Source organism: Streptomyces sp. NPDC088794, assembly GCF_044750545.1.
Classification (GTDB): domain Bacteria; phylum Actinomycetota; class Actinomycetes; order Streptomycetales; family Streptomycetaceae; genus Streptomyces.
In genome coordinates, this window is the sequence record NZ_JBIVKB010000010.1 from 57672 (window position 1) to 114197 (window position 56526).

General features: G+C 70.8%; 50 protein-coding genes (2 of these 50 running past the window's edge). 37 read left to right on the plus strand and 13 right to left on the minus strand.

The genetic code is table 11. From position 1 onward, the window contains the following. From ACIP6U_RS26465 to ACIP6U_RS26485, 5 genes are all read left to right on the plus strand, one after another. Positions 1-306, plus strand: partial view of an ABC transporter permease gene (locus tag ACIP6U_RS26465; protein WP_401722501.1) — the 3' portion only. It extends 693 nt beyond the left edge of the window; the window shows 306 of its 999 coding nt (coding positions 694-999); its start codon lies beyond the left edge, outside the window; its stop codon occupies positions 304-306. After that, positions 303-1400, plus strand: a complete 1098-nt coding sequence (locus ACIP6U_RS26470) for an ABC transporter ATP-binding protein (RefSeq protein WP_401722502.1) — start codon at positions 303-305, stop codon at positions 1398-1400. The genes ACIP6U_RS26465 and ACIP6U_RS26470 overlap by 4 nt, the downstream gene beginning before the upstream one ends. 14 nt (positions 1401-1414) lie before the next feature. Further along, positions 1415-2686, plus strand: a complete 1272-nt coding sequence (locus ACIP6U_RS26475; protein ID WP_401722504.1) for an ABC transporter ATP-binding protein — start codon at positions 1415-1417, stop codon at positions 2684-2686. Positions 2687-2783: 97 nt separating this feature from the next. Continuing rightward, the gene (locus ACIP6U_RS26480; protein WP_401722507.1) at positions 2784-4175 is read left to right on the plus strand and encodes a M1 family metallopeptidase; all 1392 of its coding nucleotides are present in this window, start codon (positions 2784-2786) and stop codon (positions 4173-4175) included. 46 nt (positions 4176-4221) lie between these two features. Beyond that, positions 4222-4878, plus strand: a complete 657-nt coding sequence (locus ACIP6U_RS26485; protein ID WP_401722508.1) for a trimeric intracellular cation channel family protein — start codon at positions 4222-4224, stop codon at positions 4876-4878. Here ACIP6U_RS26485 and ACIP6U_RS26490 read toward each other — a convergent pair. After that, entirely contained in the window at positions 4787-6007 is a 1221-nt protein-coding gene (locus ACIP6U_RS26490; protein ID WP_401722511.1) for an alpha/beta hydrolase, read from the minus strand. The genes ACIP6U_RS26485 and ACIP6U_RS26490 overlap by 92 nt on opposite strands. 146 nt (positions 6008-6153) lie before the next feature. Here ACIP6U_RS26490 and ACIP6U_RS26495 point away from each other — a divergent pair, with 146 nt between their 5' ends. Beyond that, positions 6154-7014, plus strand: a complete 861-nt coding sequence (locus ACIP6U_RS26495) for a thioesterase family protein (protein ID WP_401722514.1) — start codon at positions 6154-6156, stop codon at positions 7012-7014. A gap of 203 nt (positions 7015-7217) precedes the next feature. Next, positions 7218-7613: a hypothetical protein gene (locus ACIP6U_RS26500; RefSeq protein ID WP_401722516.1), complete on the plus strand. Its 396-nt coding sequence runs from the start codon at positions 7218-7220 to the stop codon at positions 7611-7613. Positions 7614-7681: 68 nt separating this feature from the next. Here ACIP6U_RS26500 and ACIP6U_RS26505 read toward each other — a convergent pair whose 3' ends face one another. Next, positions 7682-8314, minus strand: coding sequence for a TetR family transcriptional regulator (locus tag ACIP6U_RS26505; protein ID WP_401722519.1), 633 nt, complete (start codon positions 8312-8314; stop codon positions 7682-7684). Between the two features lie 143 nt (positions 8315-8457). On the opposite strand from ACIP6U_RS26505, the gene ACIP6U_RS26510 reads away from it, so the two are divergent. The 3 genes from ACIP6U_RS26510 to ACIP6U_RS26520 all read left to right on the plus strand — a co-directional run bounded on the left by ACIP6U_RS26510 (position 8458) and on the right by ACIP6U_RS26520 (position 10208). Continuing rightward, a complete protein-coding gene (locus ACIP6U_RS26510) occupies positions 8458-8622 on the plus strand; it encodes a hypothetical protein (RefSeq protein ID WP_401722521.1) in 165 nt (54 codons plus the stop codon). A gap of 32 nt (positions 8623-8654) precedes the next feature. After that, positions 8655-8936 carry a DUF4190 domain-containing protein gene (locus ACIP6U_RS26515; protein ID WP_401722524.1) on the plus strand — a complete coding sequence of 94 codons (282 nt, stop codon included), beginning with the start codon at positions 8655-8657 and terminating at the stop codon, positions 8934-8936. A gap of 108 nt (positions 8937-9044) precedes the next feature. Beyond that, the gene (locus tag ACIP6U_RS26520) at positions 9045-10208 is read left to right on the plus strand and encodes a cysteine desulfurase family protein (RefSeq protein ID WP_401722526.1); all 1164 of its coding nucleotides are present in this window, start codon (positions 9045-9047) and stop codon (positions 10206-10208) included. 14 nt (positions 10209-10222) lie between these two features. Here ACIP6U_RS26520 and ACIP6U_RS26525 read toward each other — a convergent pair whose 3' ends face one another. Both ACIP6U_RS26525 and ACIP6U_RS26530 read right to left on the minus strand, forming a co-directional pair. Next, positions 10223-11800, minus strand: a complete 1578-nt coding sequence (locus ACIP6U_RS26525) for a multicopper oxidase family protein (protein WP_401722528.1) — start codon at positions 11798-11800, stop codon at positions 10223-10225. 223 nt (positions 11801-12023) lie between these two features. Further along, positions 12024-12677: an N-acetylmuramoyl-L-alanine amidase gene (locus tag ACIP6U_RS26530; protein WP_401722531.1), complete on the minus strand. Its 654-nt coding sequence runs from the start codon at positions 12675-12677 to the stop codon at positions 12024-12026. A 60-nt stretch (positions 12678-12737) separates the two neighbouring features. Between ACIP6U_RS26530 and mnmA the strand changes: the two genes are divergently transcribed. After that, the gene (gene mnmA, locus ACIP6U_RS26535; RefSeq protein ID WP_401722534.1) at positions 12738-13871 is read left to right on the plus strand and encodes a tRNA 2-thiouridine(34) synthase MnmA; all 1134 of its coding nucleotides are present in this window, start codon (positions 12738-12740) and stop codon (positions 13869-13871) included. On the opposite strand, the gene ACIP6U_RS26540 is transcribed toward mnmA, so the two are convergent. Next, positions 13861-14187 (minus strand): DUF427 domain-containing protein, encoded by a 327-nt coding sequence (locus ACIP6U_RS26540; RefSeq protein WP_401722536.1) that lies wholly within the window; start codon positions 14185-14187, stop codon positions 13861-13863. The two genes, mnmA and ACIP6U_RS26540, sit on opposite strands and share 11 nt — an antisense overlap. A 50-nt stretch (positions 14188-14237) precedes the next feature. Here ACIP6U_RS26540 and ACIP6U_RS26545 point away from each other — a divergent pair, with 50 nt between their 5' ends. From ACIP6U_RS26545 to gatB, 9 genes are all read left to right on the plus strand, one after another. Next, entirely contained in the window at positions 14238-14777 is a 540-nt protein-coding gene (locus tag ACIP6U_RS26545) for a TIGR00730 family Rossman fold protein (RefSeq protein ID WP_401722538.1), read from the plus strand. 7 nt (positions 14778-14784) lie between these two features. Further along, positions 14785-15483: an SDR family oxidoreductase gene (locus ACIP6U_RS26550; protein WP_401722541.1), complete on the plus strand. Its 699-nt coding sequence runs from the start codon at positions 14785-14787 to the stop codon at positions 15481-15483. A 50-nt stretch (positions 15484-15533) separates the two neighbouring features. Next, the gene (locus ACIP6U_RS26555; protein WP_401722544.1) at positions 15534-16541 is read left to right on the plus strand and encodes a methionine synthase; all 1008 of its coding nucleotides are present in this window, start codon (positions 15534-15536) and stop codon (positions 16539-16541) included. Between the two features lie 15 nt (positions 16542-16556). Beyond that, a complete protein-coding gene (ligA, locus tag ACIP6U_RS26560; RefSeq protein WP_401722546.1) occupies positions 16557-18749 on the plus strand; it encodes an NAD-dependent DNA ligase LigA in 2193 nt (730 codons plus the stop codon). 259 nt (positions 18750-19008) lie between these two features. Beyond that, positions 19009-21243 (plus strand): putative bifunctional diguanylate cyclase/phosphodiesterase, encoded by a 2235-nt coding sequence (locus tag ACIP6U_RS26565; protein ID WP_401722549.1) that lies wholly within the window; start codon positions 19009-19011, stop codon positions 21241-21243. Positions 21244-21430: 187 nt separating this feature from the next. Continuing rightward, complete coding sequence (gene gatC, locus ACIP6U_RS26570) at positions 21431-21727, plus strand: Asp-tRNA(Asn)/Glu-tRNA(Gln) amidotransferase subunit GatC (protein WP_018531282.1); 297 nt, start codon at positions 21431-21433, stop codon at positions 21725-21727. A gap of 5 nt (positions 21728-21732) precedes the next feature. Then, entirely contained in the window at positions 21733-23235 is a 1503-nt protein-coding gene (gene gatA, locus ACIP6U_RS26575; protein ID WP_401722551.1) for an Asp-tRNA(Asn)/Glu-tRNA(Gln) amidotransferase subunit GatA, read from the plus strand. 5 nt (positions 23236-23240) lie between these two features. Continuing rightward, positions 23241-23474 (plus strand): hypothetical protein, encoded by a 234-nt coding sequence (locus ACIP6U_RS26580; RefSeq protein WP_401723097.1) that lies wholly within the window; start codon positions 23241-23243, stop codon positions 23472-23474. Positions 23475-23489: 15 nt separating this feature from the next. After that, a complete protein-coding gene (gatB, locus tag ACIP6U_RS26585; protein ID WP_401722554.1) occupies positions 23490-25007 on the plus strand; it encodes an Asp-tRNA(Asn)/Glu-tRNA(Gln) amidotransferase subunit GatB in 1518 nt (505 codons plus the stop codon). A gap of 54 nt (positions 25008-25061) precedes the next feature. On the opposite strand, the gene ACIP6U_RS26590 is transcribed toward gatB, so the two are convergent. Next, complete coding sequence (locus ACIP6U_RS26590; protein ID WP_401722557.1) at positions 25062-25865, minus strand: methyltransferase domain-containing protein; 804 nt, start codon at positions 25863-25865, stop codon at positions 25062-25064. 186 nt (positions 25866-26051) lie between these two features. On the opposite strand from ACIP6U_RS26590, the gene ACIP6U_RS26595 reads away from it, so the two are divergent. From ACIP6U_RS26595 to ACIP6U_RS26625, 7 genes are all read left to right on the plus strand, one after another. Next, a complete protein-coding gene (locus ACIP6U_RS26595; RefSeq protein WP_401722560.1) occupies positions 26052-26354 on the plus strand; it encodes a hypothetical protein in 303 nt (100 codons plus the stop codon). 192 nt (positions 26355-26546) lie between these two features. Continuing rightward, the gene (locus ACIP6U_RS26600) at positions 26547-28883 is read left to right on the plus strand and encodes an MMPL family transporter (protein WP_401722563.1); all 2337 of its coding nucleotides are present in this window, start codon (positions 26547-26549) and stop codon (positions 28881-28883) included. After that, positions 28861-29430, plus strand: a complete 570-nt coding sequence (locus ACIP6U_RS26605; RefSeq protein WP_401722566.1) for a GNAT family N-acetyltransferase — start codon at positions 28861-28863, stop codon at positions 29428-29430. Before ACIP6U_RS26600 ends, ACIP6U_RS26605 begins: the two co-directional genes overlap by 23 nt. A 74-nt stretch (positions 29431-29504) precedes the next feature. Next, entirely contained in the window at positions 29505-30131 is a 627-nt protein-coding gene (locus tag ACIP6U_RS26610; RefSeq protein ID WP_401722569.1) for a hypothetical protein, read from the plus strand. 197 nt (positions 30132-30328) lie between these two features. Next, positions 30329-30502 carry a hypothetical protein gene (locus ACIP6U_RS26615; protein ID WP_401722570.1) on the plus strand — a complete coding sequence of 58 codons (174 nt, stop codon included), beginning with the start codon at positions 30329-30331 and terminating at the stop codon, positions 30500-30502. 185 nt (positions 30503-30687) lie between these two features. Next, positions 30688-33804 (plus strand): BREX system ATP-binding domain-containing protein, encoded by a 3117-nt coding sequence (locus ACIP6U_RS26620; RefSeq protein ID WP_401723100.1) that lies wholly within the window; start codon positions 30688-30690, stop codon positions 33802-33804. A 30-nt stretch (positions 33805-33834) separates the two neighbouring features. Then, on the plus strand, positions 33835-34113 hold the full coding sequence (locus ACIP6U_RS26625) for a DUF6191 domain-containing protein (protein ID WP_401723102.1): 279 nt from the start codon (positions 33835-33837) through the stop codon (positions 34111-34113). Positions 34114-34134: 21 nt separating this feature from the next. Here the strand turns inward: ACIP6U_RS26625 and ACIP6U_RS26630 are convergent, their stop codons facing one another. Both ACIP6U_RS26630 and ACIP6U_RS26635 read right to left on the minus strand, forming a co-directional pair. Beyond that, on the minus strand, positions 34135-35304 hold the full coding sequence (locus tag ACIP6U_RS26630) for a PQQ-dependent sugar dehydrogenase (protein WP_401722572.1): 1170 nt from the start codon (positions 35302-35304) through the stop codon (positions 34135-34137). A 123-nt stretch (positions 35305-35427) separates the two neighbouring features. Continuing rightward, positions 35428-36426, minus strand: a complete 999-nt coding sequence (locus ACIP6U_RS26635; RefSeq protein WP_401722574.1) for an aldo/keto reductase — start codon at positions 36424-36426, stop codon at positions 35428-35430. Positions 36427-36501: 75 nt separating this feature from the next. Between ACIP6U_RS26635 and ACIP6U_RS26640 the strand changes: the two genes are divergently transcribed. The 6 genes from ACIP6U_RS26640 to serA all read left to right on the plus strand — a co-directional run bounded on the left by ACIP6U_RS26640 (position 36502) and on the right by serA (position 46533). Beyond that, a complete protein-coding gene (locus tag ACIP6U_RS26640; RefSeq protein ID WP_401722577.1) occupies positions 36502-37452 on the plus strand; it encodes a 2-hydroxyacid dehydrogenase in 951 nt (316 codons plus the stop codon). A gap of 453 nt (positions 37453-37905) precedes the next feature. Then, positions 37906-40959, plus strand: a complete 3054-nt coding sequence (locus ACIP6U_RS26645) for a putative bifunctional diguanylate cyclase/phosphodiesterase (protein WP_401722580.1) — start codon at positions 37906-37908, stop codon at positions 40957-40959. Between the two features lie 238 nt (positions 40960-41197). After that, positions 41198-43054 (plus strand): acetolactate synthase large subunit, encoded by a 1857-nt coding sequence (locus tag ACIP6U_RS26650; RefSeq protein ID WP_401722583.1) that lies wholly within the window; start codon positions 41198-41200, stop codon positions 43052-43054. Between the two features lie 20 nt (positions 43055-43074). Next, entirely contained in the window at positions 43075-43602 is a 528-nt protein-coding gene (ilvN, locus tag ACIP6U_RS26655; RefSeq protein ID WP_123997556.1) for an acetolactate synthase small subunit, read from the plus strand. Between the two features lie 109 nt (positions 43603-43711). Next, entirely contained in the window at positions 43712-44710 is a 999-nt protein-coding gene (gene ilvC, locus ACIP6U_RS26660) for a ketol-acid reductoisomerase (RefSeq protein ID WP_401722585.1), read from the plus strand. A 233-nt stretch (positions 44711-44943) separates the two neighbouring features. After that, positions 44944-46533 carry a phosphoglycerate dehydrogenase gene (gene serA / locus ACIP6U_RS26665; RefSeq protein ID WP_401722588.1) on the plus strand — a complete coding sequence of 530 codons (1590 nt, stop codon included), beginning with the start codon at positions 44944-44946 and terminating at the stop codon, positions 46531-46533. A gap of 111 nt (positions 46534-46644) precedes the next feature. Here serA and ACIP6U_RS26670 read toward each other — a convergent pair whose 3' ends face one another. Continuing rightward, the gene (locus ACIP6U_RS26670; RefSeq protein WP_401722590.1) at positions 46645-48150 is read right to left on the minus strand and encodes an MFS transporter; all 1506 of its coding nucleotides are present in this window, start codon (positions 48148-48150) and stop codon (positions 46645-46647) included. A gap of 97 nt (positions 48151-48247) precedes the next feature. Between ACIP6U_RS26670 and ACIP6U_RS26675 the strand changes: the two genes are divergently transcribed. Then, positions 48248-48829, plus strand: coding sequence for a TetR/AcrR family transcriptional regulator (locus tag ACIP6U_RS26675; protein WP_401722592.1), 582 nt, complete (start codon positions 48248-48250; stop codon positions 48827-48829). Here ACIP6U_RS26675 and ACIP6U_RS26680 read toward each other — a convergent pair. Beyond that, entirely contained in the window at positions 48786-50045 is a 1260-nt protein-coding gene (locus tag ACIP6U_RS26680; protein ID WP_401722594.1) for an MFS transporter, read from the minus strand. The genes ACIP6U_RS26675 and ACIP6U_RS26680 overlap by 44 nt on opposite strands. A 47-nt stretch (positions 50046-50092) precedes the next feature. Between ACIP6U_RS26680 and ACIP6U_RS26685 the strand changes: the two genes are divergently transcribed. Continuing rightward, the gene (locus ACIP6U_RS26685; RefSeq protein WP_401722597.1) at positions 50093-51508 is read left to right on the plus strand and encodes a PLP-dependent aminotransferase family protein; all 1416 of its coding nucleotides are present in this window, start codon (positions 50093-50095) and stop codon (positions 51506-51508) included. Here ACIP6U_RS26685 and ACIP6U_RS26690 read toward each other — a convergent pair. Beyond that, on the minus strand, positions 51490-51981 hold the full coding sequence (locus ACIP6U_RS26690; protein ID WP_401722600.1) for a hypothetical protein: 492 nt from the start codon (positions 51979-51981) through the stop codon (positions 51490-51492). The two genes, ACIP6U_RS26685 and ACIP6U_RS26690, sit on opposite strands and share 19 nt — an antisense overlap. A 2-nt stretch (positions 51982-51983) precedes the next feature. Next, entirely contained in the window at positions 51984-53168 is a 1185-nt protein-coding gene (locus ACIP6U_RS26695) for a PucR family transcriptional regulator (protein ID WP_401722603.1), read from the minus strand. 140 nt (positions 53169-53308) lie between these two features. Between ACIP6U_RS26695 and ACIP6U_RS26700 the strand changes: the two genes are divergently transcribed. After that, positions 53309-54235, plus strand: coding sequence for a proline dehydrogenase family protein (locus tag ACIP6U_RS26700; protein WP_401722606.1), 927 nt, complete (start codon positions 53309-53311; stop codon positions 54233-54235). Between the two features lie 37 nt (positions 54236-54272). After that, a complete protein-coding gene (pruA, locus tag ACIP6U_RS26705; protein WP_401722608.1) occupies positions 54273-55904 on the plus strand; it encodes an L-glutamate gamma-semialdehyde dehydrogenase in 1632 nt (543 codons plus the stop codon). Positions 55905-55934: 30 nt separating this feature from the next. On the opposite strand, the gene ACIP6U_RS26710 is transcribed toward pruA, so the two are convergent. Continuing rightward, positions 55935-56526: the 3' portion of an NADP-dependent oxidoreductase gene (locus ACIP6U_RS26710; RefSeq protein ID WP_401722611.1), read on the minus strand. It continues 398 nt past the right edge of the window; 592 of the gene's 990 nt are visible here — the last part of the coding sequence; its start codon lies beyond the right edge, outside the window — the gene reads right to left on this strand; its stop codon occupies positions 55935-55937.

The window sequence follows — 56526 nt, forward strand, 5'->3', positions numbered from 1 at the left end:
CGCACCGCACGGGCGAAGGGCCTCAAGGAACAGGTCGTCATCGGCAAGCACGCCATGCGCTCCACGATGACCCCGATCCTGACCATGCTCGGCATGGACCTCGGCGCCCTCATCGGCGGCGCCATCCTGACGGAGTCGACGTTCAACCTGCCCGGCCTCGGCCGCGCGGTGCTCGACGCCATCAAGAACCAGGACCTGCCCATCATCCTGGGCGTCACCCTGATCACTTCTCTCGCCGTGCTGCTCGCCAACCTCGTGGTGGACATCCTGTACGCCGTGATCGACCCCCGAGTGAGGCTGACATGACCGAACTGAGCAAGAGCGGAGCAGCCCTGGGTGAGCCCACCGCCGCCTCCGCCGCGCCGACCTCCTTCCTGGAGGTGCGCGACCTCAAGGTGCACTTCCCGACCGACGACGGCCTGGTCAAGTCCGTCGACGGACTGAGCTTCACGCTGGAGAAGGGCAAGACCCTCGGCATCGTGGGCGAGTCCGGCTCCGGCAAGTCGGTGACCTCGCTCGGCATCATGGGCCTGCACACCGCCGGCCAGTACGGCAAGCGCAAGGCGCAGATCTCCGGCGAGATCTGGCTGGACGGTACCGAGCTGCTCTCCGCCGACCCCGACCACGTACGCAAGCTGCGCGGTCGCGAGATGGCGATGATCTTCCAGGACCCGCTGTCCGCGCTGCACCCGTACTACACGATCGGCCAGCAGATCGTGGAGGCGTACCGGATCCACCACGACGTCTCCAAGAAGGTCGCGAAGAAGCGCGCCGTCGAGATGCTCGACCGGGTCGGCATCCCGCAGCCTGACAAGCGGATCGACAGCTACCCGCACGAGTTCTCCGGCGGTATGCGTCAGCGCGCGATGATCGCGATGTCGCTGGTCAACAACCCCGAGCTGCTCATCGCGGACGAGCCGACGACCGCCCTGGACGTGACCGTCCAGGCGCAGATCCTCGACCTGATCCGGGACCTGCAGACGGAGTTCGGCTCCGCGGTCATCATCATCACCCACGACCTGGGCGTCGTCGCCGAGCTGGCCGACGACATCCTGGTGATGTACGGCGGCCGGTGCATCGAGCGCGGACCGGCCGAGAAGGTGTTCTACGAGCCCCGCCACCCCTACACCTGGGGCCTGCTGGGCTCGATGCCGCGGCTGGACCGTGAGCAGCAGGAGCGCCTGATCCCGGTCAAGGGTTCCCCGCCCTCGCTGATCAACATCCCGTCCGGCTGCGCCTTCAACCCGCGCTGCCCGTACGCGGACGTCCCCAAGGACAACGTCACCCGCACGGTCCGCCCCGAGCTGACCGAGGTCGGCAGCCAGCACTGGGCCGCCTGCCACATGACGCAGGAGCAGCGGGAGCGGATCTGGACCGAAGAGATTGCGCCGAAGCTGTGAGCGAGGACAAAGCGGTGACCATTCCTGCGCCGAGCGAAGGTGCCACCCTCACCAAGGACGCCGCCCCCGGCGAGACCCTGCTGAAGGTGACCGGGCTCCAGAAACACTTCCCGATCAAAAAAGGCCTGCTCCAGCGGCAGGTCGGCGCCGTGCACGCGGTCGACGGCCTCGACTTCGAGGTCAAGTCGGGTGAGACGCTGGGCGTCGTGGGCGAGTCGGGCTGCGGCAAGTCGACGATGGGCCGGCTGATCACCCGGCTGCTGGAGCCGACCGGCGGCAAGGTCGAGTTCGAGGGCAAGGACATCACGCACCTCGGGGTGGGCGGCATGCGTCCGCTGCGCCGCGATGTGCAGATGATCTTCCAGGACCCGTACTCCTCGCTGAACCCGCGCCACACCATCGGCACGATCATCAGCGCCCCCTTCAAGCTCCAGGGCGTCACGCCTCCGGGCGGGGTCAAGGCGGAGGTCCAGCGGCTGCTGTCGGTCGTGGGCCTCAACCCCGAGCACTACAACCGCTATCCGCACGAGTTCTCCGGCGGTCAGCGCCAGCGCATCGGCATCGCCCGCGCGCTCGCCCTGAAGCCGAAGCTGGTCGTGGCGGACGAGCCGGTCTCCGCGCTGGACGTGTCGATCCAGGCCCAGGTCGTCAACCTGCTGGACGACCTCCAGCAGGAGCTCGGCCTGACGTACGTGATCATCGCGCACGACCTCTCGGTGGTCCGGCATGTCTCGGACCGGATCGCGGTGATGTACCTCGGCAAGATCGTGGAGCTGGCCGACCGCGAGTCGCTGTACCGGGCGCCGATGCACCCGTACACCAAGGCGCTCATGTCCGCGGTGCCGATCCCGGACCCGCGGCGCAAGAACACCAAGAGCGACCGCATCCTGCTCAAGGGCGACGTGCCCTCGCCGATCTCCCCGCCCAGTGGCTGCCGGTTCCACACCCGGTGCTGGAAGGCGACGGAGATCTGCAAGACGACCGAGCCGGTGCTCGTCGAGCTGAAGCCCGGCCAGCAGGTCGCCTGCCACCACCCGGAGAACTTCGAGGACCAGGCCCCGCAGGACACGGTGCTGCTGACCGTGGCCAAGGAGGCGGCCGAGCTGGTCGCCGACGAGGTGCTGGCGGAGTCGGCGGAGACGTCGGCCGCGGTGGCGGCCGAGGTCGAGGAGATCGCGGAGGCCGCGGCGGAGTCCTCCGAGCCGGTCGGGACCGTCGAGTCTGCTGGGTCCACCGAGGCTCCGGCGGCGTCTTCGGGCGAGAGCCAGGAGTCAACCGACAAGTAGCGCATGACGAGTTGGCAAAGTCATGCACATGCCCGAACGGGAGAGTTCAGAGTCGTCCGTGTCCGACTTATCGGCACACGCTCGCAAGGGACGACAGATGAATCTCTCCCGTTCGGCACGTTTAGGGGCCCTCGCTACCGCGGCGGCCTCTTTCCTTGTCATAGCCGCCGCCCCCGCCCCAAGCCCCGGCGCGGCCGGCATAGGTGACCCCTACTTCCCGGACCTGGGCAACGGCGGCTTCGACGCCCGCCACTACGACCTCGGCGTGGCGTACAACCCGGACACCGACCGCCTCGACGGTCGTACGACCCTCACCGCCCGTGCCACCGAGAACCTCTCCTCCTTCGACCTGGACCTGCAGAAGCTGGAGGTCACGAGAGTCGAAGTGAACGGCAGACGCGCCCAGTTCACGCGCGACGGCGACGAACTGCGCGTCACCCCGCGCCAGTCCCTGCGCAAGGGCCGCGACTTCAAGGTCACCGTCACCTACGGCGGGGTTCCCGAACCCCTCAGCGGGCCCATCGTGTTCGGCTCCGACTACGGGTGGATGAAGACCACCGACGGCGTCTTCGTCGCCTGCGAACCCAACGCCGCCTCCACCTGGTTCCCCTCCAGCGACCACCCCTCCGACAAGGCCACCTACGACATCCGCATCAAGGCCCCCAAGGGCCTGACCGGTGTCTCCAACGGCCGGCTGGTGTCGACGTACGACAAGGGCGCCTCGACGTACACCCACTGGCGCGAGTCGAAGCCGATGGCGACCTACCTCGCGACGGCGACGATCGGGAAGTTCGACGTCAAGACGGGCCGGACCCCGGGCGGCATCCCGATCTACGTGGCCATCGACCCGGTGCTCGCCAACGGCAACAGCGTCGACGTGTACGCCGTCACGGCCGCCGCCACCGACTACTGGTCGCAGGTCTTCGGGCCCTATCCCTTCGAGGAGACCGGCGCGATCGTCGACGACATGCCGGAGGCGGGGTTCTCGCTGGAGGTGCAGTCCAAGCCGGTCTACTCCGCGGTGCGCAGCGAGACGACGATCGTGCACGAGCTGGCCCACCAGTGGTTCGGCGACTCGGTGAGCGTGGCGCAGTGGAAGGACATCTGGCTCAACGAGGGCTTCGCCACCTACGCCCAGTGGCTGTGGGCCGAGCACCAGGGCACCCGCACCGCGCACGACTCGTTCCTGGCCGGCTACAACTCCCGCCCCGCAGGCAACGCCTTCTGGCAGACCGTCGTCGGCGACCCGCAGCGCGACACCATGTTCGCGTCCGCGGTCTACCAGCGCGGCGCGATGACCCTCCAGGTGCTGCGCGAACGCATCGGTGACACCGCCTTCTTCAAGCTGCTGCCGGCCTGGACGAAGCTGCACCGCTACGGCAACGCGAACACGGCCGACTTCATCAGGCTCGCCGAGAAGGTCAGCGGACAGCAGCTCGACGACCTGTTCCAGACCTGGCTGTTCACCCCAGGGAAACCCTCCCTGTAACCCTTGCATCGAAAGGGAAGCACCCCGCGGCAGGTAAGAATATGGTGTGCTTCAGCAACTCTTCAGCCCCTCCGTCCAGCACACGCTCGACCTCGTCGGCATCTTCGTGTTCGCCATCTCCGGCGCGCTGCTCGCGGTCCGCAAGAACTTCGACGTCTTCGGCATCGCCGTGCTCGCCGAGGTCACCGCGCTGGGCGGAGGGATCTTCCGGGACGTGATCATCGGGGCGGTGCCCCCGGCCGCGTTCACGGACCTCGGGTACTTCACCACCCCGCTCTTCGCCGCGCTCCTCGTCTTCTTCCTCCATCCCCATGTGGAGCGCATCCAGCTCGGCGTGAACACCTTCGACGCGGCCGGACTCGGCCTGTTCTGTGTCACGGGCACGACCAAGGCGTACGACTACGGCCTCAACCTCACCGCGTCGGCGGCCCTGGGCCTGGCCACCGCGGTCGGCGGCGGTGTGCTGCGGGACGTGCTCGCCAACGAGACGCCCTCGCTGCTGCGCTGGGACCGCGACCTGTACGCGGTCCCGGCGATCGTCGGCGCCGCCATCGTCGTCCTGTGCATCCGCTACGACGCCCTCAACCCGTACACCAGCGGGCTCGCGGTCGTCACCGCCTTCGCCCTGCGCCTGCTCGCGATGAAGTACCACTGGCGAGCGCCGCGTGCGTGGAACCGGCGTTCGACGGTGAGCGAGGAGTAGCGGTTCCCCGGCCGGTCCCGAGGCCGTTGCCCAGGCCCAGTTCCTCGGTCAGCCAGCGGAACGCCGGTACCACCTGCGGCCGCCACAGCGCCATGGTGTGCCCGCCCGCGCTCTTCGGGATGTACACCACGTGCACGGTCGTCGGGGCCTTCGCGATCTGTTCGAGGGCCACGCCTGCCTCGTAACCGTCGTGCGGCTGACCGGAGATGTAGAGCGCGATCCGGGGCGGGGTACGGGCCCCGCGCAGCAGCAGGTACGGGTTGTTGGCGATCCGCAGCCGCGGGTTCTGCGCGGCCAGCGAATTGCGTTCGCCGATCGGGTCGTTGTAGCCGGACATGCTGACCGCCGCCCGGTAGCGGTCGGGGTGGGCGATGGCGAGCTTGGCCGCGCAGTGACCGCCCGCGGAGTATCCGGCGACCGCCCAGTCAGCCGGAGCGGGGGCGGCCCGGAAGTTGTCCGTCACCATCTTCGGCACGTCGACGCTGAGCCAGGTGTCGGCGTTCACCGTGCCCGTGATGTTGGCGCAGCCGGTGTCCACGCCGGCCAGCAGGTTGGTGCGCGGGGCGACCAGGATGAAGGGCGCCACCCTGCCGTCCCGCATCAGCGGCGCGAGCTGCTTCTCGGCGTGCAGGGACCCGAACCAGGCCTTCGCCGAGCCGGGGTAGCCCGGCAGCAACTCGACCACGGGGAACCGGCGGTGGCGGTAGGCGGGCTTGTCGTACTGCGGCGGCAGCCAGACGTAGACCTCGGCGTTCACGCCCGACACCCGGCCCTTGAGCTGGGTCTCCCGGACGCCGTCGGACAGGGGCGTGAACCGCTGCACCACCCTGGGCAGTCGCGTCAGCGCGATGCCGCCCGTGCCGTCGGCACCGAGGTTCGCGGCCTGCTGCACATGGTCGCCCGTGCCGAGCAGGTCGGCCCAGTTGTCGTACAGGTTGTTCTCGTTGTTGACCAGCGTGAACACCAGGGCGACCGCCGTGCCCTGGGCGAACAGCACCATCAGGACGCGCGCGGCGGCACGCAGGGCCCGCGGCCCGCGCAGCCGCGACCACAGCGCGAGCGGAAGGACGACGGCGACGACGGACAGCACGATCAGCGTGTAGAGGAACGCGGTCCCGGTAAGGCTCATGCCCCTATAGAGGCCGAGGCCGTGACCCCGGTTTACGGACGAGTACGGACACTTACCAGGAAATTGCCTCCTTCTCACCGTGATGGCCCAGAGCTCGCCCAAGAGAAAAGCTACCGCTTAGTAGTCACCCGTTGTACGGTTCAGACATGTCAGACGCAGCTTCCGCGCAGGCCGTCCGGGCCACGGTCGGCGACAGCGAGTTCGACCGGGCCACCGCCCCGACCCGGCGCGCGCCCGGTGTCTACGACGTCGACCTCTCCGCCGGCTGGACGGTGTTCGGCGCCCTCAACGGCGGCTATCTGCTGGCCGTCCTCGGCCGCACGCTCGCGGACGCCCTGCCGCACAGCGACCCGTTCACGATCTCGGCGCACTACCTGACCGCCTCCCGGCCGGGCCCCGCGGTCGTCCGCACGGACCTCGTCCGCACCGGCCGCACCCTCTCCACCGGCCAGGCCTCCCTCTTCCAGTACGACGACGAGGGCCGAGAGGTCGAGCGCATCCGCGTCCTCGCCTCCTACGGCGACCTGGACGCGCTGCCCGACGACGTCCGTACGGCGGCCGAGCCGCCCGCGTTCCCGCCGATGGAGCACTGCTTCGGCCCCGAGGACGGCCCGGCCCCGGCCGCCGAAACCTCGGCCATCGCCGACCGGCTGATGCTCAAGCTGGACCCCGCCACCCTGGGCTGGGCGCTCGGCGCGCCCTCCGGCAAGGGCGAGATGCGGTCCTGGTTCGGGCTCGCCGACGGCCGGGACCCCGACCCGTTCTCCCTCCTGCTCGCGGTGGACGCACTACCGCCGACAGCTTTCGAGATCGGCCTGTCCGGCTGGGTCCCGACCGTCGAGCTGACCGTCCACGTCCGCTGCCGCCCGGCCCCCGGCCCGCTGCGTGTCTCCATCACCACCCGCAACCTCGCCGGCGGCTTCCTGGAGGAGGACGCCGAAGTCTGGGACGGCGCCGACCGGTTGGTCGCCCAGTCCCGCCAACTCGCCCGGGTCAAGCTCGGCTGAGCGGCTCCGCGGACCGCTTCTGTCACGGGCTTGTACCAGCGAGTAGCGCGCGCCGATGTGTGAAGTGGCAGGTCAGTGGCGTGAGTTGAGATCCTTTTTACCTGATTGACAGGCCGAGGACAGTGCGGCCCCAAGGAAGGCCTAAGCGCCGTTGATTGAGTTCTCGCCTCAGGACTCCCTCATCTTCCTTGGAGTTGTTTCTCATGAACCGTGTGCGTCTCGTCCCGGCAGTGGCTCTGCTGGCGCTCTCGCCCTTCGCCCTGGCGGCCTGCGGTTCGAGCGACTCGTCGTCGTCCTCGAACAGCGGCAACTCCGGTCAGCAGCAGTCCTGTCAGCAGCCCTCGGGCGCGCCGACCGGCAACGCGTCGGGCCGCCCGAGCGGGGCGCCCTCCGGTGCTCCCACGGGCACGGCGGTGCCGTCCGGCAATCCGTCGGGCAACCCCTCCGGCATGCCGAGCGGAGCGCCCGGCGGCGGCCAGGGCGGCGGCCCCGGCGGAGGCGGCCAGGGCGGCTGCGGCGGCGGGGTGGGCGGGGCCGGCGGTGGTGCGCCCAGCGGGGCGCCGAGCGGCGCTCCGAGCTCGCAGGCCACGAAGAGCTGACCCGAGCGGTCGTACGACAGAAGCGGCGCTCCCGGTGAACGGGGGTGCCGCTTCCGTGTGTTGGGGGCTCAGTCGAGCCAGTGCATGCGGCCGACGTTGATCAGCCGCAGCCGGCGGGTCACGATCTGGGTGGCCTGCTCCAGCTCCTTCGAGGCGTCCGGGGACTCCAGTGCCTCCAGGAACAGACAGGCCGTGATCAGCATCTGGTCGACATACAGGTTGGCCAGCATCAGCAGGTCGTCGTCGCTCCAGCCCGCCGCCTCCGGGTCCTTGGCGATCTCGGCCTTCACCTCTTCGGCGAACCGGGCCAGTTGGTCCCGGATGGCCTCGCGCACCGGCTGGACCCCGCCGTGCCGCTCACGGGCGACGAACCGGACGTGGGCGGGGTGCGCGGCCACGTACGCGGCGATCAACTCGACGGCGCGCACGATGCGTTCGTCGCTGTCGCCGGCCGTGGAGACCGTCGCCCGAACCATCGGATGCAGGCTGCCGAGCGCTTCCTCGACCAGGGCCACACCGAGGTCGGCGGTGGAGCGGAAGTGCCGGTAGAAGGCGGTCGGGGCGACGCCGACGGCCCGGGTGACCTCGCGCAGGCCCAGGCTGCTCAGGCTCTGCTCCGCCAGCAGGGCGAGCGCCGCGTCCAGGAGCGCCTGCCGGGTCTTCTGCTTCTGGGCCTGCCGGATGCCGAGGGTGTGACTCATGTCATCCAGTTAACAACCGTTCTCCGGAATTGAAAAGTCGCCGGGAGCGCTAGACTCTGTAGTCAGTGAACAAGTGTTACTACAACCGTTCACCGAAACGTAACGAGAGACGCCCCCAGGTGTCTCGGAGGGGGATCCGTCCCATGCTGTTCCTCGTCGCCGCACTCATGCTGCTCGGTGTCGTGCTCGGCACCGTGGCCCACGCACCGCTGGCCCTGTCCGCCGCCGTGGCCGCCGGCATCGCCGTCTGGCTGGGCATCTTCGCGCTCCGCGAGCGCCACGGCCGGCGTCACACCTCGGCCAACTGACCGTCCGTACCGACTTCCAGGAGCTGAGCACGATGCAACTGACCGCACCGGCCGACGGCCGTACCACCACCCCGCGCACCGCCGCCCGTGACGCCGACGGCATGGCCGTCGCGTCCTTCATCCTCGGCCTTCTCGGCCTCCTCGTCCTGAACCTGTTCCTGGGCCCGATCGCGATCGTCCTGGCCCTCGTGTCCCTGTGGCGCGGCACGACCCGCAAGGGACGCGCCTACCTGGGTCTGGCCCTCGGTGTGGCGGACCTGGCGGTCCTCGCCATCACGATGGCGGTCTCCAACACGATCTCCTGGAGCCTGTGAGCAGCGTTCGGACAAGCGTGCCCCGCACGGCCGCAGTTACCCACCGGTCGAGTCGACCGCGGTGCCCCTCGGTTCCACGGCGGAGCCCCCCGTAGAATCGTCTTCACCATGGCATACCTCGACCACGCCGCGACCACCCCGATGCTTCCCGAGGCAGTAGAGGCGATGACGGCCCACCTGAGCATCACGGGCAACGCCTCCTCCCTCCACGCTTCCGGCCGCAAGGCCCGCCGCTCGGTCGAGGAAGCCCGCGAGGCGCTCGCCGAATCGCTCGGCGCCCGCCCCAGCGAGGTGGTGTTCACCTCCGGCGGCACCGAGGCCGACAACCTCGCGGTGAAGGGCCTGTACTGGGCCCGCCGCGACGCCGACCCGGCCCGCACCCGCGTCCTGGCCAGCCCCGTCGAGCACCACGCCGTCCTGGACGCCGTCCACTGGCTCGGCGAGCACGAGGGCGCCACCGTCGAGTACCTGCCGGTCGACTCCTACGGCCGCGTCCACCCCGAGGCCCTGCGCGAGGCGATCGCCCGCAACCCCGACGACGTGGCCCTGGCCACCGTGATGTGGGCCAACAACGAGATCGGCACCGTCTCGCCGGTCCGTGAACTGGCCGAGGCGGCACAGGAGTTCGGGGTCCCGCTGCACTCCGACGCGGTCCAGGCCTTCGGCCAGGTGGCGGTCGACTTCGCCGCCTCCGGACTCGCCGCGATGACGGTCTCGGGCCACAAGATCGGCGGCCCCTACGGCATCGGCGCGCTGCTCCTGGGCCGCGAGTACACCCCCGTCCCCGTCCTGCACGGCGGTGGCCAGGAGCGCCATGTCCGCTCGGGCACCCTCGACGTCCCGGCGATCGCCTCCTTCGCGGTGGCGGGACGCCTCGCCGCCGAGCAGCGCGAGTGGTTCACGCGGGAGATCGGCGCCCTGCGCGACAGTCTGGTCGAGGCGGTGCGTACGGCGGTCCCGGACGCGATCCTCGGGGGTGACCCGCAGGACCGGCTGCCGGCCAACGCCCACTTCACGTTCCCCGGTTGCGAGGGCGACTCGCTGCTTCTGCTGCTGGACGCCCAGGGCATCGAGTGCTCCACCGGCTCGGCCTGCACCGCGGGCGTCGCCCAGCCCAGCCACGTCCTGCTGGCCACCGGCACCGACCCGGACCTGGCCCGCGGCACCCTGCGCTTCTCCCTCGGCCACACCTCCACGGAGGCCGACGTGGAGGCGGTGGCCAAGGCGATCGGCCCGGCGGTGGAGCGGGCCCGCGCCGCCGGACTGACCTGACAGGACCGCTCCCGCTAGCTCTCCGTCACCATGAGGGAGGCCATCATGCCCTCGTCCTCGTGCTGCAGGAGATGGCAGTGGAGCATGTACATATAGGTGTCGTCGGAGAAGTCCGTGAACTCCATGGCGATCTCGATGCTGCCGCCGCCGACCACCTCGTAGGTGTCGTACCAGCCGAGCTGGACACCGGTGGGATCCTCGCCGTTGACGGAGATCAGCTGATACGGCACGTCGTGCAGGTGGAACGAGTGTTCCAACTGGGTGGCGTTCTGGATCGTCCAGATCTCCTTCGCGCCGACCGTCGTACTGATCATCGCCATCGCGGCCATGGTCGTGCCCGCCGACCCGTTGATCAGCATGGTGGCGCCGTTCTGGCCCAGCGTGATCGTCCGGGCGGTGAAGTCGCTGGTGTCGTACCGCTCGATGGTGTTGAGGGTGCTGGGCAGGTCGTCCGGAGTGTCGGTGCCGCTCGCCGTCACCGCGAGGACGTCGTACGTGCCGCTGCCGCCGCGGATCCAGCCGGTGGTGACCACGGCCTGCAGGGTGGCGTCCGCGGAGAGGTCCATGACGAACTCGGCACGGGCGCCGGCCACCAGGCGGATCGTGGTCACCTCGGTGGCCGCGGTCAGGTAGCCCTGGTCGGTGCTGATCTGCGTGAGGGTGCCGCCGTCGCTGCGCTGGATCGTGATGATGTCGGACGGCGAGGCGTTCAGGGCGCGGAACCGGGTCCGCGTCTTGGTGGCGGTGAAGGTGAGGGTGGTGTCGTCCACGTTGGTCCCGTTGAGCAGGAGGGGGAACGCCGTGGTGCTCAGCCGGTAGCCGGCCGCGTCGTACTTGATGTCCCCGTCGGTGTCCACGGCGAGGGACTGGAAGATGAGCGGGACGTCGTCGACGCCGTAGTCGCTGGGCAGCGCGGCGGACGCGTCCGTGGAGTCCTCGACGATGATCATCCCGGCCAGGCCGTGCACGGCCTGCTTGGCGGTGGTGCCCAGCGCGTGCGGGTGGTACCAGAGCGTGGTCGCCGGGTCCTTGACCGTGAACGAGGGCGACCAGGTCTCGCCGTCCGCGAACGCGACCTGCGGGCCGCCGTCCATCTTCGGCGGCACGTGGGCGCCGTGGAAGTGGACCGTCGTGTCCTCGCCGATGTTGTTGGTGATGTTGAGGACGACCGCGTTGCCGTTGGTCCACTTCAGGGTGGGGCCCAGGAAGTCCTGGTTGTAGCCCATCGTGGTGCTGGTGACCCCCGAGATCACCTCGTGCGTGCCGGTCTTGGCCTCCAGGGTGAAGGTGGTGGTGCTGTCGGCGGTGGTGCCTTCCAGGAGGTCCGGGACGGTCAGGGTCGCGGTGCTGGTGGCCGCGCCCGCCTTGTTCCCCTTCGCGTCGGTCAGCAGCGAGAAGGTCGTGCCGGCCGCCGCGACCGCCGCGAGGCCCGCGGCGCCCGCCATGCCGCCGAGGAACTTGCGGCGGTGGACGCCCTTGCCGCCCCTGCCCCTGCTCGTCTTGGTGTGCTCGGTCTTGGCCTGGCCCGCCTTGCGGTGGACGCCCTTGTCGCTTCGGCCCGTGCCGGTGCCGGGCTCTGTGGAGTCAGTCATGGCGGGGATGTTTGACCTAAGGGCTGTGTAAGAACTGGGGCGAACTTAGGGGGCAGCCCCGCAGCCTGTGCGACAGCCGTGATCAAGAACTCTCCGTCAACTCCCTTGAGGGAAGGCCAAGTTGATGCGGCGCAGCTCGCGCCGCGGAGGCGGGACGCAACGGACACATGAAGCGCGGAGGCCACGCACAACATTACGATTGCATCACTGACGGAACCCGAGGTCAGGCCTGTTCGGCCCGTCGCACGAGCCCCATGTAACGGTCCCAGTCCCAGTGGGTCCCCGGGTCCGTGTGGTCCGTCCCCGGCACCTCCACGTGCCCGATGACGTGCTCCCGGTCGACGGGTATTCCGTACCGCTCGCAGATGTTCGCCGTCAGGCGCGCGGAGGCCGCGTACATCGCGTCCGTGAAGTCCTGCGGGCGGTCCACGAAGCCCTCGTGCTCGATGCCCACACTGCGTTCGTTGAACTCCCTGTTGCCCGCGTGGTACGCCACGTCCAGCTCGCGGATCATCTGCGTGACGTCACCGTCCTTACGGACGATGTAGTGGGCCGCGGCCTGGTGAGCCGGGTCCTGGAAGACCTTGACCGCGCTCGCGTAACTGCCCTGGGTGACATGGATGATCACCCGGTCTATCGCGTAGTCGTCCGGCCGGTCCGCCCACCGGAAGTTCTCCGAGGAGGCCGCCACCCACAGCGCGCCCCTGAAGTCCACCGCCCCCTCGACGCGCGGCTTCCGGACCCCGGGCAGCCGCCACCACAGGTGAGCCAGCTCACCGCGGGCCAGCACGGCCGTGCCGACGGCCGCCGCGGCCCCGCCGACCAGCAGTGCCCGCCGCCCGATGCGCCGGTCCTTGTCGCTCTCGCTCGCCCCCATGTGATCCACAACGGATACTCGCGGGCTCCGGTTCCCGCGGCCCCTTACCCTTGAAGGGCTATGACTGACATCCCGCAGCGCCCCCTCCGTGTCCTGGCCGCCATGTCCGGCGGCGTGGACTCCGCCGTCGCCGCCGCGCGCGCCGCCGAAGCCGGCCACGACGTGACCGGCGTCCACCTCGCGCTCTCCGCGAACCCGCAATCGTTCCGCACGGGCGCGCGGGGCTGTTGCACCATCGAGGACTCGCGCGACGCCCGCCGTGCCGCCGACGTCATCGGCATCCCGTTCTACGTCTGGGACCTCGCCGACCGCTTCCGCGAGGACGTCGTCGAGGACTTCGTCGCCGAGTACGAGGCGGGGCGCACCCCGAACCCGTGTCTGCGCTGCAACGAGAAGATCAAGTTCGCCGCCCTCCTCGACAAGGCGCTCGCCCTCGGCTTCGACGCCGTCTGCACCGGCCACTACGCCAAGGTGCTCGTGCACGCGGACGGCACGCGCGAGCTGCACCGCGCCTCCGACATGGCCAAGGACCAGTCCTACGTCCTCGGGGTGCTGGACGACCGGCAGTTGGCGCACGCGCTCTTCCCGCTGGGCGACACCCTCACGACCAAGGACGAGATCCGTGCCGAGGCCGAGCGCCGCGGCCTCGCGGTCGCCAAGAAGCCCGACTCGCACGACATCTGCTTCATCGCCGACGGCGACACCCAGGGCTTCCTCGCGAACCGCCTGGGCAAGGCCGAGGGCGACATCGTCGACGAGTCCGGCGCGGTCGTCGGCTCGCACGAGGGCGCGTTCGGCTTCACCATCGGCCAGCGCAAGGGCCTGCGCATCGGCACCCCGGCCCCCGACGGCAAGCCGCGCTACGTCCTGGACATCTCGCCGGTGGACAACACGGTGACGGTCGGCCCGGCCGCCGCCCTCGACGTCAGCGCGCTCACCGCGATCAGGCCCCGCTGGTGCGGCACCGCACCGACCGGACCCGGCACCTACACGGCCCAGCTCCGCGCCCACGGCGGCGAGACGGAGGTCGACGCCGAACTCGTCGACGGCTCCCTGGAGGTCACCTTCAGGGAGCCGGTCCGCGGCGTCGCCCCGGGCCAGGCGATCGTCCTGTACGACGGCACCCGCGTCGTCGGCTCCGCGACCATCGCGTCGACCGTCCGGACGGCGGAGGCCGCGGGCGTCAGCCGATGACCTCGACGTCGTAGAAGCAGAGGTGGTCCTTGATCTCGGCGACGTCGGACTTGGGGTCGGGGTAGGCCCACACCAGGTCCGGCGCGTCCGGCAGGGACCAGTAGGAGGCGGTGCCCTTGAAGGGGCACACGGTGTGCGACTCGGAGGGCGTGAGGAGATCGAGCCGGACGTCCTCGGCGGGGATGTAGTAGCGCACCGGGGAGCCGGTCTCGTGCAGGACGAGGGGCCGGTCGCTCTCGGCCAGAATCAGATCGCCGTGCACCACGCGCACGCGCTGGTCGCTCTTCTCGATGGTGATCGTGTGTCCAGTAGCCATACAGGGATGACAGCGGCGGGGGCCGGGTTGTTCCCGCCTACCCTTGCTTCATGCGAATCTGCGTCTTCCTCTCCGCCGCCGACCTCGACGACCGCTACACGCGCCCCGCGCGCGAGTTCGCGGAACTGCTGGGCAAGGGCGGTCACACGCTCGTGTGGGGCGGTTCGGACACCGGTCTGATGAAGGTGGTCGCCGACGGTGTGAAGGAGGCCGGCGGACGGCTCGTCGGCGTCTCCGTCGACTTCCTGGCGGCGATGGTGCACCCCGGCGCCGACGAGATGGTGATCGCGAAGGACCTCGCCGAGCGCAAGAGGCTGCTCCTGGAGAAGGCCGACGCCGTGGTGATCATGGTGGGCGGCACCGGAACGCTCGACGAGGCCACCGAGATCCTGGAGCTGAAGAAGCACGGCCACACCGACAAGCCGGTCGTGCTGCTCAACACCGCGGGCTTCTACGACGGCCTGAAGGAACAGTTCCGCCGCATGGAGACCGAGGGCTTCCTGCCGCTGCCCCTGACCGACCTGGTGTTCTTCGCCGAGGAGCCGGTGGGCGCGCTCGCCTACCTGGAGGAGTCGGCCGGCACGCGGTGATGCGAGCATGGCGGGCATGGCTACCCATGTGATCACCGGAGCGGGCTCCGGCATCGGCGCGGCCGTCGCCCGCCGCCTCCACACGCGCGGGGACGACCTCGTGCTGCACGCGCGCGACGCCGGCCGGGCGAAGGAACTGGCGGCGGAGTTCCCCGGCGCCCGGACGCTCGTCGGCGACCTGGCCGACCCCGACAAGCTGTCCTGGGCCTTCTCGCACCAGTCGCTGCCGGACCGCGTGGACTCGCTGCTGCACATCGCCGGCGTGGTCGACCTGGGCCCGGTCGGCGACCTCACCCCCAAGTCCTGGCGCCACCAGCTCAACGTCAACCTCGTCGCGCCCGCCGAACTGACCCGCCACTTCCTGCCCCAACTCCGCGCCGCCCGCGGCCAGGTGCTCTTCGTCAACTCCGGCGCGGGACTGCGGGCGAGCGCCGACTGGTCCGCGTACGCCGCCTCCAAGCACGGACTCAAGGCCCTCGCCGACTCGCTGCGGCACGAGGAGCACGGCAACGGCGTCCGGGTCACCTCCGTCTACCCGGGCCGCACGGCGAGCCCGATGCAGGCCAAGGTGCACCAGCAGGAGGGCAAGGAGTACGACGCGTCGCAGTGGATCGACCCGGAGTCGGTCGCGACGACCATCCTGACGGCGCTCGACCTGCCCAGGGACGCGGAGATCAACGACCTGACGGTACGGCCGGGGCACTGACCTCCGCCGACCGATTCCGTGGGCCCGTCCGGATTCCGTAGTCTTCGCTGGTGAGTCAAAACAGCCAGTTCATGTTCGGTGCGGCCACCGGCGTCGGTTCGATGCCGGGCGAGGACGCGCGCGAGGCCGCCAAGACCGTCACCGGGTCCCTGGACGACTTCCCGTTCCTCGCCGAGCTGCCCGCCCGCGGCCCCGGCGCCGACATGATCGGGCGGACCGCGGGCCTGCTCGTCGAGTTGTACGCGCGCGTGGAGCCCAGCGGCTGGCGGCTCGGGGACCGGCCGGGCCGGGACACCAAGCGCGCCCAGTCCTGGCTCGGCGAAGACCTCGACGCCCTGGAGGAGTTCACCCAGAGGTACGAGGGCCCGCTGAAGGTGCAGGCCGTCGGCCCGTGGACGCTGGCCGCCGCGCTGGAGCTGCGCAACGGCGAGGCCGTGCTCTCCGATCCCGGCGCCTGCCGCGACCTCGCCGCCTCGCTCGCCGAGGGCCTGCGGTCACACCTGGAGGAGGTCGGGCGCCGCATCCCGGGCGCCCAGGTGACCCTCCAGCTCGACGAGCCCTCGATCACCGCCGTCCTGCGCGGCCAGGTGCGGTCCGCCAGCGGCTACCGCACCCACCGGGCCGTGGACCGCCAGCTCGTCGAGGCCACCCTCCGCGATGTCGTCGGCGTGCACGCGGACGGACCCGTCGTGGTCCACTCCTGCGCCCCCGACGTCCCGTTCGCCCTGCTGCGCCGGGCGGGCGCGGCGGCCGTCTCCTTCGACCTCTCGCTCCTCACCGAGCGTGACGACGACGTGATCGGCGAGGCGGTGGAAGCGGGCGCCCGGCTCTTCGCCGGTGTCGTGCCCGGCACGGACGCCCGATTGTCGGACCCGGCCGGTAGCGTCATGGGTGTCAGGACGTTGTGGCGCAGGCTGGGGCTGTCGCCGGGGCTTCTCGCGGAGGCGGTCACGGTGACCCCGGCGTGCGGACTCGCGGGCGCTTCCCCGGAGTACGCGCGCAAGGCGCTCGCCCACTGCGTCCAGGCGGCGAGATCCCTCGCGGACAACCCTGAGTAACGGGAGGACAACACGGTGGCCGGCGACAAGCAAGCGGAGACGACGGTGCCCGCACAGGCACGGGAGAAGCACGCGCAACTCGCTGAGCAGATCGAGGAGCACCGCTTCCGGTACTACGTGAACGACGCCCCGGTCGTCAGCGACGCGGAGTTCGACAAACTCCTGCGCTCCCTCGAGGCGTTGGAGAAGGAGTACCCGGAGCTGCGGACGCCGGACTCGCCGACGCAGAAGGTCGCGGGCGCCTACGAGACCGAGTTCACGTCGGTCGTGCACCGCTCCCGGATGCTCTCCCTCGACAACGCCTTCAGCGAGGAGGAGTTGGCGGCGTGGGCCGAGCGCGTCGCCAAGGACGTCGGCACGACCGACTACCACCTGCTGTGCGAGCTGAAGGTCGACGGCCTCGCCGTCAACCTCACCTACGAGCACGGCCGCCTCACGCGCGCGGCGACCCGCGGCGACGGCCGCACGGGCGAGGACATCACGCCCAACGTCCGCACGATCGCCGAGATCCCGGACCGGCTGCACGGCGACCGGGTCCCGGACGTGGTGGAGATCCGCGGCGAGGTCTACTTCCCGATGGAGAAGTTCGAGGAGCTCAACGCCCGCCTGGTCGAGGCCGGCGACAAGCCCTTCGCCAACCCCCGTAACGCGGCGGCGGGTTCGCTGCGCCAGAAGGACCCGCGCGTCACCGCCACCCGCCCGCTGCACATGGTCGTCCACGGCATCGGCGTCCTGGAGGGCTTCGACGGCCTCACCCGCCTCTCCCAGGCCTACGACCTCCTCAAGACCTGGGGCCTGCCCACCTCCCCGCACAACAAGGTGGTCGAAGGCCTCGACGGCGTACGGGAGTTCATCGCGTACTACGGCGAGAACCGGCACTCCGTCGAGCACGAGATCGACGGTGTGGTCGTCAAGCTCGACGAGATCCCGCTCCAGGGCCGCCTCGGCTCGACCTCGCGCGCGCCGCGCTGGGCGATCGCGTACAAGTACGCGCCCGAGGAGGTCAACACCAAGCTCATCAACATCCGTGTCGGTGTGGGGCGTACGGGCCGGGTCACGCCCTACGCCCAGGTCGAGCCGGTGACGGTGGCCGGCTCGGAGGTCGAGTTCGCCACCCTGCACAACCAGGACGTGGTCAAGGCCAAGGGCGTCCTCATCGGCGACACCGTGGTGCTGCGCAAGGCCGGTGAGGTCATCCCGGAGATCCTCGGCCCGGTCGTCGACCTGCGCGACGGCAGCGAGCGGGAGTTCGTGATGCCGGCCGAGTGCCCCGAGTGCGGTACGGCACTGCGGCCGATGAAGGAGGGCGACATCGACCTCCGCTGCCCGAACGCCCGTGCCTGCCCCGCCCAGTTGCGCGAGCGGGTCTTCTACCTCGCCGGTCGAAAAGCGCTCGACATCGATCACTTCGGGTATGTGGCCGCGGCGGCCCTCACCAACCCGCTGGAGCCGGCCGACCCGCCGCTGCGGGACGAGGGCGACCTGTTCGACCTCACCATCGAGCAGTTGCTGCCCATCAGGGCCTACGTCCTCGACCAGGACAGCGGACTGCCCAAGCGGGACCCGAAGACCGGCGAGGAGAAGATCGCCACGGTCTTCGCCAACCAGCAGGGCGAGCCGAAGAAGAATGCCCTCGCGATGCTGGAGACCATCGCGGCGGCCAAGGAGAGCCCGCTCGCCCGTGTTCTCACCGGTCTGTCGATCCGGCACGTCGGCCCGGTCGCCGCCGAGGCGCTGGCGCGCAACTTCCGCTCGATCGACCGTATCGAGCAGGCCACCGAGCAGGAGTTGACGGACACCGACGGTGTCGGGTCGATCATCGCCGCCTCGCTCAAGGAGTGGTTCGCCGAGGACTGGCACCAGGAGATCCTGCGCAAGTGGAGGGCGGCCGGCGTCCGCATGGAGGACGAGGTCTCCGACGAGGACGAGGGGCCGCGTCCGCTCGAAGGACTGACCGTCGTCGTCACCGGCACCCTCGACCACTTCACCCGGGACGGCGCCAAGGAGGCCCTCCAGGAACGCGGAGCGAAAGTGACCGGTTCTGTTTCGAAGAAGACGGCTTTCGTGGTTGTGGGTGACAATCCTGGTTCGAAGTACGACAAGGCGATGCAGCTGAAGGTCCCCGTTCTGAACGAGGACGGCTTCACCGTCCTGCTGGAACAGGGACCCGAAGCGGCGGCCGAAGTCGCGCTTCCCACAGAGGAGTAGCGGTTGAAGGCCACCCGATCGGCGCATACCAGATGCATACGGGTGGCCGGGTCGCATTCGGGCAACCGTGGTCGACCGCTGCCCGTGGAAGCCTTCTGCGGCCTACTGTTGAGATGTGCGCCTGCCGTGCCCAGCTGCGGTCGGGGCAACCTCGTGCTCCTGGTGAGCAAGGGGAAGGGTTTTCCGACGCGGATCCGCTGACGGATGTCGGACAGCGGACCGCGTGGCGTGGGCACCGCCGGCTGTGAGAGGGACGGGAATGGAACCGACCGAGAGCGCCGCCCCGGACTCACGGCTGCGCCGACGCCTGACCAGCGGCGTCTGGCGGGGGAGCCGCCTGGGCGGACGGTCCTCGGCGCGTCCCGGCGTGGAAGGGCGGGCCGGCGGACAGTTCACCGTGCCCGACGGACGCGGCCCCGGCCACTCCTCCGCACTGCAGGACGCCGAAGCCGAACGCCAACTGTCCTGGCCCGCGCTGCCCGCGGCGGTCGTCGCGGCCGCCGCCTTCGTCCTCGGCGCCGGCTTCTACCGGGCGTTCACCGACGACCACGCGCTCTTCCCGTCCGGCACCGTCGGCTGGGCCCTGGCGGTACTGACCGGCATCATCGTCGGCCACCTGGTCATGCTCGGCCGCGCCCGCTGGTGGGGCGGCACCGGCTCGGGCGCCGCCCTGACCCTCGCCGTCCTGCTGCTGTACGGCTGGGTGCCCGCCGGCATGGTCAGCCTCACCGTCGTCGTGCTGGTCGGCATAGCCCGGCGCAACCGCTGGCGCCAGGGCGTGCTGCACGGCGCGGTGGACATCCTCGGCATCGGCGCCGGCGCGCTCGTGCTGGGCGCCTTCGGACGGGTGCCGTCGGTCGAGCGGCCCTGGAACCCGGAGCACTGGACGGTCTACGCCGCCCCCCAAGTGGTGCTGGTCGCCGCCGCCTACCTCCTCGTCACCCGAGCCCTGCTCTGGTACCTGCACGCCCCGCACCGCGGCGGACTGCCCACCGTCGCCCGCACCGCCCTGGTCAGACAGGGCCTGGTCGTGATCGCGCTGCTCGGCATCGCCCCGCTGGTCTGCGTGGTCGCCGCCGCCCAGCCGGTGCTGCTGCCGCTGTTCGCCATCCCGCTGATCGCCCTCGACTCCACCCTGTGGATAGCCCGCGCCCGGGCCGAGGAGCAGCTGCGTGACCCGCTGACCGGGCTGCCCAACCGCCAGTGGCTCCTGGAGCGCATCTGGACCGCGCTGGACGACGCCGAGCGCATCGGCGCCCGCGCCGCCCTGATGCTCATCGACCTGGACCGCTTCCGGTCCGTCAACGACACCCTGGGCCATCTCGCCGGTGACCGGCTGCTGTTGCAGATAGCGGACCGGCTGCGGGTGGCGCTGCCCCGCGGCGCCGAGGCCGCCCGGCTCGGCGGCGACGAGTTCGCCGTCCTCCTGCCGGTCGCCGACTCCACGACCTCCGCGACCCGGGTCGCCCGCAACCTGGTCGCCGCCCTCTCCTCCCCGCTCGACCTCGACGGGCTCACCCTCGTCCTGGAGGCCAGCGCGGGCGTCGCCGTCTTCCCCGACCACGCGCTGGACGCCGAGGGGCTGCTGCGGCGGGCGGACGTGGCGATGTACCAGGCGAAGCGGGACCGTACGGGCGTCGAGGTCTACGAGTCCAAGCGGGACTCCAACACCCCGGACCGGCTCGGGCTGCTGGGCGATCTGCGCCGCGCCCTGGACGCGCACGAGGTGCAGCTGCACTACCAGCCCAAGGTCCGTTTCGACGGTCAGGTGGCCGGCCTGGAGGCGCTCGTCCGCTGGGTGCATCCCGAGCGCGGCAAGGTCCCGCCGGACGAGTTCATAGCGATCGCCGAGTCCTCGGGGCTGATGCCCCATCTCACGGAGTACGTACTGGACACGGCGCTCGCGCAGGTGGCCAGGTGGCGGGCGCAGGGGCTGTTCGTGCCGGTGGCGGTCAACGTCTCGCCGCGTGACGTCCACACGCCCGGGTTCGCGGGCTCGGTCGCCGCACGCCTGGCCCGGCACGGGGTCCCGGCGGGCTCGCTCCAGCTGGAGATAACCGAACACGTCCTCCTCGAGGACCCGCAGCGCGCCGCCGACACCCTCGCCGGACTGACCGGGCACGGCGTCAAGATGTCGCTGGACGACTTCGGCACCGGTTACTCCTCGCTGGTGCATCTGCGGCGGCTCCCGGTGAGCGAACTGAAGATCGACCGTTCCTTCGTGGCCCGCCTCGCCTACGACACCGAGGACGCGGAGATCGTGCGCTGCACGGTCGACCTCGCGCACTCCCTCGGCCTGCTGGTCGTCGCCGAGGGCGTCGAGGACGACGAGACCTGGGAACGCCTGCGCGACCTGGGCTGCGACGCCGTACAGGGCTGGCTGGTGGCGGCGGCGATGCCGTCGGAGGAAACGACGGCGTGGCTGCTGGCGCGAGGGTCGAGGGGCTGGCAGCGCCCAAGGGCGGCGCTTCCGGCGGCGGAGGCCGCGGAGTGACCTGAGCGGCAGCGCCTCGTAAGGGGCGCGAGGAACTGCGCGCTCAGCCCCGATGTACCCGCAGACACCCGACGACCCGTTGTGCAGCCTCCAACGCCGGCGTCGGGGAAACCGTTTAACGGCCAGAGGCACTCGCCCCATAGGATTGGCGGCAAAGCAAACCGTACTCACCCCAGAGGAACGCCGCATGCCTGGCATCACGCGCGAGGAGGTCGCCCACCTCGCCCGGCTGGCGCGTCTGGAGCTGAAGCCCGAAGAGCTCGACCACTTCGCGGGACAGCTGGACGACATCATCGGCGCGGTCGCCCGCGTCAGCGAGGTCGCCGACCAAGACGTACCGCCGACCTCCCACCCGCTGCCGCTGACGAACGTCATGCGCGCGGACGAGGTCCGTCCCTCGCTCACCCCCGAGCAGGCGCTCTCCGGCGCCCCGGCCCAGGAGCAGCAGCGTTTCAAGGTGCCGCAGATCCTGGGGGAGGACTAATCACCATGACGGACCACAGCAGCATCATCCGGCTGACCGCCGCCGAGACCGCCGCGAACATCGCGTCCGGCGTGCTCACCGCCGTCGAGGTCACCGAGGCCCACCTCGCCCGCATCGAGGAGGTCGACGCGAAGGTGCACGCCTTCCTGCACGTCGACCGCGAGGGCGCCCTCGCGCAGGCCCGTGCCGTCGACGAGAAGCGCGCCAGGGGCGAGCAGCTCGGCCCGCTGGCCGGCGTACCGCTCGCGCTCAAGGACATCTTCACCACCGAGGGCATCCCGACCACGGTCGGCTCCAAGATCCTCGAAGGCTGGATCCCGCCGTACGACGCGACGGTCACCAAGCGGCTGAAGGCCGCCGACGTCGTCATCCTCGGCAAGACCAACATGGACGAGTTCGCCATGGGGTCCTCCACCGAGAACAGCGCGTACGGCCCGACCGGCAACCCCTGGGACCTGACCAAGATCCCCGGCGGCTCCGGCGGTGGCTCGTCCGCCGCGCTCGCCTCCTTCCAGGCGCCCCTCGCCATCGGCACCGACACCGGCGGCTCCATCCGCCAGCCGGCCTCCGTCACCGGCACGGTCGGCGTGAAGCCCACGTACGGCGCGGTCTCCCGCTACGGCATGGTCGCGTTCTCGTCCTCCCTCGACCAGGGCGGGCCCTGCGCCCGTACGGTCCTGGACGCGGCGCTCCTGCACGAGGTCATCGCCGGACACGACCCGCTCGACTCCACCTCGATCGACGCCCCGGTCCCGCCGGTCGTCGAGGCCGCCCGCAACGGCAGCGTCGAGGGCATGCGCGTCGGCGTCGTCAAGCAGTTCCGCGGCGAGGGCTACCAGGCCGGTGTCCTCCAGCGCTTCGACGAGTCCGTCGAACTGCTGAAGGGGCTGGGCGCCGAGATCGTGGAGCTGGACTGTCCGTCCTTCGACCTCGCCCTGTCGGCGTACTACCTCATCGCGCCCTCCGAGTGCTCCTCCAACCTCGCCCGCTTCGACGGTCTGCGCTACGGCGCGCGCGTGGGCGACGACGGCACCCACTCGGCCGAGGAGGTCACCTCCCTCACCCGTGAGGCCGGCTTCGGGCCCGAGGTGAAGCGGCGCATCATGCTGGGCACGTACGCGCTGTCGAGCGGCTACTACGACGCCTACTACGGCTCCGCCCAGAAGGTCCGCACGCTCATCACGCGGGACTTCGAGAAGGCCTTCGAGCAGGTGGACGTCATCGTGTCGCCCACGACGCCGACCACCGCCTTCGCGATCGGCGAGCGTGCCGACGACCCGATGGCGATGTACCTCGCGGACCTGTGCACCATCCCGACCAACCTCGCGGGCAACGCCGCCATGTCGCTGCCCTGCGGTCTCGCCCCGGAGGACAACCTCCCGGTCGGGCTCCAGATCATCGCCCCGGCGCTGAAGGACGACCGGCTTTACAAGGTCGGCGCCGCCGTCGAGGCCGCCTTCGTGGAAAGGTGGGGTCACCCGCTGATCGAGGAGGCTCCGTCGCTGTGAGTGCCATGGCAAAGAAGGCCAAGAACTTCAAGAAGTCGAAGACGGGCGTGTACGTGTCGTTCGCGAGCACCGCCTTCGGTGCGCTCAGCGTCGCCAAGCAGGCCAAGCTCGCCCGCGAGGACGGCGACTTCCTGAGGCTCGTCGACGCCGCCGTATCCGCCGCCGCCATCGTCACCGGCCTCGCCATCCTGTACCGCGAGCTGAAGCGGCTGGGCGACGACGACGTCCTGCTGGGCTGAGAGGGAAGTTTCACCGTGACCACCACGACCGACGAGCTGGTGTCGTACGAGGACGCCCTGGCGACGTACGACCCCGTCATGGGCCTTGAGGTCCATGTCGAACTCGGCACCAAGACCAAGATGTTCTGCGGGTGTTCGACCGAGCTGGGCGCCGAGCCCAACTCACAGACCTGCCCCACCTGCCTCGGCCTGCCCGGCGCGCTCCCGGTCGTCAACGCGATCGGCATCGAGTCGGCGGTCAAGATCGGTCTCGCGCTGAACTGCGAGATCGCCGAGTGGTGCCGCTTCGCCCGGAAGAACTACTTCTATCCGGACATGCCGAAGAACTTCCAGACCTCCCAGTACGACGAGCCGATCGCCTTCAACGGCTACCTCGACGTACAGCTGGAGGACGGCGAGACCTTCCGCGTGGAGATCGAGCGCGCCCACATGGAGGAGGACACCGGCAAGTCGCTGCACGTCGGCGGCGCGACGGGCCGTATCCACGGCGCCTCGCACTCGCTGCTCGACTACAACCGCGCCGGCATCCCCCTCATCGAGATCGTCACCAAGCCGATCGAGGGCGCCGGCGAGCGCGCTCCCGAGGTCGCGAAGGCGTACGTCGCCGAACTGCGCGAGCTCATCAAGGCGCTCGGTGTCTCCGAGGCCCGCATGGAGCAGGGCCAGATGCGCTGCGACGTGAACCTGTCGCTGCGCCCGCACGGCCGCGAGAAGTTCGGCACGCGGAGTGAGACGAAGAACGTCAACTCCCTTCGCTCCGTGGAGCGGGCGGCCCGGTTCGAGATCCAGCGGCACGCCGCCGTACTGAACTCGGGCGGCACGATCATCCAGGAGACCCGGCACTTCCACGAGGACACGGGGTCCACGACCTCGGGCCGCGTGAAGGAGGAGGCCGAGGACTACCGGTACTTCCCCGAGCCGGACCTGGTGCCGGTGGCCCCCTCCCGCGAGTGGGTCGAGGAGATCCGCGCCGGACTGCCCGAACTGCCGCTGGCCCGCCGCAACCGGCTGCTCGCCGAGTGGGGCATCTCGGCCTTCGACATGCAGTCCATCATCAACGCCGGTGCGCTGGACCCGATCGTCGCCACGATCGACGCCGGCGCCGACGCGGCCTCGGCGCGCAAGTGGTGGATGGGCGAACTGGCGCGCAGCGCCAACGAGTCGGGCACGTCGATCGACGAGCTGGCCATCACGCCGGAGCAGGTCGCCCGGGTCACCGCGCTGGTGAACTCCGGTGACCTGAACGACAAGTTGGCCCGCCAGGTCATCGAGGGCGTCCTCGCGGGCGAGGGCACCCCGGACGAGGTCGTCGACAAGCGCGGCCTGAAGGTCGTCTCGGACGACGGCGCCCTCACCACCGCGGTCCAGGAGGCGATCGCCGGCAACCCGGGCGTCGCCGACAAGATCCGCGGTGGCAAGGTGGCCGCGGCCGGCGCCCTGGTCGGCGCGGTCATGAAGGCGACCCGCGGTCAGGCCGACGCGGCCCGCGTCAAGGAACTGATCCTGGAGCAGTTGGGCGTCAGCGAAGGCTGAGTCCCCCGTACGCCGTGAACGGCCCCGGAGACGTGATCTCCGGGGCCGTTCCCTTTATGCCCGGCGGCCCACGATCCTGGAGAAGCCGAGGAGTTGACCCTGGTCGGCCTTCACCAGGTCCACCGACTCACGGGCCATCCGCGCCATGTGCTCGTACGGACTCTCCTGCGCGCACACCTCGCTCCACAGCAGCCAGTCGCGCCAGCCGTCCTCCAGCCAGTCGGCCGTCTCCACCTCCACGGCCCCGCTGCGCGTCCAGTGGCGCCGCCACCAAGCCGGGGTGTGGAACGACCAGAAGCCCGGGTCCCAGTGCGCCTTGAGATGCTCGGGCGGCTCGGCCCCCTCGATCTCCTCGCGCAGCGACGGTACGACGATGCCGATCCGTCCGCCGGGCTTCAACAGCCGGGTCAGCGTGGGCAGATAGAGGTCGTTCGTGCCGAAGTACTGGTACGCGTCGACGGACACGATCGCGTCGAAACTGCCCTCGCTGAACGGCAGGTCGTGCGCCTCGACACGGAGCGGCAGCACCCGGTCCGCGAAGCCGGCCTCGGCGATGCGGCGGGCGTTGTCGTCGGGGGCCACCCACAGGTCGGCGGCGGTGACCTGGACGTCGTACTCGCGGGCGAGGAAGACGGAGGTCATGGCCCGCCCGCAGCCCAGGTCGAGGACGCGCGCGCAGGGGCGCAGGGCGTCCAGACCCAGGGCGGGGGCCAGCCATTCCAGCAGCCACAGGGCGTGGGGGCCCATCTGGTTCTCGACGGTCCAGCGGGCGTCGTAGTGGCCGCTGCGCGGGTAACGCGGGTGGGCCAGACGGTCAGCGAGCGGGTCGTTCGAGGTCCCGGCAGTGGTGTCGGACATCGTTGAACGGGCTCCTTGTGATCTTCGTAGTGGAAGGCGATGCGTAGGAGCTCGATCGAACCTTCAAAAAATGCACCCGCTCTGGTCGTCGGCGTGGGGCCGGTGACGTCTGACCAGCGGAAGCTAGCAGGAGCCGAGGCCGGCGCGCAGCCGCTTTCTCAGGAGGACGCGCTACGCTCGCCCGCCATGAACGCACGCGCCGATTCCGAGATACCTGACGTCGACGACGTCGTGGATCCGGCCGGGGACGCGCGCCGGGCCCGCTGGACGGCGACCGGGACCGGGGTGCTGCTCGCCCTGGCCGGGCTCGCCGCCGCCGTGCTCCGCGTCACCGGATCCGCGCCGTCGGTCGTGCCGGCCGCCTACGCCTTCGGGGCCGCGGTCTGTGCGCTCGCCTCGGTCCTGGGTGCCCGGGGCCGCACCAGACGGGCGCTGTGGCTGCTGGTCGTCGGGGCGATGGTGATGGCGCTGGGGGACCAGTTCGACTGAGGTGACAGAGTCGTCGTTACTGTCCTGTGATCTGGCTCCCACTCCTGTGAATAAACGCACGAACGGCTGGAACGATCTCTTCCGGCTGCGAGAGTGGGCAACGCATTGCTCATGCGTTCTTTGCGGGCTGTTCATGTACTGAACGACTTCTTCCCGGTCAAAGATCCATAAATCGTCCCCGGGAGCATGTTCGTGGCAGCCCTTGCACGCTGGTGTGTTCGGCACCGACTCGTCGCCGTCCTGCTGTGGCTCCTGGCCTTCGGCGGAGTCACCGCGGCCGCCGCCGTCGCGGGCTCCGCGTACTCGAACGACTACGAGGCCCCCGGCACCGAGTCGGGCCGCGCCACCGAACTGCTGCGCGAGGGGTTCCCGGACCTCGGCGGCGACAGCGACACCGTCGTCTGGCACACCTCGTCCGGCACCGTCCGCGCCGCCGACGTCGAACAGACCATGACCGAGACCCTGGACGCGATCGCGGACCTGCCCGGAGTCGCCTCGGTGGCCGGTCCCTACGGCGACCAGGGCGCCGCCCGGATCAGCGCGGACGGGCACACCGCGTACGCCACGGTCACCTTCGCCGACCGCGCCGAGGACATCGACAGCGCCCGGGCCGCGGCCGTCGTCCACACCGCCGAGTCCGCCGAGACCGAGGGGCTCCAGGTGGAGCTGGGCGGCAGCGCGGTCGCGCTCACCGAGTCGGCCGGCGGGCACCTGGCCGAGGTGGTCGGCGTGGTCGTCGCCGCCCTCGTGCTGTTCCTCGCCTTCGGCTCCCTCGCCGCCTCGCTGCTGCCGATCGCGACCGCGCTGGTCGGGGTCGGCACCGCGTACGCCGCGATCGTGCTGCTCGGACACGGCATGACCGTCGCCGACTTCGCGCCCATGCTCGGCATGCTCATCGGGCTGGGCGTCGGCATCGACTACGCCCTGTTCATCGTCACCCGGCACCGGCGCGGGCTGAAACGCGGGCTCACCGTCGCCGAGGCGGCCGTCAACGCCGTGACCACCACCGGACGGGCCGTGGTCTTCGCGGGTGCCACCGTTTGCATAGCCCTGCTCGGGATGCTGATCCTGCGGCTGAGCTTCCTCAACGGGGTGGCGATCGCCGCTTCGTTGACCGTCGTCCTGACGGTCGCCGCCTCCGTCACCCTGCTGCCCGCGCTGCTGTCCTTCATCGGGATGCGCGCCCTCAGCCGGCGCGAGCGGCGCCGGCTGACCGAGCACGGACCCCAGCCCGAACTGCCGACCGGGCTCGCCGCCCGCTGGTCGGCCTTCGTGGAGCGCCACCCCAAGCTGCTCGGCGCGATCGCGCTGGCCGTCATGACCGTCCTCGCGCTGCCCACCCTCTCCCTCCACCTGGGCACCTCCGACCAGGGCAACGACGCCAAGTCGTCGACCACGCGCCAGGCCTACGACCTCCTCGCCGAGGGCTTCGGTCCCGGCGTCAACGGCCCGCTCACGCTGGTGACTCGTGTCGACGGCGCCGAGGACAAGCTCACCCTCGACAACCTCGACGCCACCGTCCGCACCACCGAGGGCGTCGCCTCGGTGACCCCGGTGACGTACAACTCGGGCGGCGACACCGGGTACTTCACGATCGTCCCGGACTCCGCGCCCCAGTCGCAGAGGACCAGCGACCTCGTCGACCGGCTGCGCACCGAGGTCCTCCCGCGCGCCGAGACCGGCACCTCGCTCGACATCCACGTCGGCGGAGTCACCGCGAGCTACGACGACTTCGCGGAGGTCATCGTCGGCAAGCTGCCCCTCTTCGTCGGCGTCGTCATCGGCCTGGGCTGCCTCCTGCTGCTGCTCGCCTTCCGCTCCCTCGGCATCCCCGCGAAGGCCGCCGCGATGAACGTGGCCGCGGTCGCCGCCGCCTTCGGTGTCGTCGTCGCGATTTTCCAGTGGGGCTGGGGGAGCGAGCTGCTGGGCCTGGGCCGGGCCGGACCGATCGAGCCCTTCCTCCCCGTGATCATGGTGTCCGTCCTCTTCGGACTCTCCATGGACTACCAGGTCTTCCTCGTCAGCCGCATGTACGAGGAGTGGCTGGAGACCGGCGACAACCGGCGGGCCGTGCGCGTCGGGCTCGCCGAGACCAGCCGGGTGATCAACTCCGCCGCGGTCATCATGATCTCCGTCTTCCTCGCCTTCGTGCTCAGCGGCGACCGTGTGATCGCCATGTTCGGCATCGCGCTCGCCGCCGCCGTCGCCCTCGACGCCTTCGTGCTCCGTACGCTCCTGGTGCCCGCCCTCATGCACCTGCTGGGCGGCGCCAACTGGTGGCTGCCGAGCTGGCTCGACGCCAGGCTGCCGCGCATCAGCATCGAGCCGCCCGAGTGCCGCGCCGCCCATGCTGCATTTCCCCGGGGGACAACCCCCGGACCCCCGGCAGAAAGGCAGGCCGGCTGGGACGACCGGCGCGGACCACGAGAGGCCGACCTGCGTGCAAAGCTGGCCGCGGCAACGGACGCCGAGGTGGCGGACGTACTGGCGGAGGGGGATCAGCTCGATGTACGCGACATCACTGGGTGACGACGGAGCGGAACTGCGGCCCCTGGAACCGTGGCACGCCGAGGAGTTCCTCGCGCATCTGGAGCGCGGGCGGGAGTTCATCGGACAGTTCATCGCCTTCGGTTCGAAGGCGACGGACGTCGACTCCACCCGGGCCATGCTCCAGCGGTACGCCGACATGCGCGCCGCGGACACCGGTTCCCTGCACGGCCTGTGGCTGGAGGGGAAGCTGGTCGGCGGGGTGCTCTTCCTGAACTTCGACGCGGAGAACGGCAACTGCGAGGTCGGCTGCTGGCTGGAGCCCGCCGGCACCGGGCGCGGCCTGGTGACCCGGGCGATGCGCGTACTGATCGACTTCGCGGTCGAACAACGGGGGATCCACCGGGTCGAATGGGTCGCCGCGGCAGGTAACACCCCCAGCCTGAACGTGGCCCGGCGCCTGGGAATGACCCGCGATGGCGTGCATCGGCAGGCGCACCCCTATGGTGGGGTGCGGCACGACCTGGAGGTGTGGTCGATCCTCGCCCCCGAGTGGCGTGAAGCACGCGCGCGTGCCGCCGACCGATAGGGGTCCCCATGATCGCCAAGAAGCGTTGACGATCATTAAGAGACTTCTCAGACTGCGTCCGTACGGTGCGAGGCATGGGAATCAAGACAGCTGACGAGGCCGCCAACGAGGCCACCGAAGACAAGCGCGACAAGGAGGCGGTCGACGTCACCAAGGCCGAGAACAACGAGGCCACCGAGCCCGGAGAGGCGACGGACATCGTCGGCTCCACGGAGATCATCGGGTCCGGCGACGAGGCGGACGACGCCGACCTCACGGACGACGACGAGCTGGACGAGATCGTCCTCGCCGAGGAGGAGTCGACCTCCGGAGTCGTCGTCCAGGGTGCGGGCGCGATCGTGTCCGCCGTGCTCGGCCTGGTCTCCCTGACCGGTGGCTGGATCGGCACCGTGGCCGCCGCGCGCGAGACCCTCGTGGGCCAGCTGGGCACCTCCTCGACGGCGAGTGTCGCCACCCAGATCAAGGAGGTGTACGGCGACGCGTGGAAGACCAGCGCCCTGTGGGCCGGCATCTTCGCGCTGCTCGCGCTGATCGTCGGCGCCGTGGTGCTGGTGCGCCCCGCGTTCGGCGCCCCGGGCAAGCCGCAGCCGGTGTGGATCAAGTCGGTGTCCTGGGCGGGCGTCGTCATCGGTGTCGTAGGACTGCTCCTGGCGGTCCTCAAGTACACCGACGTCCTGCTGGGACTGCCGTCCGCGAGCTGAATCACCGCAGGTCCCGAGGGGTCTTAGGACATCCGTAAGCACCTTACGGAGTTCCTGAGGCCCCTCCTGCGCGTCTAAGGCCCCCGAGGCCCCCGAAGATGCGGAACTCTCCCGATGTGGCGCACCCCCCTTGGAGACGAAGGTAGAGGCATCGCACAGAGCGAAGCCCGACACCGATTCCGATCAAGGGACACACCATGTACGAGTACGAGCTCCAGCAGGCCCGCTCCACCGAACTGCTCCGCCAGGCCGAGCACGAGCGCCTGGTCCGCGAGGCGGTCCGCGCCCGTCGCGCCGCTCGCCGCGAGGCCCGCGCCGAGGACGAGAGCCATACCCCGCTCGTCCGGCGGCTACGATCCCGCGCCGCGTGAACGCGGGGCCCGGCGAGGGCGGCCGCACGGGGGACGGCCGCCCTCAAGATCCCCGACCAGGGGACGCCCGCCGAGCCTCGGCCAACGGCCTCCCGGAGAACGCCGTCGTTCTCCGGGAGGCCGTTGCCGCGCGTACCCCCGCCCCCGCACCGAAAACAGGTGCCCTGTTGTCGGACCCCCGTGCGATGCTCGGGCTCGTGGAGACCAAGTCCGTCAGTCCGGTGTTCGTCGGCCGCAGCGAAGAGCTGGACGCGCTGAACGACGCGCTCACCCGTGCCGCCGCGGGCGAGCCGCAGGCCGTGCTGCTCGGCGGGGAGGCCGGCGTCGGAAAGACGCGCCTGGTCGAGGAGTTCGCCACCGCGGCCTGCCGCCGGGGAGCCGTCGTCGCGCTCGGCGGCTGCGTCGAGATCGGCGCCGACGGACTGCCCTTCGCCCCCTTCTCCACCGCCCTGCGCGCCCTGCGCCGCGAACTGCCCGACGAACTCGCCGCCGCGGCCGCCGGCCAGGAGGAGGAGCTGAACCGCCTGCTGCCCGAACTGGGCGAGGCGGTCACCGCCAAGGGCACCGGCCGGCACGACGAGGAGGGCATGGCCCGCCTCTTCGAACTCACCGCCCGCGTCCTGGAGCGCGTCGCCGCCGACCGCACCGTCGTCGTCGCCCTGGAGGACCTGCACTGGGCCGACGCCTCCACCCGCCACCTCCTGGCCTACCTCTTCCGCACCCTGCGCACCGGCCGCCTCGTCGTCCTGGCCACCTACCGCGCCGACGACATCCACCGCCGGCACCCGCTGCGCCCCCTGCTCGCCGAACTCGACCGGCTGCGCACCGTCCGCCGCCTGGACCTGAGCCGCTTCAACCGCGCCGAGGTCGCCCGCCAGGTCGCCGGCATCCGCGCCGCCGAACCCGACCCCGCCCTGGTCGACGAGATCTTCGAACGCTCCGACGGCAACGCCTTCTTCGTCGAGGAACTCGCCGTCGCCGCCCACCAGGGCTGCTGCACCGGCCTCACCGACACCCTCCGCGACCTGCTCCTGGTCCGCGTCGAGGGTCTGCCGGAGAGCGCCCAGCGGGTCGCCCGGATCGTCGCCGAGGGCGGCTCCACCGTCGAGTACCGGCTGCTCGCCGCCGTCGCCGGGCTCGCCGAGGACGACCTCATCGAGGCCCTGCGGGCCGCCGTGAACGCCAACATCCTGCTCGCCACTCCGGCCGGCGACGGCTACCGCTTCCGCCACTCCCTGGTCCGCGAGGCCGTCGGCGACGACCTGCTGCCCGGCGAACGCTCCCGCCTCAACCGCCGCTACGCCGAAGCCCTGGAGGGCGACCGCACCCTCGTCCCCGCCGACGAGCGCGTGATGCGCCTGGCCAGCTACTGGTACCACTCGCACAACGCCGCCAAGGCCCTGCCCGCCGTCCTCGACGCCTCCGTCGAGGCCCGCCGCCGGCACGCCTACAGCGAGCAACTGCGGCTCCTGGAACGGGCGATGGAGCTGTGGGACACCGCCCCCGCGGACATCCGCGCCGGCCTGCGCCCCGTCGACTACACCGAGATCTATCCGCCCTGCGGCTGCGACCCCGCCACCACACCCCTGCGCTACCTCGACCTGATGGCCGAGGCCGCCGTCGCCGGCCGGCTCTGCGGGGAACGCGAACGCGCCCTGAAGATCACCAAGCGCGCGCTGCACCTGCTGGAGGACGAGGACGACCCGCTGCGCGCCGCCTGGTTCTGGGTGCAGCGCTCCCGGCTGGTGCAGGCCCAGGCCCGCGGCGACGGCTGGCAGGAACTGGGCACCGCCCAGGACCTGGTCCGCGGCCTGCCGCCGTCCGAGGTGCACGCCGACGTCCTCGCCAACGCGGCCAACTGGTCCATGCTCCACGAGCCCGGCCCCGACGCCCTCGTCGCCGCCGAGCGGGCCGTCGAGTACGCGCGCATGGTCGGCGCCCGCGAGATCGAACTCAACGCCCGTCTCACCCTCGGCGGCCTCATGGTCGACTCGGGCTCCGTCGAAGCCGGCCTCGCCGAGATGGAGGAGGTCAGGCAACAGGCCCTGGCGGAAGGCGTCGCCCATGTCGCGGGCCGCGCCTACGTCAACCTCCCCTCCGAACTCGATGCCGTCGGCCGCACCCGGGAAGCCGTGGCCCTCCTCGAGGAAGGCCTCGCCTACACGCGGAAGTTCGGCCAGCTGGACGCCGAGGCCTGGGTGTGGGCCAACCTCTCGGAAGCCCTGTACCTCCTGGGCCGCTGGGACGAGGCCACCGACGCCGCCGCGTCCGCCCTGCGCGTCGGGGTCAACGCCAAACCCCAGGGCAGCGGCGCCGTCTGCCTGGCCCATATCGCCCTCGGCCGGGGCGACCTGCCCGAAGCCGCCCGCCAACTGGCCGCCGCCCACGGCTACTTGGGCACGCACGACCCCATGCCCCAGCACACCCTCCTCCTCTCCCGCATCGAGATCGGCGTGGCCGCCGCCGAGGGCCGCATCCGCGACGCCCGCGCCGAACTCGTCCGCGCCCTGGACTCCGGCATGCCGCCCGGCACCCAGCAGTACGGCTGGCCGCTGCTCCTGGCCGCCGCCACCGCCGAGGCCGACGCCCGCGCCCTGCCCGCCGCCGCCGAGGGCCGCGCCGCCGTGCTCCAACGGCTCCGCGACACCGCCAAGACGGCCACCACCGACTCCCCGCTCTGGCTTGCCCACGAGAAGTGGGTACGCGCCGAACTCGCCCGCGCCGAGGGCCGCGACACCGTGGACACCTGGTCGGAGGTGGTCACCGAACTCGAACGGCTCGACCGCCCCTACGACCTCGCCCGGGCCCGGCACCGCCTGGCCGAGGCCCTGCTCGTGGCCGGCGCCGACGAGGAACGCGACCGCGCGGAGGGACACGACCGTGCGGGGGGACGCGACCACGCCGAGGGACGTGATCGTGCGGACGAACGCGACCGCGCCACGGAGCTGCTGCGCCTGGCCCACGCCGTCGCCGACCACCTCGGCGCCCGCCCGCTCGCCGACGCCGTCGCTCTGCTGGCCCAGCGCGCCCGCCTCACCCTGAACCACCTCCCGGCCCCGCGGCCCGCCGACCCCGTCGAGGCCCTGGGCCTCACCAGCCGGGAGCGCGACGTGCTGCGCCTGGTGTCGGCCGGCCGTACCAACCGGCAGATAGCCGAGGAACTCTTCATCTCCCCGAAGACGGCGAGCGTCCACGTATCGAACATACTGGGCAAGCTGGGCGTCTCAGGCAGGGGAGAGGCGGCGGCGCTGGCCCATCGGCTGGAGCTGTTTCCCTCCGACCCGCTGGGCTCGACCCTGTGACCTACCGGCAGCGGAGGCGCCGTGTTCAACATGTTCGAGGAACTGTTCGCACCAGGGCGCAAGCACACCCATGACGAGCAGAAACGGCTGGAGCTGTCCCGGGAGGACGTCGGCGACAACGACCCCGGGCGCGGACCGATAGACCTCGCGTCCGGGAAGGTCGTCGTGCGGCGCCCGAACCCGGACGAGGCGGATGAGGTGGGCGAGGCAGATGAGGTGGGCGCGGGCGGCGAGGAGCGAGGCGCGAAGGAGACGGGCGGCGCGGAGGAGGCGGGCGGCGCCGAGAAGGTGGGCGGCGCCGAGGAGTGACTCCCGGTCCTAGGCCCTGCCCTAGCTCACCTCCAGTTCCAGAATCCGGTCGTCTCCCGACTTCGGGTCGCCCCGGCCGTCCGTGTTGCTGGTCGTGAGCCACAGCTTGTCGCCGCCGGCCGAGACCACCGTGCGCAGCCGGCCGTACTTGCCGTCCAGGAAGGACTGCGGGTCAGCCGCGGCCTCCGTGCCCTTCAGCGGGATGCGCCACAGCCGCTGGCCCTTCAGACCCGCCATCCAGATCGAGCCCTCCGCCCAGGCGGCGCCGCTGGGGGAGGCGTCGTCCGTGTGCCACTGGGCTATCGGGTTCTGGAACTTCGCGTCGTCGGACTTGCCCTCGGCGACCGGCCAGCCGTAATTGCCGCCCGGCTTGATCGCGTTCAGCTCGTCCCAGGTGTCCTGGCCGAACTCCGAGGCGAACAGCCGCTGTTCGGAGTCCCAGGTGAGGCCCTGCACATTGCGGTGGCCGTAGGAGTACACCGGCGAGCCCGGGAACGGGTTGCCCGGGGCCGGGTCGCCCTCCGGGGTCAGGCGCAGGATCTTGCCGCCCAGGGACTTCTTGTCCTGGGACAGACCCCGCTCACCGCTCTCGCCCGTGCCCGCGTAGAGCATCTTGTCCGGGCCGAAGGCGATCCGGCCGCCGTTGTGGATATAGCCCTTGGGGATGCCCTTGAAGATCGTGTCCGGAGCGCCCAGCTGCTCGCCGGCGGGCTTCTTCTCGTCATACAGCACGCGCACGATGCGGTTGTCCGAGGCCGAGGTGAAGTACGCGTAGATCATGTGGTCCGAGGCGAAGTCCGGGGAGAGCGCGATGCCGAGGAGGCCGCCCTCGCCGGCCGGGGAGACACCCGCGACCTCGCCCAGCTCCGTCTTCTTGCCGGTCTCCTCGTCCACCCGCGTGATCGTCCCCTTGTCCCGGGAAGAGACGAGCAGGTCGCCCTCGGGCAGCGGGGCGAGACCCCAGGGGCTGTTCAGTCCGGTGGCGACCGTCCTGACCACCTTTACCGAGCCCTTGGCGGGCGGGGCCTGGTCGGCGGCCTGCCGGGACGGGGAGGAGCGGGCCGTCGTGCCCCCTGACGTCGTACTGTCGCCGTCGCCCGGTGTTCCTCCGCCGTCCGCATCGGAGGAGCATCCGGTGCTCAGCAGGAGTGCGGTCGCGGCCAGCACGGCCGACACAACTCGTCGTCGCACGATCTCGGTCCCTTCGAAGCGGCGGGTTCTACTTGTCTTACACCGCCCGCGCCTCCCAGGTTCCCGATCTCCGTCAGGCGATGCACGAACGACGTGGGGCGGGCCCGATCCCGCAGGGTCTTCTCACTCCCACGACCCCTGCGCCGCGGGCAGCTCCTTCACCTCGGTCAAGTCCTGCGGGGTCAGGCGCAAGGCGGCCGCCGTCGCGTTCTCCGTCGCCCAGCGTTCCCGCTTGGTGCCCGGCACCGGGACGACATGGCTGCCCCGGGTCAGGACCCAGGCCAGGGCCACCTGGGCCGGGGTGACGGTGTCGCCGTGCCGGGCGGCTATCCGGCGCAGGCCGGCGACGATCGGCTGGTTGGCGGCCATCATCTCGGCGGTGAAGCGGGGGTGGCGGGCGCGGACGTCGTCCGACTCGAAGCCCTCGCCGGGGGTGAGCGTGCCAGTCAGGAAACCGTTGCCGAGCGGCATCGCCGCCAGGAAGCCGACCCCACGCGCCTCGCACCACGGCAGCAGCGAGTCGAGGGCCTCCGGCGACCACACGGACAGCTCCGCCTCCACCGCGCTCACGGGGAACACCTGCTGGACGCGGCGCAGTTGGCCGAGCGTGGTGTCGTGCAGGCCGGTGCCCGAGCGGCGGCCGGCCCGCGCGCCCACCGCGCACAGGCCCAACGCCCTTACCTTGCCCGCCTGTACGAGGTCCGCCATCGCGCCCCACGTCTCCTCGACGGGAACTTCCGGGTCGGCCCGGTGCAGCTGGTAGAGGTCGATCACGTCGGTCTGGAGGCGGCGCAGCGACGCGTCGCAGGCCCGTTTCACGTACCCGGGGCGGCCGTTGGCGACGATGTGCTGCTCGCCCACGAGCAGGCCGACCTTCGTCGACACGAAGGCTTCCGCGCGCCGCTCCCGCAACACCCGCCCCAACAGCAGCTCGTTGGTGAACGGGCCGTACATGTCCGCGGTGTCCAGCAGGGTCGAGCCCAGGTCCAACGCCCGGTGCACCGCCCTGACCGACTCGTCGCCCCGCTGCCGGGACCCGCTGTAGGCCCAGCTCATCGGCATGCACCCAAGGCCCACGGCCCCCACCGCGAGTGCCCCCGCGCCGATCGTCCTGCGCTCCACCTGCTCGTGACCCTCCCTCTGCCGAGCCCCCAACCTAACCTCTGCGCTTCCGGCCACCTGACATAGCCTCCTGACATGACTGCTGACGTGTGGCTTCCCATCCCGCCGGAACAGATTCAGGGCCTTCCCGAAGGCCCGAACTACCTCTTCTGGAACGGCGAAGAAGACTTCCCGGCGGACCCGGCGGGGTGCGCGTACTACGTCGTCCCCTACATGAAGCCCGCCGAGGTCCTGCTGCGTCCGCTGCCCGGGCTGAGCTCCGTCGAGGTCGTCCAGACGCTGTCGGCCGGCATCGACACCCTGGAGCCGGGACTGAAGCACCTGCCCGCGGGCGTGCGGGTGTGCAACGCGCGTGGGGTGCACGAGGCGAGCACCGCGGAACTGGCGCTCACGCTGATCCTCGCCTCGCTGCGCGGGGTGCCCGACTTCGTCCGCGGCATGGACCGGGGGGAGTGGCGCGGCGGGTTCCGGCCGGCGCTCGCCGACCGAAACGTGCTCATCGTGGGGTACGGATCGATCGGCTCCGCGATCGAGGACCGGCTCACTCCGTTCGAGGTCGCGCGGGTGGCGCGCGTCGCGCGCTCCGCGCGCACCACGGAGCGCGGACCGGTGCATCCGCTCACCGAACTGCCCGCGCTGCTGCCCGAGGCGGACGTCGTCATCCTCATCACGCCCCTCACCGAGAGCACCCGTCACCTGGCCGGCGCCGACTTCCTCGCGCGCATGAAGGACGGCGCGCTCCTGGTGAACGTCGCCCGCGGGCCCGTGGTCGACACCAAGGCGCTGCTCGCCGAGCTGGAGAGCGGCCGCATCACCGCGGCCCTCGACGTCACCGACCCCGAACCCCTGCCCGGCGAGCACCCGTTGTGGCGGGCGCCGGGTCTGCTCATCAGCCCCCATGTCGGCGGTCCCACGTCCGCGTTCCTGCCGCGTGCCAAGCGTCTGCTCGTGGACCAGTTGACCCGATTCGTGAACCGGGAGCCGCTGCGCAACGTGATCCTTACGACAGGCGCAAACAGCGCGTGACCCCTACGAGTTGAGCGTCGCGCGCGCCATCCGCGCGACCGGCGCAACGGGCGCGTCATCCGATTCCGGTACCCTCCGCAACCTTCCGGATGCGGTGGGTGTAACCAACTCCGTTGGCCGTCACGGAGCGTAGAGGAACTATGTCCCTGAGTGACGAGACTGGTGTATCGTCCCGACAGGGGCTGCGCCGTGCACCGTTCGGCGCCGGGGATGGACATTGAGACTGTGAGGGGGGCGACGGGCGATGCACGGCCTATGGACGAACGACCCGACGCGGCGGGGTCGCCGGCGGCGACCCTGGCGTGCCACCGCGCGCAGACGCGGTCACCATGGCAGTCACGGCTGCCGGCACAGCCATCACCACCGCAGGCACAGCAGCAGCCGCAGAAGGCATGCGCATCCAGCGCACCGGGACCCGCGGGATCCGGGAGCGACGCGGACCGGGAGGGCCCGGTGAGCTCGCCACGGCCTTCCGCGACCACCCTCGACGGAGCGCTGCGGGCACAGCCTTCGTCCGGGACGCCGCTGCCTCGTCCGCCGGCCGTCGGCGGGCTCAGCCTGGTCCACCAACTCGTCCTGGCCCTGGTCTGCGCGGGATACGCCGTCGGTTCCGCGCTCGGCTGGGGTTCGGAGCAACTCGCCCTGGTCATGGGTGACTTCGGGCTGAGCGCCGCGGCGGGCACGGCCGCCGTGTCCTTGTTCGTCCACACGCGCAGCCGCCGTATCCGCTTTCGACCCGCCTGGCTGCTGTTCGCCCTCTCCTCGGCGATGGCGGCCCTGGGCAACGGAGTCTGGGGGTGGTACGAGGTGGTCCTGGGCCGCCAGGTGCCCACGCCCAGCTTCGCCGATCTCTTCTTCCTCTGCTTCGCGCCGCCCGCCATCGTGGGGCTGCTGGTACTCGCCAAGCGGCCCGTGACGAAGGCCGGTTGGGTCTGCCTCGGGCTCGACGCCTGGCTGATCGGCGGCTCGCTGCTCACCCTGTCATGGAGCCTCGCACTCGCCCAGGCCGCCAAGTTCGACGGACCCAGCGTCGCGCACACCGCGCTGTCGCTCGCGTACCCACTGCTGGACATCGCCCTGGTCAGCATGGTGCTCGCGCTGCACTTCAGGCGCTCGTCGGTCAACCGCACCGCGGTGAACACCGCCATCGGCGCACTCGCCCTGACGGTGATGTGCGACGCCCTGTTCACCTCACCGCTGCTGCACAACAACTACCGCTCGGGCCAACTCCTCGACGCGGGCTGGTTCGCCGGTTCCCTGCTGCTCGCCTACGCCCCCTGGGCCACACCCCATCATCCGGCCGACGGCGACCGGTGGGCCGGCGAGGGGCACTCGCGCGTGGTGCACGAACACCTCCCCGGACCGCGCGGCGGCACGCACCAGCACCACGCCCCCGCACCCGGTGGCGAGAGTGGCCGTTATCCGGCCGCCCGGCCCATCGCCGGCTCGCTGGCCGCCCTCACGCCCTATCTCGCCGCCGCCGTCTGCACGTTGGGGATCCTCTACAACGTCCTCAACGGCCGCAGCGTCGACCGCGTGGTGCTCCTCACCGGCGGCACCGTCGTGCTCGCCCTCGTGGTGCGCCAGGGCATCATGCTGCTCGACAACATCACCCTCACCCAGGAACTGGCCCAGAAGGAGAACCACTTCCGCTCCCTGGTCCAGGGCTCCAGCGACGTCATCATGATCGCCGCACCGAACGGCATCCTGCGGTACGTCTCCCCGGCCGCCGCCGGGGTCTATGGCCGGCCCGCCGAGGAACTGGTGGGCACCGAACTGGCGCATCTCATCCACCCGGAGGACCTGGGCTGCGTGGTGCACGAGGTGCGCCGCTTCCTCGCCGCGGGACCGCCCGAGGAACCCATCACCCGCATCGAGTGCCGCTTCCGCTCCGGCGACGGAGGCTGGCTGAACGTCGAGTCCACGGTCAACCGCCACCAGGGCGGCCTGATCTTCAACAGCCGGGACGTCACCGAACGCGTGCGCCTGCAGGCCCAGTTGCAGCACAACGCCGAACACGACCCGCTCACCGACCTGCCCAACCGCGCCCTGTTCACCCAGCGTGTCCAGCAGGCGCTGTCCGGCCGCCGCGTCTCCGACCGGGGCGTCGGCCTGCGCGGCACGGCCGTCCTCTTCATCGACCTCGACGGCTTCAAGGCCGTCAACGACACCATCGGCCACCAGGCCGGTGACGAGCTGCTCGTCCAGGCCGCCCGCAGACTCCAGGACGCCGTCCGGCACGGGGACACCGCCTCCCGGCTCGGCGGCGACGAGTTCGCGGCCCTGATCGTCGGCGACGGCTCCCGGGACCGCACCGCCAGGGAGCGCCACATCCTGGAGCTCGCCGACCGCCTCAGGGTCACGCTCTCGCAGCCGTATCTCATCGACGGCAACGATGTCCGGGTCGCCGCCTCCATCGGTGTCGCCTTCGCCGAACCGGGCCTCGGCGCGGGCGAGTTGCTGCGCAACGCCGACCTCGCCATGTACCGCGCCAAGGCGGGCGGCAAGGGCCGCGTCGAGCTGTACGCGCCCCAGATGCAGCAGGACGTCGTACGGAAGGCGGAGCTGGCCACGCGCCTGCGGGCCGCGCTGCACGACGGTGAGTTCGCCCTGCTGCACCAGCCCGTGGTGAGCCTGGCGGACGGCCGGATCACGTCGGTCTGCGCCCAGGCGCGCTGGCGGTCCTCCCAGGGGGTGCTGTTCACCCCCGCCGAGTTCCTGCGCGTGGCCGAGGACAGCGACAAGACGCAGGAGCTGGGCCGCTGGATCCTGGAGGAGGCGGTCGAACAGGCCGCCGAGCGCACCGCCACGGGCCTGTCCGTGCCCGTGGGGGTCAAGATGAGCGCCCGGCGCCTGCTGGACCGGTCGATGCCGCTGGGCACGATAGAGGCCCTGCTGACCCGGCACGGCCTGCCCTCCGGGGCCCTGGTGATCGAGCTGTCGGACACCGACCCGCTGGTCTCCCTGGACGAGCTGGAGCGGCGGCTGGGCGCGCTGCGCAGGCTCGGCGTGCGGATCGCCCTGGACGGCTTCGGCAGCGGCTACGCGGCGATCACGGCGCTGCGCAGGCTCCCCGTCGACGTGCTCAAGCTCGACCGCGGTCTGGTCGAGGGCGTCGTCGAGTCCGCGCGGCTGCACAAGATCACCAGCGGGCTGCTCAGGATCGCCGGCGACCTCGGGCTGCAGTCCGTGGCCGACGGCGTGGATCTGCCGGAGCAGGTCGTGGCGCTGCGCGCGATGGGCTGCACGCACGGACAGGGCATGGCGTTCTCCGGCCCGCTGGACGAGTACCGGCTGCGCCGGGCGCTCGGCTCGGGCCACTACCCGGTACCGCACGGTCCGGCCGAACCCGCGTTCGCGGGCGGCCTGCGAGAGCCCGTCGGGCGCCCGGGAGGTGAACTGACCATGGACAGAGGAGCGGGGGTGTACACAGGAGGCGTGCCCGCCGTTCTGGGAGGCGGGAGCGGTCTGCGCTCACATAATGAGACTCCCGTCCCACCCGCTTGACACGTGGTGCGTGCCGGGGGGAGGGTCTGTGCCATGCGCACCCGAATTCTCGTACTTGGAAAGCGCGTCGGCTGAAGCTGGTGACCTCCGGACGGACCCGGAACTCCCAGCGACCCACTCCCGGCGCGCTCCCCTCGCTTGCCTTACGGCACGAGGGGTTTTTTGTTGCACAAGTGCCCGTCGCACACCGCTTGAACACCGCACAAACCTCGCAAAAACCCTCAGCATCGAGAAGAGAATGCCGATGACCGAGCAGGCCACCGGGGCCCACCATCCGCAGCCGCGGCCCCGATCCGGAGGACACCAGTCCGCACCCGAGCACGTCACGGGCGCGCAGTCCCTCATCCGCTCTCTCGAGGAGGTCGGGGCCGACACGGTATTCGGCATTCCCGGCGGTGCGATCCTTCCCGCCTACGACCCGCTGATGGACTCCACCAGGGTCCGCCACGTCCTGGTCCGCCACGAGCAGGGCGCCGGACACGCGGCCACCGGCTACGCGCAGGCCACCGGCAAGGTCGGCGTCTGCATGGCCACCTCGGGCCCCGGCGCCACCAACCTGGTCACCCCGATCGCGGACGCGCACATGGACTCGGTGCCGCTCGTGGCGATCACCGGCCAGGTCGCGTCCAAGGCGATCGGCACGGACGCCTTCCAGGAGGCGGACATCGTCGGCATCACAATGCCGATCACCAAGCACAACTTCCTGGTCACCAAGGCCGAGGACATCCCGCGGACGATCGCGGAGGCCTTCCACATCGCCTCCACCGGCCGCCCGGGACCGGTCCTGGTCGACATCGCCAAGGACGCCCTCCAGGCCCGCACCACCTTCAGCTGGCCGCCCGCCACGGACCTGCCCGGCTACCGCCCGGTGACCAAGCCGCACGCCAAGCAGATCCGCGAGGCCGCCAAGCTGATCACCGCCGCCAAGCGGCCCGTCCTCTACGTCGGCGGCGGTGTCATCAAGGCCCACGCCACCGCCGAGCTGAAGGTCCTCGCAGAACTCACCGGAGCGCCCGTCACCACCACCCTGATGGCGCTCGGCGCATTCCCCGACAGCCACCCGCTGCACGTGGGAATGCCGGGCATGCACGGTGCGGTCACCGCCGTCACCGCGCTGCAGAAGGCCGACCTGATCGTCGCCCTCGGAGCCCGCTTCGACGACCGCGTCACCGGCAAGCTGGACAGCTTCGCCCCGTACGCGAAGATCGTCCACGCCGACATCGACCCCGCCGAGATCGGCAAGAACCGCGCCGCCGACGTGCCGATCGTCGGGGACGCCCGCGAGGTCATCGCCGACCTGGTCCAGGCCGTGCAAAAGGAGCACAGCGACGGCCACACCGGCGACTACAGCACCTGGTGGAAGGACCTCAACCGCTGGCGCGAGACCTACCCGCTCGGCTACGAGCAGCCCGACAACGGCTCGCTCTCCCCGCAGCAGGTCATCGAGCGCATCGGCCAACTCGCCCCGGAGGGCACGATCTTCGCGGCGGGCGTCGGCCAGCACCAGATGTGGGCCGCGCACTACATCCAGTACGAGAAGCCCGCGACCTGGCTCAACTCCGGTGGCGCCGGGACGATGGGCTACGCGGTCCCGGCCGCGATGGGCGCCAAGGCCGGCGCGCCGGACCAGACGGTCTGGGCGATCGACGGCGACGGCTGCTTCCAGATGACCAATCAGGAACTCACCACCTGTGCCCTGAACAACATCCCGATCAAGGTCGCCATCATCAACAACGGCGCCCTCGGGATGGTCCGCCAGTGGCAGACCCTCTTCTACAACCAGCGCTACTCCAACACCGTGCTGCACAGTGGTCCCGACGCGGACGGCAAGCAGCCGAGCGCCGGCACGCGCGTCCCCGACTTCGTCAAGTTGTCGGAGGCGATGGGCTGTTACGCGATCCGCTGCGAGTCCCCGGACGACCTCGACAAGGTGATCGAGGAGGCGAACTCGATCAACGACCGCCCGGTCGTCGTCGACTTCATCGTCCACGAGGACGCGATGGTGTGGCCGATGGTCGCGGCCGGCACCTCCAACGACGAGGTCATGTTCGCCCGGGACGTCCGCCCCGACTTCGGCGACAACGAAGACGACTGAGAGAGAGCCGAGTCAGACCCATGAGCAAGCACACCCTCTCCGTCCTCGTCGAGAACAAGCCCGGTGTCCTCGCCCGGATCACCGCCCTGTTCTCCCGGCGCGGATTCAACATCGACTCGCTCGCCGTCGGTGTCACCGAGCACCCCGACATCTCCCGCATCACGATCGTGGTGAACGTGATCGAGGAACTCCCCCTCGAACAGGTCACCAAGCAGCTCAATAAGCTCGTCAACGTGCTGAAGATCGTCGAACTGGAGCCGGGCTCCGCGGTTCAGCGCGAACTCGTTCTGGTGAAGGTGCGCGCCGACAACGAGACGCGCTCCCAGATCGTCGAGATCGTCCAGCTGTTCCGCGCCAAGACCGTCGACGTCTCCCCGGAGGCCGTCACCATCGAGGCCACCGGAAGCAACGAGAAGCTGTCCGCCATGCTCAAGATGCTGGAGCCGTTCGGCATCAAGGAGCTGGTCCAGTCCGGCACGATCGCGATCGGCCGGGGCGCGCGCTCCATCACCGACCGCTCGCTGCGCGCCCTGGACCGCTCCGCGTAAGGCCGAATGCGGGCGGCCCGGCCGCCCGCATTCCGAGACCCCCGGACTTCGATGACGCCCGCCGTCATACGGTGGGACGCAACACCTGCACTCAAGGAGAGAACCCAAAGTGGCCGAGCTGTTCTACGACGCCGACGCCGACCTGTCCATCATCCAGGGCCGCAAGGTCGCGGTCATCGGATACGGCAGCCAGGGCCACGCCCACGCGCTGTCGCTGCGCGACTCGGGTGTCGACGTCCGAGTCGGCCTGCACGAGGGCTCCAAGTCCAAGGCCAAGGCCGAGGAGCAGGGTCTGACCGTGCTCAATCCGACCGAGGCCTCCGCCTGGGCCGACGTCATCATGATCCTCGTTCCGGACCCGATCCAGGCCCAGGTCTACGAGGAGCACATCGCCCCGAACCTGAACGACGGCGACGCGCTGTTCTTCGGCCACGGCCTGAACATCCGCTTCGACTTCATCAAGCCCCCGGCCGGCGTCGACGTCTGCATGGTCGCGCCCAAGGGCCCGGGCCACCTCGTGCGTCGTCAGTACGAGGAGGGCCGCGGCGTTCCGTGTATCGCGGCCGTCGAGCAGGACGCGACCGGCAACGGCTTCGCGCTCGCGCTGTCGTACGCCAAGGGCATCGGCGGCACCCGCGCCGGCGTCATCAAGACGACCTTCACCGAGGAGACCGAGACCGACCTGTTCGGTGAGCAGGCGGTTCTCTGCGGTGGTACGGCCGCGCTGGTCAAGGCCGGTTTCGAGACGCTGACCGAGGCCGGCTACCAGCCCGAGATCGCGTACTTCGAGTGCCTGCACGAGCTGAAGCTGATCGTCGACCTCATGTACGAGGGCGGCCTGGAGAAGATGCGCTGGTCGATCTCCGAGACCGCCGAGTGGGGCGACTACGTCACCGGCCCGCGGATCATCACGGACGAGACCAAGGCCACGATGAAGCAGGTCCTCGCCGAGATCCAGGACGGCACCTTCGCCCGTGAGTGGATGGCCGAGTACCACGGTGGCCTGAAGAAGTACAACGAGTACAAGCAGAAGGACGCGGAGTCCCTGCTGGAGACCACCGGCAAGCAGCTCCGCAAGCTGATGAGCTGGGTCGACGAAGAGGCGTAGGCCTCGGGGCCGAGGGGCCGGAGCGAACGCTCCGGCCCCTTTGTCCAACCCGTCAGATCACGGACGGGTGATCCTTCCGCAGAGGCGCAAGACGCCGTTCGCCGCGCCACTACACTGCCGTACTACATACGCGTCAGGCCCACAGCGTCGTGCGTCTCCAACGCGGTCAGTACCTCCACCGCCTGCGGCCGTCGGGACGGCCGTCCGCACGCAATGGACTTGTGAGGACTCACGTGAGCTCGAAACCTGTCGTACTCATCGCTGAAGAGCTGTCGCCCGCGACCGTGGACGCGCTCGGCCCGGACTTCGAGATCCGGCACTGCAACGGAGCGGACCGAGCCGAACTGCTCCCGGCCATCGCCGACGTCGACGCCATTCTGATCCGCTCCGCCACCAAGGTGGACGCCGAGGCGGTCGCCGCGGCGCACAAGCTGAAGGTCGTCGCACGAGCCGGCGTCGGCCTCGACAACGTCGACGTCTCCGCCGCCACCAAGGCCGGCGTGATGGTCGTCAACGCCCCGACCTCCAACATCGTGACCGCCGCCGAACTCGCCTGCGGTCTCCTCCTCGCCACGGCCCGCCACATTCCGCAGGCCAACTCCGCGCTGAAGAACGGCGAGTGGAAGCGCAGCAAGTACACGGGTGTGGAGCTCGCCGAGAAGACGCTCGGCGTCGTCGGCCTCGGCCGCATCGGCGCGCTCGTCGCCCAGCGCATGTCCGCCTTCGGGATGAAGGTCGTCGCCTACGACCCCTACATCCAGCCCGCGCGGGCCGCGCAGATGGGCGTCAAGGTACTGACCCTGGACGAGCTCCTCGAGGTCTCCGACTTCATCACCGTCCACCTCCCCAAGACCCCCGAGACGGTCGGCCTGATCGGCGACGAGGCGCTGCGCAAGGTCAAGCCGAGCGTGCGCATCGTCAACGCCGCGCGTGGCGGGATCGTCGACGAGGAGGCGCTGTACTCGGCGCTCAAGGAGGGCCGGGTCGCCGGCGCCGGCCTCGACGTGTACGCGAAGGAGCCCTGCACGGACTCCCCGCTCTTCGAGTTCGACCAGGTCGTCTCCACCCCGCACCTCGGCGCCTCCACGGACGAGGCGCAGGAGAAGGCCGGTATCGCGGTCGCGCGTTCCGTACGGCTCGCCCTCGCCGGTGAGTTGGTCCCGGACGCGGTCAACGTGCAGGGCGGTGTCATCGCCGAGGACGTCAAGCCGGGCCTGCCGCTCGCCGAGCGCCTCGGCCGTATCTTCACCGCGCTCGCCGGCGAGGTCGCGGTCCGCCTCGACGTCGAGGTCTACGGCGAGATCACCCAGCACGACGTCAAGGTGCTCGAACTCTCCGCGCTCAAGGGCGTCTTCGAGGACGTCGTCGACGAGACGGTGTCGTACGTCAACGCCCCGCTGTTCGCGCAGGAGCGCGGCGTCGAGGTACGGCTGACGACCAGCTCGGAGTCGGCCGACCACCGCAACGTGGTCGTCGTGCGCGGCACCCTCGGCAGCGGCGAGGAGGTCTCCGTCTCCGGCACGCTGGCCGGCCCGAAGAACCTCCAGAAGATCGTGGCCGTCGGCGAGTACGACGTCGACCTCGCGCTCGCCGACCACATGGTCGTCCTGCGGTACGAGGACCGTCCCGGTGTCGTCGGCACGGTGGGCCGCATCTTCGGCGAGTCCGGCATCAACATCGCCGGCATGCAGGTCTCGCGGTCCGTCGCGGGCGGCGAGGCGTTGGCCATCCTGACGGTGGACGACACGGTTCCCGCCGGGGTGTTGGCGGAGGTCGAGGTAGAGATCGGGGCTACGTTCGCTCGGTCGGTGAACTTGGTCTGAGGGGCCGTTGTCCGGGGGCTGCCGCCCCCGGGCCCCCGCTTTCGGCCCTGAAGGGGCCTCGTCCTCAAACGCCGGACGGGCTGAAAAGCCCGACCGGCGTTTTTGTGTGCCCTAGTTGTTCGCGACGCGAATCCTCCGCAGCGCCCCCGCCGCCAGTACCGCCGCCCCCGCCAGCAGTACCGCCCCCGCGATCGACGCCCCCTGCATCCCGTTGGTGAACGCCTCGCGGGCCGCCGTCGCCAGGGCATCTCCCGTGTGCCCCGGCAGCCGGCCTGCGATGGCCAGCGCGCCGCCCAACGTCTCGTGGGCCGCGGTCGGGGCCGAACTCGGAATGTCGTGGCGGTAGATGGCCGTACCGATCGAACCGAGGACCGCCATCCCGAGCGCGCCGCCGAACTCCGCGCCCGTCTCCATCAGTGAGGACGCCGAGCCCGCCCGCTCCACCGGCGCGCTGCTCATCGCGAGGTCGGTGATCTGGGAGATGACCATGACGATGCCGGAGGCGAGGACGCCGCAGGCGGTCAGGACGAGCCAGAGGGAGTCGGTGCCGGCGAGGGACAGGAGCGCGTACCCGGCCGCGCCGATCACGAAGCCCGCGGTGACGACGTAGGCACGGTTGACGCCCTTCTGGACGAGGCTCGTGGCCAGCGGGGCCGCCAGGCCGATCGGCACCGAGGGAAGCAGCGCCCACAGGGCCGCCTCCATCGCGCTCTTGCCGAGCACCGACTGCAGGTACTGCGTGGTGAAGAAGGCCGAGCCCATCATCGCGAACGAGGCGACGAGGTTGAGGCCGACCGAGGGCGCGAAGCCGCGGCCGCGGAACAGCGCCCGGTCGATCATCGGGGAGGCCGCGGTGCGCTGGCGGTGGACGAAGAGGGCCGCGAACACAAGGCCTACGGCGATCGAGGCGACGTACTGGACGTGCCAGCCCTCGGACGGGATCTCCTTGAGGCCGTAGATGACGGGGAGCACGGCGGCCATCGAGAGGGGGACGCTCGGCCAGTCGAAGCGGCCGGGGTTCGGGTCCTTCGACTCGGGGAGCAGGAACGGGCCGATGACCAGCAGCAGGGCCATGGCCGGCAGGTTGATCAGGAAGACCGAGCCCCACCAGAAGTACTGGACGAGTACGCCGCTGAGCACCGAGCCGAGTGCGATGCCGGCCGTCATCACGCCGGACCACAGGCCGATCGCCTTCGCACGCTGGGCGGAGTCCGTGAACATCGTGCGGATCAGCGCCATGGTCGACGGCATCAGGGTCGCGCCGCCGAGGCCGAGGACCGCGCGGGCGGCGATGAGGGTCTCGGCGCTGTTCGCGTAGGCCGCGATCAGGGAGGCGGTGCCGAAGGCGGCGGCGCCGATCAGGAGGAGCCTGCGGCGGCCTATGCGGTCGCCGATCGAGCCCATCGTCATCAGCAGGCCGGCCAGGACGAAGGCGTAGATGTCGAAGATCCACAACTGCTGGGTGCCGCTGGGTTCGAGGTCGGCGCTGATCGAGGGGATGGCGAAGTAGAGGACGGAGACGTCCATCGAGACCAGCAGCAGCGGGAGCATCAGCACGCCGAGCGCGGTCCATTCACGGCGGCCGGCACGTACGGGAGTCGCGGGAGTCGTTGTCATGGCAGGAACTGTACGGGCGTCTTAAACGTTTGTCTAGAACGATTGTATAAATCACGTGTCTAGGACGGCCGTATGGATCCGGGGTAGCCTGGCCCGCATGGGACACCGTGAGGATCTGCTCGAAGGCGCCAAGCGCTGCCTGTTGGAGAAGGGGTTCGCGCGGACGACGGCGCGCGACATCGTGAAGGAGTCGGGGACCAACCTGGCCTCCATCGGCTACCACTACGGCTCGAAGGACGCCCTGCTCGCGCAGGCCTACCTCGCGCTGGTGGAGCGGACGGCCGACGGCTTCGAAGGGGCCGACGGAGGGGAGCCGGTGGGCCCGCCCGGTTCGCTGGAGCGGTTCCGGGCGGTGTTCTCGAACATCGTCTCCACCATGAGCGGGCCCGGTTCGATGTGGCGGCTCGGCATGGAGGTCATGACCATGGGCGACAAGATGCCCGAGGTGCGCGACCAGTTGACCCGGGCCCAGCGCGAGGGCGGGCGGGGCATGGTCGCGCTGATGACGAGCGTGCCCGAGGCGGAGGTCTCCGACGAGACCGCCGACTCCCTCGGCGGCTTCTACATGACCCTGATCACGGGACTCATCGCACAGTGGACCTTCGACCCGAAGACCGCACCGGACGCCGAGCGGCTCACCGAGGGTCTGCGTCAAGTACTGGAGGGTGTACGGCGGTAGCGGCGCCGTCGGCGGTGGGGGTGCTGGTGGTTCGGCGGTCGCGCAGCGCCGGGGCCAGCGCGCCCAGCATCAGCAGCGCGGTCACGGCGAACGCCCACGGATACCCGGTGACCCCCGCCAGGATGCCGAAGCCCGCGGCGCCGACGCCCATGCCACCGTCGTAGGCGAGGTTCCACAGCGCGCTGACCGTGCCGAAGGAGGAGGGGGAGACGCGGGCGTACATCAGGGTCAGGGTGGCGTTCTGGGCGAGGCCGAAGCCGGCTCCGAAGACGGCGGCACCCGTGACGACGGCGATCGCGCTGCCGGTCGCGGCGGTGATCAGCAGACCGGCGGCGGACAGGAGCAGGCCGGGCAGGACGAGCCGGGCGCTGCCGTGCCGGTCGCCGTAGCGGCCCGCGACCCAGCGGAACAGGGTCGAGGACGCCGGCTGTACGAACAGGGCCACCGCGACCACCCCTGCCGACGCCGACGGGACGGCCAACGGCAGAAAGGTGACCAGGATTCCGGTGGCCGTGGCGGTGGCCGCGAAGACGATCACGGGCCGGAGCAGGGCGCCCGTGCGCAGTCCCCGGAACACCCCCACCGATTCCTCCGACTTCGGCTGCCGGTCCGGCAGCCCGAGTACGGAGACGATCGCCGCGAGGGACGCGGCGCCGCCGAGCACGGCGACGGTCCCGTACCCCGTGTGCGTGACCAGCCACAGGCCCAGGGGCAGCGCGATCAGCGACGGCACGCCGGACACCACACCCACCAACGCCAGCCCCTCGCCCCGGCGTTCGGCCGGGATCAGCGTGGCGGTCAGGGCGCCGCCCGCGACGATCGTCAGCGCGAAACCGAGTCCGCGTACGAGGCACACGGCCACGATCCACGCCACGTTCCCGGAGACGGTCAGCACCAGGGCGGGGGCGCCGAGCAGGAACAGCCCTGCCATCAGGGTCACCCGGTAGCCGAAGCGGGCGACGAGCCGGGGAGTGACCAGTTCACCGAGAACCGTGGCCGCCATCAGGGAGCCGGTGGCCAGGCCCGCCGCACCGCCGCCGCCCGCCTCGGCCGCGTAGGCGGGGACCACGGACAGCAGCAGGAAGAAGCTGAGACTCGCGCCGATCATGCTGACGAAGCGGAGGAGGAGGGCTCGGCTGAGCAGCGTCGGGCGATCGGATGCCGGGGGCGGAGCGTCCACCGGTGCCGCGGGCTGGGTGTTCGGCGAAGTCGTCATGCCAATGACGTTAGAGAGGGACCGGATCGCCGGTAAGCTCCAATTCCATGCCAGTGCAGTGGGCCGGTTTGTCGCCCGAGCTGCTCCTGGCCGTCGACCGGGACGGCGGGGAGCGGCTCTGCGCGCAGCTGGAACGGCAGGTGCGCGACGCCATCCGCTCGGGCCGGCTCCAGGCCGGCGAACGGCTCCCGTCCTCCCGCGAGCTCGCCCGCGAACTGGGCCTGTCCCGCGGTCTCGTGCAGGACTGCTACGCCCAACTCCAGGCCGAGGGCTACCTGGTGACCCGGGTCGGCTCGGCCACCCGCGTGGCGGCCTGCGCGCAGGTGAAGCAGACCTCCGAGGCGCCGCCGCGGAATCCCGCCCCCCACCCCCTCGCCGACTTCCGCCACGGCGTCCCGGACCTGGGCTCCTTCCCGGTGTCGGACTGGCTCTGGGCGACCAGGGAAGCGGCCCGCGCCATGCCGGTCGCGGATCTCGACTACGGGGATCCGCGCGGGAGTTCGGCCCTGCGCGAGATCGTGGCCGGCTATCTGCGCCGGGTGCGCGGAGCCGCCGCCGACCCCGCGCACACCCTCGTCTGCTCCGGCTACGCGCAGGGCCTCGCCCTGACCCTGCGCGTCCTGGCCCGGGCCGGCGTACGGGCCGTGGCGTACGAGGACCCGGGCGGTCCGGGCACGGCGAGGGCGGCGGCGGACGCGGCGGGGCTGGTGGCGGTCCCCGTACCGGTCGACGAATCGGGCCTCGACGTAGGGGAGTTGGACGCGACCGGCGCCCGCGCGGTGATCGTGACGCCGGCACACCAGTGGCCGACAGGGGTGGTGCTCGCACCGGAGCGCCGGCACGAGCTGGTCGAGTGGGCCGCGCGCAGGGACGCGTACGTCATCGAGGACGACTACGACGCGGAGTTCCGCTACGACCGCGAACCCGTCGGCGCCCTCCAGGGGTTGGCGGCCGACCGGGTGATCTCCATCGGCACGGTGAGCAAGTCCCTGGCCCCCGCCCTGCGCATCGGCTGGCTGCTGTCCCCACCCGCGCTCACCGAACCGCTCACCGACCTCAAGAACATCGCCGACCGCGGCTCACCCACCCTCGACCAGCTCGCCCTCGCCCGCCTGATCGAGTCCGGCCGCTACGACCGCCATCTGCGCCGCATGCGCACCCTGTACGCGACCCGCCGCACCGCCCTGGTCGACGCCCTCGCCCAACACGCCCCGGCGGTACGCCTGTCGGGCCTCGCGGCGGGCTTCCACGCGGTGGCCCATCTCGCGCCGGGCACGGACGAGGAGACGGTCGTGAACCGGGCCCGCGCGCGCGGAGTCGGCCTGTACGGCATGAGCGCGTGCCGGGCCTCGGGGGCGACGGATCCGCCCCAACTGGTCCTGGGGTTCGGGAATGTGACGGATCGTGGGATCGCGGAGGGCGTCGCGGGGGTGGCGGATCTGCTTCAGCCGACGAGCAGTTGACGGACGGGGTCAGCGGGCGAGCAGGTGACGGACGGGTTCAGGCGGTGAGCAGGTGACGGACGGCGGTCGGGGTATCCGGCGCGATCCGCGTGGGCCCGTATGCCGCTTCCGTCCATGACCGCCCGCCCGACGATCACGCAGGTCCAGCCGGCCGCGACGGCCTCGCGGAGTGCGTCACGGGTGGCCTCGGCGAGGGTCACGCGGTCGGCGGCGCCTCCGTCGAGCAGCGCGTGGACGGCTGCGCCGAGGCCTTCGGTGCCGTATTCGCTGGAGCCGCCGCTTCCGTCGTACCGCTCGATCATGACCCGGGCGACCTCCTCGCGGGGCGTGTAACCGCTCGCGTCCAGGGTCGTCAGCCAGGTGAGGTCAGTGGCGGGCAGCGCGTGCTCGGCGAGGAAGGCGCCGGCGGCGGCCCGGAACGCGGCGTCGCGGTCGATCAGGGTGTTGTCGAGGTCGAGCATCAGCAGCGGCATGGCTACAGCCGCGCCCCCTTCAACCCCATGTGCAGCAGCAGCCGGTCCTCGCCGTCGTCCAGGTCCAGGCCTGTGAGCTGCTCCACCCGCGACAACCGGTAGTACAGCGTCTGCCGGTGGATGCCCAGCTCCGCTGCGGTGCGGCCGGCCTGGCCCGCGCAGTCGAGGTAGATCTCCGCCGTGCGGGCCAGTTCTCGGTGGGCGGGGGCGAGGAGGGGGGCGACCGCCGGGTCGTGGGCGGAGTCCGGGGGGAGCGAGGTCAGCAGGCGGAACGGGCCGATGTGCGCCCACTCGGCGACCGGCCCGAACCGCGGCTCCGCCAGCGCGGCCCGCGCCGCCGCCGAGGCCTCCCGCCAGGCCGCCCCCAGCTCCGCGATCCCGACCCGCCCGGCGGCGATCCCGGCGGCGGCCACCGCGTCGGGCCCCAACAACCGCGCCGCCGCCGACGTGGCCGGAGTGAGGGTGTCCGTCGAGCGGAGGCGGACCAGGAGGGCGAGGGCGTGGGTCGTCGTGCCCCAGGGGGCCGTGCAGAGGGCCGTCGCGCCCGGGATCGTGCGGACCGACGGGGCGTCGGAGGGGTCCGGTGAGGGCCAGGGGGCCACGCAGACCACCGTGTGCGGGCCGTTCGCCCGGGGGCCGAGGGCCGTGCGCAGTTCGGCCACCGCCATGTCCCGTTGCCAGCCGCGCTCCGCGGTCAGTACGGCTCGTAGTTCCCGCGTCAGGTCGGCCCCGTGCTGTGCCTCGTCGGCCAGGAGGTCGCCGATGCGGCCGGTCACCCGCATGGCCGCCGTCAGCTGGTCCTCGGTGGGGCCGGGCTCGTCCTCCAGGAGCCAGACGTAGCCGAGAACGACACCTCGGTGGCGGACGGGGAGGCAGATCCGCCCGCGATAGACCCCCGCCTCGGGGGTGCGCGGGATCCGGACCGGACCGGTGGCGCGGGTGATGCCGAAGCCCTCGAACCACGTGCGGACCGTGGCCGTCGAGCGCCGGGTCAGGATCGAGCGGGTGCGTACGGGGTCCAGCGCGGACGCGTCGAGGTCGCCCTCACTGTCGTACGCACCGAAGGCGATCAGCTCGAAGTCGCGGTTCTCCAGGGTCGCCGGGGCGCCGAGGAGCTCCGAGATCTCGTCGACCAGCTCTTGGTAGTCGCCCGTGGAATCGGTGGTCACCCGGGCATTCTCCCGCATTCCCGCGCCGATTCCCGGCTGCCTTCATACATCTGTCTGAGATCTGCGGCACGGATGCGTGACAGCTGTCGATGGCCGACGATCGGAGGGGTCCCTAGGTTTCACGGTGGTCCTGTCTGCTGGTTCTGTGGAGGTGCCCCGTGCTGGGTCCCGTGATTCTCGCCGCCTCGCGCAGCGATCGGATGCGTCGGCTGATCTCGGCCGCGCCGGTGACCAAGCAGGTCGTCGACCGCTTCATCCCCGGCGAGACCGTGGACGAGATCGTGCCGATCGTCCAGGACCTCACCGACAAGGGTCTCGAGCTGACGATGGACGTCGTCGGCGAGGACATCACCACCCCCGAGCAGGCCGCCGCCGCCCGCGACGCCTATCTGACGCTCGTCGAACGGCTGGGGGAGCTGGAGCTGGGCACCCGCGCCGAGATGTCGATCAAGCTGTCCATGTTCGGGCAGGCGCTGCCCGGCGGCCACGAACTCGCCCTCGCCAACGTCCGGCCCGTCGTCGAGGCCGCCGCCGCCATCGGTACGACCGTCACGCTCGACGCCGAGGACCACACCACCCTCGACTCGATGTTCGCGATCCACGAGGAGCTGCGGAAGGATTTCCCGCAGACCGGCTGCGTCATCCAGGCCTACCTCTTCCGCACCGAGACCGACGCCCGCCGCCTCGCCGAGGCCGGCAGCCGGGTGCGGGTGGTGAAGGGCGCCTACAAGGAGCCCGCCGAGGTCGCCTACCAGCAGAAACACGAGATCGACAAGGCGTACGTCCGGATCCTGCGGATCCTGATGGAGGGTTCCGGCTACCCGATGATCGGGTCCCACGACCCGCGCCTCATCTCCATCGCCCAGGAACTCGCCCGGCGCGCCGGGCGCAAGCTCGACGAGTACGAGTTCCAGATGCTGTACGGAATCAGGAGCGACGAGCACCTGCGCCTCGCCGCCGAGGGCCACCGCATGCGCGTCTACACCGCCTACGGCACCGACTGGTACGGCTACTTCATGCGGCGCCTCGCCGAGAAGCCCGCCAACCTCCTCTTCTTCGCACGATCCACCCTCACCAAGGGCTGACCGAACACCCGCTCACGTACAAGGAGTTACGGATCTCATGGACGCTGTGACCCAGGTCCCCACCCCCGTCAACGAGCCGGTGCACGGCTACGCCCCCGGCTCGCCCGAGCGCGCCCGTCTCGAGGCCAAGCTCAAGGAGCTGGCCGAGAACCCGATCGACCTGCCGATGACCATCGGCGGCGAGCGGCGGATGGGTGGCGGCGAGCGCGTCGACGTCGTCCAGCCGCACAACCACAAGGCGCGCCTCGGCACTTACGCCAATGCCACCCAGGACGACGCCCAGGACGCGATCGACGCGGCCCTCGCCGCCGCGCCCGCCTGGCGCGCGATGGCCTTCGACGACCGCGCCGCGATCATCCTGCGCGCCGCCGAACTGCTCTCCGGCCCCTGGCGCGAGACCCTCGCGGCCTCCACCATGCTCGGTCAGTCCAAGACCGCCCAGCAGGCCGAGATCGACTGTCCCTGCGAGCTCGTCGACTTCTGGCGCTTCAACGTCAAGTACGCCCGCGACCTGCTCGCCGAGCAGCCCCCGGCCAACTCCCCGGGCGTCTGGAACCGGCTCGACCACCGCCCGCTCGAAGGCTTCGTCTACGCGATCACGCCCTTCAACTTCACGGCGATCGCGGGCAACCTGCCGACCGCGCCCGCCCTCATGGGCAACGTCGTCGTCTGGAAGCCGTCGCCGACGCAGACCCATTCCGCCGTGCTGCTCCTGCAGTTGCTGGAGGAGGCGGGGCTGCCCAAGGGCGTCATCAACCTCGTCACCGGCGACGGCATCGAGGTGTCGAAGGTCGCTCTTGAGCACCGCGACCTCGCCGCGATCCACTTCACCGGGTCCACCAAGACCTTCCAGCACCTGTGGAAGACGGTCGGCACCAACATCGAGAAGTACCGCACCTACCCGCGCCTGGTCGGCGAGACCGGCGGCAAGGACTTCCTCGTCGCCCACCCGAGCGCCGACCGTGCCGTGTTGAAGACGGCGCTGACCCGTGGCGCCTTCGAGTACCAGGGCCAGAAGTGCAGTGCCACCTCGCGCGCCTACATCCCGGCCTCCATCTGGAACTCCGGCTTCAAGGAGGAGTTCGCGGCCGAGGTCGACTACCTGACCATGGGTGACGTCACCGACCTCGCCAACTTCGTCGGCGCGGTGATCGACGAGCGCGCGTTCGCCAAGAACAAGGCGGCCATCGACCGCGCGAAGGCGGATCCCAACTGCACGATCGTCGCGGGCGGTTCGTACGACGACTCGGTCGGCTACTTCGTCCGCCCGACCGTCGTGGAGTGCAGTGACCCCGACAACGAGGTGTTCCGCACCGAGTACTTCGGCCCGTTCCTCGCCGTGCACGTCTACGAGGACGAGAACTACGACGAGATGCTGACCCAGATGGAGTCGGTCTCCGACTACGCGCTGACCGGCTCGGTCATCTCCAACGACCGCGCGGCGGCCGCGTACACGATGGAGAAGCTGCGCTACGCGGCCGGCAACTTCTACATCAACGACAAGTCCACCGGCGCCGTCGTCGGCCAGCAGCCCTTCGGCGGCGGCCGCGCCTCCGGCACCAACGACAAGGCCGGCGCCCCGCAGAACCTGATGCGCTGGACCCTGACCCGCGCCATCAAGGAGACGCTGGTCGCGCCCACCGACTACGGCTACCCGCACATGGGCTGACCACATCCCGCACGTGATCGGGCCGGGTCCTCAGGACCCGGCCCGCACCAGTATCTTGCCCGTGTTGCCGCCCCGCAGCATCAGCAGGAACGCCTCCACGATCCGCTCGAAGCCGTCCACCACCGTCTCGTCCAGGGCCAGGGCCCCGCTGCGCAGATGCGGTACGGCGAAGTCGTACAACTCCTGCTGTGCGTCCAGGTGGTCGCGCACCAGGAAGCCCTCGATCCGCAGGCTCTTCTCCACGACGTCGGCGTGGTTGAACAGCACGGGCGGTGCGTCCTGCGTGTTGTACTGGCCGACCGTGCCGATCCGCACCACCCGCCCGTGGTCGCGCAACGCGCCTATCGCCGCGCCCAGTTGTTCACCGCCTACGTTGTCGACGAAGAGGTCGATGCCGTCCGGGGTCGCCTTGGTGAGGAGTTCGGCGACGGGGCCTGTGCGGTAGTCGAAGGCCGCGTCGTAACCCACCTGTTCCGTCAGGTAGTTCACCTTCTCGGCCGAGCCCGCGCTGCCGATCAGGCGGCCCGCGCCCAGCAGCCGGGCGAAGCGGCCGGTCGCCGTGCCGACTCCGCCCGCCGCCGCGGACACGAACACGTCGTCGCCCGCGCGGAGTCGCGCGATG

What these genes read in the sequence shown, in the direction of transcription:
- ACIP6U_RS26470 (WP_401722502.1), top strand. Translation starts at nt 303, where the DNA reads ATGACCGAACTGAGCAAGAGCGGAGCAGCCCTGGGTGAGCCCACCGCC.
- ACIP6U_RS26480 (WP_401722507.1), top strand. Translation starts at nt 2,784, where the DNA reads ATGAATCTCTCCCGTTCGGCACGTTTAGGGGCCCTCGCTACCGCGGCG.
- ACIP6U_RS26490 (WP_401722511.1), bottom strand. Translation starts at nt 6,007, where the DNA reads ATGAGCCTTACCGGGACCGCGTTCCTCTACACGCTGATCGTGCTGTCC.
- ACIP6U_RS26495 (WP_401722514.1), top strand. Translation starts at nt 6,154, where the DNA reads ATGTCAGACGCAGCTTCCGCGCAGGCCGTCCGGGCCACGGTCGGCGAC.
- ACIP6U_RS26500 (WP_401722516.1), top strand. Translation starts at nt 7,218, where the DNA reads ATGAACCGTGTGCGTCTCGTCCCGGCAGTGGCTCTGCTGGCGCTCTCG.
- ACIP6U_RS26505 (WP_401722519.1), bottom strand. Translation starts at nt 8,314, where the DNA reads ATGAGTCACACCCTCGGCATCCGGCAGGCCCAGAAGCAGAAGACCCGG.
- ACIP6U_RS26510 (WP_401722521.1), top strand. Translation starts at nt 8,458, where the DNA reads ATGCTGTTCCTCGTCGCCGCACTCATGCTGCTCGGTGTCGTGCTCGGC.
- ACIP6U_RS26515 (WP_401722524.1), top strand. Translation starts at nt 8,655, where the DNA reads ATGCAACTGACCGCACCGGCCGACGGCCGTACCACCACCCCGCGCACC.
- ACIP6U_RS26520 (WP_401722526.1), top strand. Translation starts at nt 9,045, where the DNA reads ATGGCATACCTCGACCACGCCGCGACCACCCCGATGCTTCCCGAGGCA.
- ACIP6U_RS26525 (WP_401722528.1), bottom strand. Translation starts at nt 11,800, where the DNA reads ATGACTGACTCCACAGAGCCCGGCACCGGCACGGGCCGAAGCGACAAG.
- ACIP6U_RS26530 (WP_401722531.1), bottom strand. Translation starts at nt 12,677, where the DNA reads ATGGGGGCGAGCGAGAGCGACAAGGACCGGCGCATCGGGCGGCGGGCA.
- mnmA (WP_401722534.1), top strand. Translation starts at nt 12,738, where the DNA reads ATGACTGACATCCCGCAGCGCCCCCTCCGTGTCCTGGCCGCCATGTCC.
- ACIP6U_RS26540 (WP_401722536.1), bottom strand. Translation starts at nt 14,187, where the DNA reads ATGGCTACTGGACACACGATCACCATCGAGAAGAGCGACCAGCGCGTG.
- ACIP6U_RS26545 (WP_401722538.1), top strand. Translation starts at nt 14,238, where the DNA reads ATGCGAATCTGCGTCTTCCTCTCCGCCGCCGACCTCGACGACCGCTAC.
- ACIP6U_RS26550 (WP_401722541.1), top strand. Translation starts at nt 14,785, where the DNA reads ATGGCGGGCATGGCTACCCATGTGATCACCGGAGCGGGCTCCGGCATC.
- ACIP6U_RS26565 (WP_401722549.1), top strand. Translation starts at nt 19,009, where the DNA reads ATGGAACCGACCGAGAGCGCCGCCCCGGACTCACGGCTGCGCCGACGC.
- gatC (WP_018531282.1), top strand. Translation starts at nt 21,431, where the DNA reads ATGCCTGGCATCACGCGCGAGGAGGTCGCCCACCTCGCCCGGCTGGCG.
- gatA (WP_401722551.1), top strand. Translation starts at nt 21,733, where the DNA reads ATGACGGACCACAGCAGCATCATCCGGCTGACCGCCGCCGAGACCGCC.
- ACIP6U_RS26580 (WP_401723097.1), top strand. Translation starts at nt 23,241, where the DNA reads ATGGCAAAGAAGGCCAAGAACTTCAAGAAGTCGAAGACGGGCGTGTAC.
- ACIP6U_RS26590 (WP_401722557.1), bottom strand. Translation starts at nt 25,865, where the DNA reads ATGTCCGACACCACTGCCGGGACCTCGAACGACCCGCTCGCTGACCGT.
- ACIP6U_RS26595 (WP_401722560.1), top strand. Translation starts at nt 26,052, where the DNA reads ATGAACGCACGCGCCGATTCCGAGATACCTGACGTCGACGACGTCGTG.
- ACIP6U_RS26605 (WP_401722566.1), top strand. Translation starts at nt 28,861, where the DNA reads ATGTACGCGACATCACTGGGTGACGACGGAGCGGAACTGCGGCCCCTG.
- ACIP6U_RS26610 (WP_401722569.1), top strand. Translation starts at nt 29,505, where the DNA reads ATGGGAATCAAGACAGCTGACGAGGCCGCCAACGAGGCCACCGAAGAC.
- ACIP6U_RS26615 (WP_401722570.1), top strand. Translation starts at nt 30,329, where the DNA reads ATGTACGAGTACGAGCTCCAGCAGGCCCGCTCCACCGAACTGCTCCGC.
- ACIP6U_RS26620 (WP_401723100.1), top strand. Translation starts at nt 30,688, where the DNA reads ATGCTCGGGCTCGTGGAGACCAAGTCCGTCAGTCCGGTGTTCGTCGGC.
- ACIP6U_RS26625 (WP_401723102.1), top strand. Translation starts at nt 33,835, where the DNA reads ATGTTCGAGGAACTGTTCGCACCAGGGCGCAAGCACACCCATGACGAG.
- ACIP6U_RS26640 (WP_401722577.1), top strand. Translation starts at nt 36,502, where the DNA reads ATGACTGCTGACGTGTGGCTTCCCATCCCGCCGGAACAGATTCAGGGC.
- ACIP6U_RS26650 (WP_401722583.1), top strand. Translation starts at nt 41,198, where the DNA reads ATGCCGATGACCGAGCAGGCCACCGGGGCCCACCATCCGCAGCCGCGG.
- ilvN (WP_123997556.1), top strand. Translation starts at nt 43,075, where the DNA reads ATGAGCAAGCACACCCTCTCCGTCCTCGTCGAGAACAAGCCCGGTGTC.
- ACIP6U_RS26670 (WP_401722590.1), bottom strand. Translation starts at nt 48,150, where the DNA reads ATGACAACGACTCCCGCGACTCCCGTACGTGCCGGCCGCCGTGAATGG.
- ACIP6U_RS26675 (WP_401722592.1), top strand. Translation starts at nt 48,248, where the DNA reads ATGGGACACCGTGAGGATCTGCTCGAAGGCGCCAAGCGCTGCCTGTTG.
- ACIP6U_RS26680 (WP_401722594.1), bottom strand. Translation starts at nt 50,045, where the DNA reads ATGACGACTTCGCCGAACACCCAGCCCGCGGCACCGGTGGACGCTCCG.
- ACIP6U_RS26685 (WP_401722597.1), top strand. Translation starts at nt 50,093, where the DNA reads ATGCCAGTGCAGTGGGCCGGTTTGTCGCCCGAGCTGCTCCTGGCCGTC.
- ACIP6U_RS26690 (WP_401722600.1), bottom strand. Translation starts at nt 51,981, where the DNA reads ATGCCGCTGCTGATGCTCGACCTCGACAACACCCTGATCGACCGCGAC.
- ACIP6U_RS26695 (WP_401722603.1), bottom strand. Translation starts at nt 53,168, where the DNA reads ATGCGGGAGAATGCCCGGGTGACCACCGATTCCACGGGCGACTACCAA.
- pruA (WP_401722608.1), top strand. Translation starts at nt 54,273, where the DNA reads ATGGACGCTGTGACCCAGGTCCCCACCCCCGTCAACGAGCCGGTGCAC.